49 protein-coding genes and 1 pseudogene are annotated in these 57,671 nt (G+C 66.4%); 31 read left to right on the forward strand and 19 right to left on the reverse strand.

The genetic code is table 11. The annotated features are described in order from the left end of the window. Nucleotides 1-435 precede the first annotated feature (435 nt). Nucleotides 436-1,635 (forward strand): glycosyltransferase family 87 protein, encoded by a 1,200-nt coding sequence (locus QX010_RS28760; protein ID WP_316183113.1) that lies wholly within the window; start codon nt 436-438, stop codon nt 1,633-1,635. Nucleotides 1,636-1,720: 85 nt separating this feature from the next. Further along, nucleotides 1,721-2,356, forward strand: a complete 636-nt coding sequence (locus tag QX010_RS28765) for a LysE family translocator (RefSeq protein ID WP_315800494.1) — start codon at nt 1,721-1,723, stop codon at nt 2,354-2,356. 222 nt (nt 2,357-2,578) lie between these two features. On the opposite strand, the gene QX010_RS28770 is transcribed toward QX010_RS28765, so the two are convergent. Then, entirely contained in the window at nt 2,579-3,205 is a 627-nt protein-coding gene (locus QX010_RS28770; RefSeq protein ID WP_316183114.1) for a glutathione S-transferase family protein, read from the reverse strand. A gap of 167 nt (nt 3,206-3,372) precedes the next feature. Here QX010_RS28770 and pyrE point away from each other — a divergent pair, with 167 nt between their 5' ends. Both pyrE and QX010_RS28780 read left to right on the forward strand, forming a co-directional pair. After that, complete coding sequence (pyrE, locus tag QX010_RS28775; protein ID WP_316183115.1) at nt 3,373-3,930, forward strand: orotate phosphoribosyltransferase; 558 nt, start codon at nt 3,373-3,375, stop codon at nt 3,928-3,930. 188 nt (nt 3,931-4,118) lie between these two features. Continuing rightward, a complete protein-coding gene (locus QX010_RS28780) occupies nt 4,119-4,934 on the forward strand; it encodes a DUF2865 domain-containing protein (RefSeq protein ID WP_315800900.1) in 816 nt (271 codons plus the stop codon). Between the two features lie 129 nt (nt 4,935-5,063). On the opposite strand, the gene QX010_RS28785 is transcribed toward QX010_RS28780, so the two are convergent. Then, nucleotides 5,064-5,495 carry a hypothetical protein gene (locus QX010_RS28785; RefSeq protein WP_315800497.1) on the reverse strand — a complete coding sequence of 144 codons (432 nt, stop codon included), beginning with the start codon at nt 5,493-5,495 and terminating at the stop codon, nt 5,064-5,066. Nucleotides 5,496-5,673: 178 nt separating this feature from the next. Here QX010_RS28785 and QX010_RS28790 point away from each other — a divergent pair. The 3 genes and pseudogenes from QX010_RS28790 (at nt 5,674) to QX010_RS28800 (ending at nt 9,632) form a co-directional block, all read left to right on the forward strand. After that, nucleotides 5,674-5,977, forward strand: a pseudogene (locus tag QX010_RS28790) (GIY-YIG nuclease family protein). A gap of 226 nt (nt 5,978-6,203) precedes the next feature. After that, nucleotides 6,204-8,711 carry a glycogen/starch/alpha-glucan phosphorylase gene (locus QX010_RS28795; protein WP_315800499.1) on the forward strand — a complete coding sequence of 836 codons (2,508 nt, stop codon included), beginning with the start codon at nt 6,204-6,206 and terminating at the stop codon, nt 8,709-8,711. A 105-nt stretch (nt 8,712-8,816) separates the two neighbouring features. Continuing rightward, on the forward strand, nt 8,817-9,632 hold the full coding sequence (locus tag QX010_RS28800; RefSeq protein WP_316183116.1) for a thioesterase family protein: 816 nt from the start codon (nt 8,817-8,819) through the stop codon (nt 9,630-9,632). A gap of 252 nt (nt 9,633-9,884) precedes the next feature. Here the strand turns inward: QX010_RS28800 and QX010_RS28805 are convergent, their stop codons facing one another. Continuing rightward, nucleotides 9,885-11,498, reverse strand: coding sequence for a phosphoenolpyruvate carboxykinase (locus QX010_RS28805; protein ID WP_315800501.1), 1,614 nt, complete (start codon nt 11,496-11,498; stop codon nt 9,885-9,887). Between the two features lie 680 nt (nt 11,499-12,178). Next, nucleotides 12,179-12,904 carry a HugZ family protein gene (locus QX010_RS28810; protein ID WP_316183117.1) on the reverse strand — a complete coding sequence of 242 codons (726 nt, stop codon included), beginning with the start codon at nt 12,902-12,904 and terminating at the stop codon, nt 12,179-12,181. 217 nt (nt 12,905-13,121) lie between these two features. On the opposite strand from QX010_RS28810, the gene QX010_RS28815 reads away from it, so the two are divergent. The 5 genes from QX010_RS28815 to QX010_RS28835 all read left to right on the forward strand — a co-directional run bounded on the left by QX010_RS28815 (nt 13,122) and on the right by QX010_RS28835 (nt 17,236). After that, entirely contained in the window at nt 13,122-13,823 is a 702-nt protein-coding gene (locus tag QX010_RS28815) for a response regulator transcription factor (RefSeq protein ID WP_006611449.1), read from the forward strand. A 226-nt stretch (nt 13,824-14,049) separates the two neighbouring features. Continuing rightward, nucleotides 14,050-15,855, forward strand: a complete 1,806-nt coding sequence (locus QX010_RS28820; RefSeq protein WP_315800503.1) for a sensor histidine kinase — start codon at nt 14,050-14,052, stop codon at nt 15,853-15,855. Further along, nucleotides 15,852-16,313 (forward strand): HPr kinase/phosphatase C-terminal domain-containing protein, encoded by a 462-nt coding sequence (locus QX010_RS28825; protein WP_316183118.1) that lies wholly within the window; start codon nt 15,852-15,854, stop codon nt 16,311-16,313. Before QX010_RS28820 ends, QX010_RS28825 begins: the two co-directional genes overlap by 4 nt. A 195-nt stretch (nt 16,314-16,508) precedes the next feature. Continuing rightward, nucleotides 16,509-16,910, forward strand: a complete 402-nt coding sequence (locus QX010_RS28830) for a PTS sugar transporter subunit IIA (RefSeq protein WP_006611446.1) — start codon at nt 16,509-16,511, stop codon at nt 16,908-16,910. Further along, complete coding sequence (locus tag QX010_RS28835) at nt 16,907-17,236, forward strand: HPr family phosphocarrier protein (RefSeq protein ID WP_315800505.1); 330 nt, start codon at nt 16,907-16,909, stop codon at nt 17,234-17,236. Before QX010_RS28830 ends, QX010_RS28835 begins: the two co-directional genes overlap by 4 nt. Before the next feature lie 60 nt (nt 17,237-17,296). On the opposite strand, the gene QX010_RS28840 is transcribed toward QX010_RS28835, so the two are convergent. Then, entirely contained in the window at nt 17,297-18,901 is a 1,605-nt protein-coding gene (locus QX010_RS28840; RefSeq protein WP_316183119.1) for a glycosyltransferase family 39 protein, read from the reverse strand. A 116-nt stretch (nt 18,902-19,017) separates the two neighbouring features. Between QX010_RS28840 and lepA the strand changes: the two genes are divergently transcribed. The 3 genes from lepA (at nt 19,018) to QX010_RS28855 (ending at nt 23,134) form a co-directional block, all read left to right on the forward strand. Beyond that, complete coding sequence (gene lepA / locus QX010_RS28845) at nt 19,018-20,829, forward strand: translation elongation factor 4 (protein WP_316183120.1); 1,812 nt, start codon at nt 19,018-19,020, stop codon at nt 20,827-20,829. A 96-nt stretch (nt 20,830-20,925) separates the two neighbouring features. Then, a complete protein-coding gene (locus QX010_RS28850; RefSeq protein ID WP_316183121.1) occupies nt 20,926-21,087 on the forward strand; it encodes a hypothetical protein in 162 nt (53 codons plus the stop codon). A gap of 79 nt (nt 21,088-21,166) precedes the next feature. Then, complete coding sequence (locus QX010_RS28855) at nt 21,167-23,134, forward strand: methyl-accepting chemotaxis protein (protein WP_316183122.1); 1,968 nt, start codon at nt 21,167-21,169, stop codon at nt 23,132-23,134. A gap of 133 nt (nt 23,135-23,267) precedes the next feature. Here QX010_RS28855 and QX010_RS28860 read toward each other — a convergent pair whose 3' ends face one another. Then, on the reverse strand, nt 23,268-23,666 hold the full coding sequence (locus tag QX010_RS28860) for a rhodanese-like domain-containing protein (RefSeq protein ID WP_316183123.1): 399 nt from the start codon (nt 23,664-23,666) through the stop codon (nt 23,268-23,270). 96 nt (nt 23,667-23,762) lie between these two features. Here QX010_RS28860 and ftrA point away from each other — a divergent pair, with 96 nt between their 5' ends. Next, entirely contained in the window at nt 23,763-24,794 is a 1,032-nt protein-coding gene (gene ftrA / locus QX010_RS28865; RefSeq protein WP_316183124.1) for a transcriptional regulator FtrA, read from the forward strand. On the opposite strand, the gene QX010_RS28870 is transcribed toward ftrA, so the two are convergent. Then, on the reverse strand, nt 24,768-26,981 hold the full coding sequence (locus QX010_RS28870; protein ID WP_316183125.1) for a putative bifunctional diguanylate cyclase/phosphodiesterase: 2,214 nt from the start codon (nt 26,979-26,981) through the stop codon (nt 24,768-24,770). The genes ftrA and QX010_RS28870 overlap by 27 nt on opposite strands. A gap of 394 nt (nt 26,982-27,375) precedes the next feature. On the opposite strand from QX010_RS28870, the gene mepA reads away from it, so the two are divergent. After that, nucleotides 27,376-28,317: a penicillin-insensitive murein endopeptidase gene (mepA, locus tag QX010_RS28875; protein ID WP_316183126.1), complete on the forward strand. Its 942-nt coding sequence runs from the start codon at nt 27,376-27,378 to the stop codon at nt 28,315-28,317. 189 nt (nt 28,318-28,506) lie between these two features. Beyond that, nucleotides 28,507-29,025, forward strand: a complete 519-nt coding sequence (locus QX010_RS28880; protein WP_316183127.1) for a hypothetical protein — start codon at nt 28,507-28,509, stop codon at nt 29,023-29,025. A 3-nt stretch (nt 29,026-29,028) separates the two neighbouring features. Here the strand turns inward: QX010_RS28880 and QX010_RS28885 are convergent, their stop codons facing one another. Then, the gene (locus QX010_RS28885; protein WP_316183128.1) at nt 29,029-30,822 is read right to left on the reverse strand and encodes a potassium/proton antiporter; all 1,794 of its coding nucleotides are present in this window, start codon (nt 30,820-30,822) and stop codon (nt 29,029-29,031) included. 209 nt (nt 30,823-31,031) lie between these two features. Here QX010_RS28885 and QX010_RS28890 point away from each other — a divergent pair, with 209 nt between their 5' ends. From QX010_RS28890 to QX010_RS28900, 3 genes are all read left to right on the forward strand, one after another. Next, entirely contained in the window at nt 31,032-32,351 is a 1,320-nt protein-coding gene (locus QX010_RS28890; protein ID WP_316183129.1) for a mechanosensitive ion channel family protein, read from the forward strand. A 97-nt stretch (nt 32,352-32,448) separates the two neighbouring features. Then, nucleotides 32,449-33,273, forward strand: a complete 825-nt coding sequence (gene map / locus QX010_RS28895) for a type I methionyl aminopeptidase (protein ID WP_315800515.1) — start codon at nt 32,449-32,451, stop codon at nt 33,271-33,273. A gap of 97 nt (nt 33,274-33,370) precedes the next feature. Beyond that, the gene (locus QX010_RS28900; RefSeq protein ID WP_316183161.1) at nt 33,371-34,174 is read left to right on the forward strand and encodes an intradiol ring-cleavage dioxygenase; all 804 of its coding nucleotides are present in this window, start codon (nt 33,371-33,373) and stop codon (nt 34,172-34,174) included. Here QX010_RS28900 and QX010_RS28905 read toward each other — a convergent pair whose 3' ends face one another. Both QX010_RS28905 and mddA read right to left on the reverse strand, forming a co-directional pair. Continuing rightward, nucleotides 34,175-35,365 carry an MFS transporter gene (locus QX010_RS28905; protein ID WP_316183130.1) on the reverse strand — a complete coding sequence of 397 codons (1,191 nt, stop codon included), beginning with the start codon at nt 35,363-35,365 and terminating at the stop codon, nt 34,175-34,177. A gap of 212 nt (nt 35,366-35,577) precedes the next feature. Beyond that, nucleotides 35,578-36,357, reverse strand: a complete 780-nt coding sequence (gene mddA, locus QX010_RS28910) for a methanethiol S-methyltransferase (protein WP_316183131.1) — start codon at nt 36,355-36,357, stop codon at nt 35,578-35,580. Between the two features lie 147 nt (nt 36,358-36,504). Here mddA and QX010_RS28915 point away from each other — a divergent pair, with 147 nt between their 5' ends. The 3 genes from QX010_RS28915 (at nt 36,505) to radC (ending at nt 39,439) form a co-directional block, all read left to right on the forward strand. After that, entirely contained in the window at nt 36,505-38,055 is a 1,551-nt protein-coding gene (locus QX010_RS28915; RefSeq protein WP_315800518.1) for an alpha/beta fold hydrolase, read from the forward strand. Between the two features lie 60 nt (nt 38,056-38,115). Further along, entirely contained in the window at nt 38,116-38,655 is a 540-nt protein-coding gene (locus QX010_RS28920; protein WP_316183132.1) for an MAPEG family protein, read from the forward strand. A 70-nt stretch (nt 38,656-38,725) separates the two neighbouring features. Further along, entirely contained in the window at nt 38,726-39,439 is a 714-nt protein-coding gene (gene radC / locus QX010_RS28925) for a RadC family protein (protein WP_315800904.1), read from the forward strand. A gap of 89 nt (nt 39,440-39,528) precedes the next feature. On the opposite strand, the gene QX010_RS28930 is transcribed toward radC, so the two are convergent. Beyond that, nucleotides 39,529-40,014 (reverse strand): Crp/Fnr family transcriptional regulator, encoded by a 486-nt coding sequence (locus QX010_RS28930; RefSeq protein WP_316183133.1) that lies wholly within the window; start codon nt 40,012-40,014, stop codon nt 39,529-39,531. A gap of 560 nt (nt 40,015-40,574) precedes the next feature. On the opposite strand from QX010_RS28930, the gene QX010_RS28935 reads away from it, so the two are divergent. Both QX010_RS28935 and QX010_RS28940 read left to right on the forward strand, forming a co-directional pair. Then, entirely contained in the window at nt 40,575-42,248 is a 1,674-nt protein-coding gene (locus QX010_RS28935; RefSeq protein ID WP_315800905.1) for a PAS domain-containing methyl-accepting chemotaxis protein, read from the forward strand. Between the two features lie 90 nt (nt 42,249-42,338). Then, on the forward strand, nt 42,339-43,052 hold the full coding sequence (locus QX010_RS28940) for a hypothetical protein (protein ID WP_316183134.1): 714 nt from the start codon (nt 42,339-42,341) through the stop codon (nt 43,050-43,052). 11 nt (nt 43,053-43,063) lie between these two features. Here QX010_RS28940 and QX010_RS28945 read toward each other — a convergent pair whose 3' ends face one another. Further along, nucleotides 43,064-43,924 carry a DMT family transporter gene (locus QX010_RS28945; RefSeq protein ID WP_316183135.1) on the reverse strand — a complete coding sequence of 287 codons (861 nt, stop codon included), beginning with the start codon at nt 43,922-43,924 and terminating at the stop codon, nt 43,064-43,066. A 103-nt stretch (nt 43,925-44,027) separates the two neighbouring features. Between QX010_RS28945 and QX010_RS28950 the strand changes: the two genes are divergently transcribed. Beyond that, complete coding sequence (locus tag QX010_RS28950) at nt 44,028-45,485, forward strand: PLP-dependent aminotransferase family protein (protein WP_316183136.1); 1,458 nt, start codon at nt 44,028-44,030, stop codon at nt 45,483-45,485. 3 nt (nt 45,486-45,488) lie between these two features. Here the strand turns inward: QX010_RS28950 and QX010_RS28955 are convergent, their stop codons facing one another. The 7 genes from QX010_RS28955 to QX010_RS28985 form a co-directional block, all read right to left on the reverse strand. Continuing rightward, the gene (locus QX010_RS28955) at nt 45,489-45,818 is read right to left on the reverse strand and encodes a hypothetical protein (protein ID WP_316183137.1); all 330 of its coding nucleotides are present in this window, start codon (nt 45,816-45,818) and stop codon (nt 45,489-45,491) included. A gap of 106 nt (nt 45,819-45,924) precedes the next feature. After that, nucleotides 45,925-47,577, reverse strand: a complete 1,653-nt coding sequence (locus QX010_RS28960) for a PAS-domain containing protein (protein ID WP_316183138.1) — start codon at nt 47,575-47,577, stop codon at nt 45,925-45,927. Nucleotides 47,578-47,735: 158 nt separating this feature from the next. Next, nucleotides 47,736-48,332, reverse strand: coding sequence for an AprI/Inh family metalloprotease inhibitor (locus QX010_RS28965; RefSeq protein WP_315800906.1), 597 nt, complete (start codon nt 48,330-48,332; stop codon nt 47,736-47,738). A gap of 86 nt (nt 48,333-48,418) precedes the next feature. Next, nucleotides 48,419-49,405, reverse strand: coding sequence for a 2-hydroxyacid dehydrogenase (locus QX010_RS28970; RefSeq protein WP_315800526.1), 987 nt, complete (start codon nt 49,403-49,405; stop codon nt 48,419-48,421). Next, nucleotides 49,405-50,211: an ABC transporter permease gene (locus tag QX010_RS28975; protein ID WP_315800527.1), complete on the reverse strand. Its 807-nt coding sequence runs from the start codon at nt 50,209-50,211 to the stop codon at nt 49,405-49,407. Before QX010_RS28975 ends, QX010_RS28970 begins: the two co-directional genes overlap by 1 nt. A 2-nt stretch (nt 50,212-50,213) precedes the next feature. Further along, entirely contained in the window at nt 50,214-51,011 is a 798-nt protein-coding gene (locus QX010_RS28980; protein ID WP_316183139.1) for an ABC transporter ATP-binding protein, read from the reverse strand. A gap of 25 nt (nt 51,012-51,036) precedes the next feature. Then, on the reverse strand, nt 51,037-52,026 hold the full coding sequence (locus QX010_RS28985; RefSeq protein WP_315800907.1) for an ABC transporter substrate-binding protein: 990 nt from the start codon (nt 52,024-52,026) through the stop codon (nt 51,037-51,039). Between the two features lie 109 nt (nt 52,027-52,135). On the opposite strand from QX010_RS28985, the gene QX010_RS28990 reads away from it, so the two are divergent. The 4 genes from QX010_RS28990 (at nt 52,136) to QX010_RS29005 (ending at nt 57,449) form a co-directional block, all read left to right on the forward strand. After that, nucleotides 52,136-52,978 (forward strand): creatininase family protein, encoded by an 843-nt coding sequence (locus QX010_RS28990; protein WP_410051988.1) that lies wholly within the window; start codon nt 52,136-52,138, stop codon nt 52,976-52,978. Nucleotides 52,979-53,125: 147 nt separating this feature from the next. Then, nucleotides 53,126-53,407, forward strand: a complete 282-nt coding sequence (locus QX010_RS28995; protein ID WP_315752260.1) for a hypothetical protein — start codon at nt 53,126-53,128, stop codon at nt 53,405-53,407. A 349-nt stretch (nt 53,408-53,756) separates the two neighbouring features. Next, entirely contained in the window at nt 53,757-55,742 is a 1,986-nt protein-coding gene (locus tag QX010_RS29000; RefSeq protein ID WP_316183141.1) for a carbohydrate porin, read from the forward strand. A gap of 396 nt (nt 55,743-56,138) precedes the next feature. Next, on the forward strand, nt 56,139-57,449 hold the full coding sequence (locus QX010_RS29005) for a hemolysin family protein (protein ID WP_315800530.1): 1,311 nt from the start codon (nt 56,139-56,141) through the stop codon (nt 57,447-57,449). The last annotated feature ends 222 nt before the right edge of the window (nt 57,450-57,671 follow it).

Below are 57,671 nucleotides of genomic sequence, written 5' to 3' on the forward strand. Positions count from 1 at the left end.
GCCAGGACCACACGGCTTGACCGTCCGCGAGCTGCCAATCGTCCAGCGCATCAGCACCTGACAGGCCCGCGGCCACCGCTCCCCGCCTCTACGTATCGTGACGACGCGTACGCCCCTCTGCATGAGGACGGGATGCACGGATCAAACCATGATTTCGGAAAAATAGCAACAAGAAAGTTTTGGGGCGAGAACGTTGCTTGATGCGGCGGCGACGCCGGCCCCCAACCGAGGTCACTCGGCCCCCGCGGCGATTTTACCTGTCGTTAGGCACGATGAGATCGCGCCTGGTCATCCGGACGACCGGTAACACGGCGTGCAGCGTGCCCTGGCAGAGTTGGAGGGGCACCGCGTGCGCGTGATCGCGTGGCGGCATCGACCAACCCTACGCCACGACTGCGCCGATGGCGCCGAACACCCTGGCCTCGACAGGCTCCCATGACCGCGATCTCATCCGCAGCCCACCCCGAGATGCGCGACCGGCGCGCGCTGCTGATCGTGCTGGCCGCGCTCGTGCTCTACAATGGCGCCTATCTCGTCAGCTGGGCGCTGTCCTCGCCGCAGCCGGCGTTCGGTGACTTCTTCGGCCTGTGGTCGTTCGGCAAGTATGCCGCGCTGTCTGGCGCCGGCATCTACGATCCTGTCGCGCTCGCGCGCTACCAGCAGACGCTGGATCCCGCCCTCGGCGGCGGCGGATTTCCCTATCCTTACCCGCCGACCTTCCTGCTGGCGTTGATCCCACTGGGGATGCTGGCGCTGCCTGTCGCCTATGTCTCTTGGATCTCGGTGACGTTCGCGCTGCATGGCCTGGCGACGCTCGGCCGCGACTGGCGCTCGCTGTCGGGCCTTGCGCTGCTCGCCGCGCCGACGACGCTGATCAACGCGATCACCGGCCAGAACGGTTTTCTCTCGGCGGCCTTGCTGATCGGCGGACTGCGCCTGCTCGCGCGCCATCCCGTCATTGCCGGCGTCCTGCTCGGCCTGCTCGCCTACAAGCCGCAATTCGTGCTGTTGATGCCGGTCGTGCTGCTGGCGTCGCGCAACTGGCGCGCCATCCTGTCGGCCATCGCCACGACCGTGATCGTCGCGGTCGTTACCAGCGCTGCGCTCGATCCGTGGATCTGGCTCGAATGGATCGTGAAGTTTCCGAGCTATCAGGCGCAATTGCAGGCCAACCAGCCCAGCCTCGATCACATGATGCCGACGGTCATCGCGGGCCTGCACACGCTCGGCGCGCCGCCGCCGATCGGCTACCTGGTTCAGCTGCTGTTGTCCTGCTCCATCGTCGTGATGGTCTGGGATGCGTGGCGACGCGGCTCAACGCAGCAGGCGATCGCGCTGGTCGCGGTCGGCAGCATCATCGCCACGCCCTATGCGATGATCTATGACATGCCGATGGCGGCGGCGGGGATCGCGATCCACTGGAAGGCGCGGAGCGACGCCGGAGAGCCGATCGCGCCGCTGGAGATCGGCGTGGTGATCGCGCTGGGGGCCTGCCTGCTCGCCATGATCGGGCACTCCGTGCCGCTCGCGGCGGCCATTCTGCTGGTGCTGCTGGCATTGAGCATCGCCGGTGTGTTCGACCGCTCCGGCAGACGGCTGCCGGCGCTGAACGCCGCGCCGCCGCCGGCGGGCTGATTGCTCTCGGTGCAATCGATCGGATGACGATGCGTGATCGTCCGCGCTAAAGCAGGCGGCAGAGATCCCGATCATCGAGCCAGTCATGCCGCACACATCGTCCCTGCTCGCCTTCGCGCTCGTCTCGCTCGGCATGGTGCTGACGCCCGGGCCGAACATGATCTATCTGATCTCGCGCTCGATCACGCAGGGCCACGCCGCCGGCCTGATCTCGCTCGGCGGCGTCGCCACAGGCTTTCTGGCCTACATGCTGGCCGCGGCGTTCGGCATCACGGCGCTGCTGTTTGCCGTGCCGTTCGCCTATGACGCGCTGCGCCTCGCCGGCGCGGCCTACCTGCTTTATCTGGCCTGGCAGGCGGTGAAGCCGGGCGGACGCTCGCCATTCCAGGTGAGGAAGCTCGCCATCGACAGCCCGCGTCGGCTATTCCTGATGGGGCTCGCCACCAACCTGCTGAACCCGAAGATCGCGATGCTGTATCTGGCGCTGCTGCCGCAGTTCATCGATCCCGCTGTCGGCAGCGTGCTGACGCAGTCGGTGGTGCTGGGCGCGATCCAGATCGTGATCAGCGTCAGCGTCAACGCCATGATCGCCATGGCGGCGGGATCGATCGCGCTGTTCCTGGCGACACGGCCGAGCTGGGCGCTGGTACAGCGCTATCTGATGGGCACGGTGCTCGCGGGACTTGCGGTGCGGATGGCGCTGGAGGCGCGGCGCGGGTGATTTCCATCGGCTCCTCCGTCCTGTCCGCCGAAGCTCCCTTTAGCGACGGGGGATGTGGAGGAGGCCGGCTCACGCGCCGGCATGCGACGGGGCGGGCATGTTCGCGCTAGAGCGATACCGCCCGTGTGGCTCCCCCTCCCCGACCCTCCCCCGCAAGCGGGAGAGGGAGCGCACCGCCGGCGCGGAAGACAGCGTCGCCCCCCAGCGACAGAGCAGCGGCCATCAATCCAGCTTCGCCTCCATGCCGCGCTTCACGGCGGGGCGGGCCATCAGGGTATCGTACCAGCGCTTGACGTGGGGGAAGTCGGCCAGATCGACCTTGTGGCGCGGGTGGCGCCAGGCCCAGCCGAGAATGGCGAAGTCGGCGATCGAGAGCGCGCCTGCGACGAACTCGTGCTGCGCCAGCCGGCGGTCGAGCACGCCATAGAGCCGGACCGTCTCGGCCATGTAGCGCTTGAGGCCGTAGGCGCGGTCCTGTTCGTCGGTCAGCGCGATGAAATGGTGCACCTGGCCGGGCATCGGGCCGAAACCGCCCATCTGCCACATCAGCCATTCATAGACCGGGATCCGCTCGGCGACGGATCTCGGCAGGAACTGGCCGGTCTTCTCGGCCAGATAGAGCAGGATGGCGCCGGACTCGAACACGCTGACCGGCTTGCCATCCGGGCCGTCGGGATCGACGATCGCCGGGATCTTGTTGTTGGGGCTGATCGCCAGGAACTCCGGCGCCATCTGGGCGCCCTTGGTGATGTCGACCGGAATGACGCGGTAGGGCAGCGCCATCTCCTCCAGCGCGACCGAGATTTTGCGCCCGTTCGGGGTGTTCCAGGTGTACAGCTCGATCGTCATACGGGCATCCTTCCCAATCGTCCTTGCTTGGTCGCGGGCTCCCATTAGCTCGAAACTGCATCCGGCTTCAAACGTAGCGTTGTTGATGGGACATCGTGGCGGCTGGTCTCCGCCGCCCGCCCCCGATAGATTGCGCCACCCAAGAATCCACCCTCAGGGGAAACGCCGTGTCCAAATCCGCCTCCCGCGCCCGCCTCCTCGAGATCATCCGCAGGCGCTCGTTCGGCCGTGGCGAGATCACGCTGGCCTCCGGCCGCAAGAGCGATTTCTATTTCAACCTGAAGCCGACCATGATGGACCCGGAGGGCGCCACGTTGCTCGCCGAGCTCACCTATGAGGCGCTGAAGGACGAAGGCTTCGATTATATCGGCGGCCTGGAGATGGGCGCGGTGCCGCTGGCCGGCGCCATCGCCCAGATCTCCTGGATCAAGGGCCATCCGATCGCGGCCTTCTTCGTGCGCAAGAAGCCGAAGGAGCACGGCGCCAGGCTGGCGATCGAGGGCCTGGCCCGCGACGAGACCCTGGCGGGCAAACGCATCGTCGTGGTCGAGGACGTCACCACCACCGGCGGCTCGGCGATGAAGGCGGTGGAAGCCCTGCGCGAGGCCGGCGCCGAGGTGGCGCTGGTGTTCACCATGGTCGATCGCGAGGAAGGCGCCGCCGAGACCTTCGCCCAGGCCGGCCTGCCGTTCCAGGCGCTCTACAAGGCGCGCGAATTCCTCTGAGGCGCCTGGCGCGCGGCGCAATTCACTGCCCGCGCATACCGCTCATTTACCAACGCCCGTTAAGGTTACCGCAAAGCTGATGGCGCCGTGCCTTGGGCATGGCGCGTTCGATCGCACATGATCGGGCGACGTGGGTTGCCGCGTCACGGCGTGGCTTTGCGGTGAAGATCCTGGCGATGGAGCGGGCGTTGCGTAGCGTGTTGTCGTTTCGGCGGAGGTCCCGCCACGTCGCTGTCGCGGCGACGGTCGGCCTCGTCGCCGCCGGCGCGCTGGCGCCGCGGATGGCGTCGGCCCAGGGCCTGTTCGACTTCCTGTTCGGCGGCTTCAACAAGCCGCAATCGCAGCGGCCAGCGCAGGGCAGCTCCTTCGATCCGTTCGGCACCAACCCGCAGGCCGCCCCACAGCCGCGCGTGGCGTCCGGATCAGGCGCGGCGTTCTGCGTGCGCACCTGTGACGGCCGCTATTTTCCGCTGACGCGCGGCCTCGCCTCGCCGGCGCAGATGTGCCAGGCGTTCTGCCCGGCGAGCCCGACCAGGATCTATTACGGCTCCAACATCGACTACGCGACCGCCAGCAATGGCGAGCGCTATGCCGACAGCGAGACCGCGTTCGCCTATCGGCAGGCGCTGCGCGCCGACTGCACCTGCAACGGCCGCGATCCGGCCGGGCTGGCGCCGGTCGATCTGTCGCTCGACACCTCGCTGCGTCCCGGCGACGTGGTCGCCACCAGCGACGGCCTCGTCGCCTATTCGGGCACGCGCGGCAGCGGCGGCCAGCCGGCCGACTTCAAGCCGGTCGCCTCCTATCCCGGGCTGACCTCGGACACGCGGGCCAAGCTGAGCGAGATGAAGGTGGCGCCGGTGCGCGCCGAGATGCTGGCGGCCGATGCGCTCGCCGCCATGCCGCCGCCCGAGGCCAATGCCGGCAATGTCAGCGTCGCGCCGCCGATGGCAATCGCGCCGAAGCCGGCCACGGGCCGCGCCAAACGCGCGGACGTGGATTGAATTTTAGTCCTCGTCATTGCGAGCGCAGCGCAGCAATCCAGAGTCTCGCACTCCACCCTGGATGCTTCCGCCTTCGCCCTGCGGGCTTCGGCGGACACGTCGCTGCGCTCGCAATGACGGAACGCTGACCTAGCGTCCCACGATCACGCCGATGACGTTCGGCGCTTCCAGGTACTTTTCCTCGATCGCCGCCCGCGCGGCGGCGCGGTTGTCCGGCGTCAGCAGGCCGCGCTTCTCGGCGAGGATCATCCAGCAGAAGCCCCACCAGTCCGACAGCATGCCTTCGTCGTCGACCAGATCGTAGCCTTGCTCGGCGGCAAAGATGCGCGCCCGCGCCTCGTCGAGGCCATCGAGGAAGGTGTGGTCGGTGGCCGAGAACAGGTCGTCGGAAATGTCGTCGGTGGTGTAGCCCCAGACCGACATGCACACCGCGTTGAACGCGCGGTCGATCTGGTCGTCGTCGACGGCCCGCCGCCGCGCGGTCTTGTGCAGCCGCGTCAGACTGCGCGCGAAGTCGGCAATGCGGGTCAGGGCCAGAGGATCGAAGGCGATATTGGACATGGGTGTGCTCGCGGGATGCACTGATGCCGGGGGCTGGCGGATCGAATCGCTGTAGGGATAACGATCGCTTGCTAAATTGTTCTTAATTTGTTCTATTTGAAAAAGGAAGTCAATTGTCGTCGTCCCGGCCCCCGAGCCGGGACCCAGACCCACCGCAGCCGATTGTTTGGCACGCGCTATGAGCACTGAGGCCGCATGGACGGTCTACATTCTTGCCAGTGGCCACCACGGCACGCTGTACATCGGGGTGACCAACGATGTCAGGAAGCGCCTTGAAGACCACCGTGCCGGGCGAGGGTCCAAGTTCGTCAGCAGGTACAAGGTTTTTCGGCTTGTCTATGTCGAACGTTTCGCGCGCCCGCTAGAGGCGATTCGCCCGCGAGAAGCAGCTCAAGAATTGGCATCGCGACTGGAAGGTCGAGCTGATTGAGACGGACAACCCTGATTGGAGTGACTTGTCGGGCCTGATCGTAGGCCGGTGAGTCTGGATCCCGGCTTTCGCCGGGATGACGACGGTCGAGAGACCTCGATCCATCTCTCCCACGCACCCGCAGCAACAGCCTTCCGCGTTCCCTGCCCGGAACCCGGCCTGAACTTTGCATCATTTTCCATCACCTTGCTGTGCGGACCAGCCTTTCCCCGGGTTTCGGACCGCGCGCAACCATCGTATGCTTTTACCGGTTCCTCGTAGCATCACAGGTTTCCAAGGTGACAGATCAGCCGTCCCAGCGCAGCTTCGTAAGCACCGGCCAGCCCGTCGACGAATTGGCGGTCGCTGAGATCAAGAGCGACATCCTGGCCAAGCTTCGCCTCGCCATCGGCAAGGAGGCGAGCCAGGCGACGCAACAGGACTGGTATCACGCCGCGGCGCTGACCTTGCGCGACCGCATCGTGCATCGCTGGCTGACCGCGGACAAGGAGAGCTACGATGCCGGGCGCAAGCGGGTCTATTATCTCAGCCTCGAATTCCTGATCGGCCGTCTGTTCACCGACGCGCTCAACAACATGGGCCTGATGAAGGTGTTCGAGACCGCGCTCGGCGATCTCGGCGTCGGCCTGATGGACCTGCGCAAATGCGAGCCGGATGCCGCGCTCGGCAATGGCGGCCTGGGACGACTGGCGGCGTGCTTCATGGAGAGCATGTCGACGTTGCAGATCCCGGCGATCGGCTACGGCATCCGCTATGATTTCGGCCTGTTCCGCCAGGTCATCGTCGACGGCTGGCAGCACGAATATCCCGACGTCTGGCTGTCGTTCGGCAATCCCTGGGAGTTCCAACGCCCCGAGGTGGTCTATCACGTCCATTTCGGCGGCGGCGTCGAGCATGTCGACGACAAGGGCCGCGACCGCGCGATCTGGCATCCCGGCGAAACCGTGCAGGCGGTCGCCTATGACACGCCGATCGTCGGCTGGCGCGGCCAGCATGTGAATGCGCTCAGGCTGTGGTCGGCGCGCTCGCCCGACCCGCTGAAGCTCGACGTGTTCAACTCCGGCGACTATCTCGGCGCCTCCGCCGAAGAGGCGCGCGCCGAGGCGATCTGCAAGTTCCTGTATCCGAACGACGAGAGCCCGGCGGGCCGCGAGCTGCGGCTGCGCCAGGAATACTTTTTCGTCTCGGCCTCGCTGCAGGACCTCGTCAAGCGCCATCTCGGCTCCGACGGCCAGTTGCGCAGCCTGGCGCAGAAGGCCGCGGTGCAGCTCAACGACACGCATCCTTCGCTCGCGGTCGCCGAGCTGATGCGGATCCTGGTCGACCTGCACAATTTCCGCTGGGACGAGGCCTGGAAGATCACCATCGCGACCTTGTCCTACACCAACCACACGCTGCTGCCGGAGGCGCTCGAGACCTGGCCGGTCGAGCTGTTCGAGCGCCTCTTGCCGCGCCATCTCGAGATCATCTACCGCATCAATGCGCAGCATCTCGCGCTCGCCGAGCAGCGCGCACCGGGTGACATCGACTACCGCGCCTCGGTGTCCCTGATCGACGAGAAGAGCGGCCGCCGCGTGCGCATGGGCCAGCTCGCCTTCGTCGGCTCGCACCGCATCAACGGCGTCTCGGCGATGCATTCCGACCTGATGAAGGAGACCGTGTTCCACGATCTCAATCATCTCTATCCCGGCCGCATCACCAACAAGACCAACGGCATCACCTTCCGCCGCTGGCTGACCCTGGCCAATCCCAAGCTGACGAACCTGTTGTGCGAGGCCTGCGGCGACGCCGTCGTCGACGATCCGACCTTGCTCTCGAGCCTCGAGAGCTACGTGGCCGACGCCGGCTTCCACCAGAAGTTCCGCAGCGTGAAGCACCACAACAAGGTGCTGCTGGCGCGCCTGATCGGCGAGCGCATGAACGTGCGCCTCGATCCGGGCGCGCTGTTCGACGTGCAGATCAAGCGCATTCACGAATACAAGCGCCAGCTCCTGAACATCCTGGAAGCGGTCGCCCTGTACCAGGACATGAAAGATGATCCGCAGCGCGACTGGGTTCCGCGGGTGAAGATCTTCGCCGGCAAGGCGGCGGCGAGCTACCGCTACGCCAAGCTGATCATCAAGCTGATCAACGACGTCGCCGAGGTCGTCAACAACGATCCCGCGATCGGCGGCAAGCTGAAGGTCGTGTTCATGGCGGACTACAATGTCAGCCTGGCCGAAGCGATCATTCCCGCGGCGGATCTCTCCGAGCAGATCTCGACCGCCGGCATGGAGGCCTCCGGCACCGGCAACATGAAGCTGGCGCTGAACGGCGCGCTTACCATCGGCACGCTGGACGGCGCCAATATCGAGATCCGCGACAATGTCGGCGCCGACAACATCGCGATCTTCGGCATGGAGGCCGACGAGGTCATGCTCCGCCGCAAGCAGGGGCTGGACGCGACCGACGTGATCCACCGGTCACCGCGGCTGGCGCGCGCGATCGATGCGATCGCGACCGGCGCGTTCTCGCCGGACGAGCCCGGCCGGTTCGAGCCGATCGCACATGCGCTGCGCCATCTCGACCACTACATGGTCTCGGCCGATTTCGATTCCTACTACGAGGCCCAGCGCGGCATCGATGCACGCTGGCAGACCGTGCCGGCCTGGACCCGCGCCTCGATCCTCAACGTCGCGCGCATGGCGTGGTTCTCCTCCGACCGCACCATCCGCGAATATGCCGACGACATCTGGAACGTGCCGGTCGGCCCGGTGATGGCACCGGTGCACGCGCAGCGGGCGTGACGGGCCCTTCCCCTCGCCTTCAGCAATGACCCATGACGTCATTGCAGAGGCGTTCCATTGCGTTTCACCTGACGGCCATCATACGATGACCGTCGGGAGAAATGCATGACCGAACCGCCAGTTCACCTGTTCGACGAGGCCACCCGCGTCACCGCCGGCGACAGCCGCTGGCAGGGAAGGACCAGCCCGGACTACTGGGCTTTCGTCGGCCCGTTCGGCGGCGTCACGGCGGCGACCGTGCTGCGCGCCTTGATCCAGCATCCGCAAATCGCCGGCGATCCGCTGGCGATGACGGTCAACTACTGCGCGCCGATCGCGGAGGGACCGTTCGATCTCGACGTCCGGCTGGTGAAGGCCAACCGCTCCTCGCAGCATTGGTGCGTCGAGCTGAGCCAGGGCGATGCCGACGCGGCCACGCTGGCGACCGCTGTCTTCGCCGAGCGCCGGCCATCGTGGTCGCACCAGCCGGCCGTCAAGCCCGACGCGCCGCCGTTCGATCAGGTCAGGCGCTATCCTGATGCGGGAATGTCCTGGACCAAGCAGTACGACTTCCGCTTCGTGGAGGGACGGCCGGACTTCGGCAGTCGTTCAGACGAACCGCGCAGCGCCTATTCGCGGCTGTGGATCTCCGACCGCAAGCCGCGCAAGCTGGATTGCCTGTCGCTGCTGTCGATGTCGGACGCCTTCTTCGGCCGCGCGTTCCATGTCCGTGGCGAGTTGATTCCGTTCGGCACGGTGTCGCTGACCACCTACTTCCACGTCAGCCGCGAGGAACTGGCCGCCGAGGACATCACGCATGTGCTCGCGACCGCAGACGCCAAGGTGTTCAACAGGAGCTACCAGGACCAGCATGGCGAGCTCTGGTCGCCGTCCGGCCGGCTGCTCGCGACGACGACGCAGATCGCGTATTTCAAGGCGTGAGCCTGGACGCCGGCAAAATGAACGGTGTCGTCCCGGCCTTGAGCCGGGACCCATAACCACCGTCGGCAATTTGGCGAAGGCTGGAGCGGCCAGCATGCCGCATCACACCGCCCTGTGGTTATGGGTCCCGGCGTTCGCCGGGACGACAGCGGTGGATGGGGCTTGAGTTCGCCCCTCTCGTGCATCAGCAGAGGGAGCGGGAAAATAGTAAGAGCCAGCCGCAATGCGGCTGGCCCATTTGCGTTTGCAGCCCTACTCCGCAGCCAGCTTCAGATCCGGCGCCGCAGCGCGGACGTCGGCGTCAACCTGGGCTTCGAACTTGGCAAAATTCTTCTGGAACATGCCGACCAGCGCGCGCGCGGTCTTGTCGAACTCGGCCTTGTCCTTCCAGGTGTTGACCGGGTCGAGAATCTCGCTCGGCACGCCCGGCAGCGCGGTCGGCACCGCGAAGCCGAAATATTTGTCGGTGCGGAACTCGACGTTGCGCAAGGAGCCGTCGAGTGCCGCCGTCAGCAGCGCACGCGTCACCTTGATGGGCATGCGCGAGCCCGTGCCGTACTTGCCGCCGGTCCAGCCGGTGTTGACCAGCCAGCAGTCGACATTGTGCTCGGCGATCAGCTGCCGCAGCATGTTGCCGTAGACCGACGGATCGAGCGGCAGGAACGGCGAGCCGAAGCAGGTCGAGAACTCCGGCTGCGGCTCGTTGCCGAGGCCGCGCTCGGTGCCGGCGACCTTGGCGGTGTAGCCGGACAGGAAGTGGTACATCGCCTGCGCCGGCGACAGCTTTGCGATCGGCGGCAGCACGCCGAAGGCGTCGGCGGCGAGCATCACGACGTTCTTCGGATGCGGCGCACGGCCCGTGCGCGAAGCGTTCGGAATGAAGTCGAGCGGATAGGCGGAGCGGGTGTTCTCGGTCTTGGAGCCGTCGTCGAAATCGGGGACGCGGTTGTCCTCGTCGAGCACCACGTTCTCGAGCACGGCGCCGAAACGGGTCGACGCCGCGAAGATCTGCGGCTCGGCTTCCTTCGACAGCTTGATGCACTTGGCGTAGCAGCCGCCCTCGAAGTTGAACACGCCGGACGGGCCCCAGCCGTGCTCGTCGTCGCCGATCAGGGTGCGGTTCGGATCGGCCGACAGCGTGGTCTTGCCGGTGCCGGACAGGCCGAAGAAGATCGCGGTGTCGCCCTTCGGCCCGACATTGGCCGAGCAGTGCATCGGCATCACGCCGCGCGCGGGCAGATAGTAGTTGAGCGTCGTGAACACGCTCTTCTTCATCTCGCCGGCATAATAAGACCCGCCGATCAGGACGATCTTGCGGGCGAAATCGATCGCGACGACGTTCTGCGAGCGCACGCCGTGACGTTTCGGGTCGGCGCGGAAGCTCGGCATGTCGATGATCGTGAGCTCCGGCACGAAGGTGTCGAGCTCGATCTTTTCGGGGCGGATCAGAAGCGTGCGGATGAAAAGCGAGTGCCAGGCGAGCTCGGTGAAAACGCGCGTCTTGATGCGGAAGGTGGGGTCGGCGCCGCCATAGAGATCCTGCGCGAACAGGGTCTTGCCTTCGGCGTGCTTGATGAAATCCTGATGCAGCGCCTCGAACTGCTCGGGCGTGATCGCCTGGTTGCCCGCCCACCACATTTTTTCGGTGGAGGCGTCTCGCACCGTGAACTTGTCCTTCGGGCTGCGACCGGTGAACTCGCCAGTATCCGCGCAAAGCGCCCCGTCGGCCGACAGCACCGCCTCGCCCGCCGCCAGCGAATACTGATAGAGCTGGGGAGCGCCGAGATTCCAGTGCACCTGCTTGAGGTTCTTTAAGCCGAACTTGTCGGCACCGAAGGCGCCGTTGCGAATACCCGTCTCTTGCACGAAGATCCCTCCTGAGAGCCCGCGTCCGTCGCGCGCAGTCGCGCGCGTTGCGCGGTGACCGTTGCCGTTACATCGCCTTATCGAAGCGCGGTCGCCGACCTAATACTGATCAACGCTGGTCTTGCCAAGACGATCCGGCCCAATTGGTTATTGGCAATTCGTGATGCACGTAGCTCATCTTTTGCCGCGCCATGCACATTCCAGCAGCAGCCACCTGCGCTGCGCTCAGATGCTGCAACGCAACAGATATATCAGCGCGGTTGGGTTTCACAAGGAACGATGAACGACGCTCGAATCGACGGATTCGCGCAGGCAAACGAAGACCAAGCGACGACCGGGCATCCGGCAGCGGCTGTCGCAGCGCCTCGCGGAAACCGATCAAGGGAGGCCGCCCGAGCCGACGGAATGTGCCGGTGATCGGCCGTGTCGTCGCCACACCCGATCAGCCAGCTTCCCTTCACGATGGCCTCGCGCCTGCGGGATCACATCGTCCGATTCTCCCGGCCGCGACGTCAACGAGCTCACTCGCGCCCACGCCACGAAGTTTGCGCGACGCTCACCCTCTGCAGGACATGGAGCGCGCACATCGAGATTCACCACAAGCTGCCTTCATGCGTGAACTTCGCCGTCTTCCGTCACGGGAGATGAGCACAGTCATCAAAGTGGGCTCGAACTACACCTCACTTCGCGCGGGCCTCGTCAGCAAGCCGCACCAGCATCTTGCGCAACGCCCCGGGCGTGGTCACGCGCTCGGGAAACTCGAGCCGCAGCGTCCTGCCGTCGGCCATCAGATCCAATCCCTCCGGGTCACAGCCGCTACACCGCCACTCCGCTGCTTCGGCGCCGAGCAGCTTCGTCGCGTAGAGGGCGAGCGCCTCGCGGTGATCTTCGTTCATGTGATCGACGGCGCCCTGCTCTGCCAGAATCAGTTCGTCAGCAACGGATATATCCGTGAGAAACTGCTCCGGCTTGAGATCGACGATGCGGCCGAATCCGGCGACGAGATGCGCGCCTGACGGACGAATCACGAAGAACGAGAAGTCGGCGAATTCAGCATAGTCCGCAGCGGACGGATGCGCATTGAGATACCGACGGCGCAGCACCTCGCGATTGTCGTCGGCGGCCTGCTCGGCCTTGCCCGACAGCATGATGCGAGATCCCTCGAGCGGATCGCCCGGCGCGCGTTCATCGAGCATCAGCGACACGCGCGAATCGGCAAGTAGATTTCTGGTGTGCACAGCTAATCGCGAAATCAGGATGATCGGAGCACCATCGGACGCGGTGGCGACGTTGACGAGGGAGCAGTAGGGATCGCCAGAACCAACCATCAAGGTCGCAAGGGCGCCCTGCCGGCTTCGGCGCAGCAGGGAATGCGTGACGCGGTTAGGGTTAAAGCTCGCAGACATCGTCTTTCCCTCGTCCATCCAGTTGCAATGAAGGCCTTTTTTCGGCTAAACGGGCCACAAACCTGGGCACGGCACAAGACTTTGCCATGGTATTTGTGGAACTCGGTCACACTTCAGCCCAGCTTGCATTGCTCGTTGACCATGTTCGAAGCCCAAATACGCGGCCCTTATCTTGATTCTCGAAGTCTCGGCGTAACCAGACTCTGAAAGCAGGCTCATGCCCACAATCGCCTTGGTCGATGACGACCGCAACATTCTGACATCCGTCTCCATCGCGCTCGAGGCCGAGGGTTATCGGATCATGACCTATACCGATGGTGCGTCGGCGCTCGACGGTTTTCGGACCAGCCAGCCTGATCTCGCCATCCTCGACATCAAGATGCCGCGCATGGACGGCATGGAGACCCTGCGGCGGCTGCGCCAGAAGTCCGACCTGCCGGTGATCTTCCTCACCTCCAAGGACGAGGAGATCGACGAGCTGTTCGGCCTGAAGATGGGCGCGGACGACTTCATCCGCAAACCGTTCTCGCAGCGCCTGCTGGTGGAGCGCGTCAAGGCCGTGCTGCGCCGCTCGCAGCCCAAGGATCCGACGGCGCTGCCGAAGGAGAACGACGCCAAGGCGCTCGATCGCGGCCTGCTGCGCATGGATCCGGAGCGCCACACCTGCACCTGGAAGAACGAGCCGGTTACGCTGACCGTCACCGAGTTCCTGATCCTGCAGGCGCTGGCGCAGCGTCCGGGCGTGGTCAAGAGCCGCAATGCGCTGATGGACGCGGCCTATGACGACCAGGTCTATGTCGACGACCGCACCATCGACAGCCACATCAAGCGGCTGCGCAAGAAATTCAAGATGGTCGACGAGGAGTTCGAGATGATCGAGACCCTCTACGGCGTCGGCTATCGCTTCAAGGAAACCTGAAGCCAAGGCCTGAAGCAGGGACCTGAAGCATTGCCTTGCGCGACGTCATGCGAAATTGCGCGCTGACGTCGCGGTCTCGATTGGATAGGCTACGCCTCCTGCGCGTTTATCCGGGCGCAGATGCCGGAACGGGGCCATTGTTGCGGCGAATTCGGGTGCGGCAAGTCGAGTTCTCACGGGAATTCGCCGCACAACCCCTACGAAATTCGGAATCGGAGCACTCACATTGCTCGATCGCACGCAGCTTGACCCAGCAGTGAATGGCCACGACGCCGCGGCGACGATCGCGTCCGACGCGGCGGAGGAGACCCCGAGGGTCTCCGGCTGGCAGCGTCCGCTGAGCTGGCTGCGCCGCGCCGGACAGTTCCTGTTCGCGCTGTCGTTCTCGAGCCTCACCCGCCGCATCGTCTCGCTGAACATCGCCGGCTTGCTCGCACTGGTTGCAAGCATTCTGTATCTGTCGCAGTTCCGCGCCGGCCTGATCGACGCGCGCGCGCAGAGTCTGCTGGTGCAGGCCGAGATCATCGCCGGCGCCATCGCCGCCTCGGCAACCGTGCAGACCAACACCATCACCATCGACCCCGAGCGCCTGCTCGATCTCAAGCCGGGCGAGAGCTACGGCGCGCCGGACGAATATTCGCCGCTCGATTTCCCGATCAATCCGGAACGCGTCGCGCCGGTGCTGCGCACGCTGATCTCGCCGACCAAGACGCGCGCGCGCATCTACGATCCGAATGGCGGGCTGCTGCTCGACAGCCGCAATCTGGAGAACGTGCTGCGCTTCGACCTGCCGCCGCCGTCGAGCGAGAAGCCCGGCTTCGTCGAGCGCGCGCTGATCTCGGTGCGCACCTGGCTCAATCGCGGCGACCTGCCGCTGTACCGCGAATACGGCCCCGAGAACGGCAACGGCTACGAGGAAGTCGCCGACGCGCTGAAGGGCCAGAAGCGCAGCATGGTCAGGGTCAACTCGCGCGGCGAAGTGATCGTCTCGGTCGCGGTGTCGGTGCAGCGCTCGCGCACCATCCACGGCGCCCTGATGCTGTCGACGCAGGGCGACGACATCGACCAGATGGTCACCGCCGAGCGGCTTGCCATTCTGAAGGTCGGCGGCGTTGCCTCCGCGGTGATGATCGTGCTGTCGCTCTTGCTCGCCAGCACGATCGCAGGTCCGGTGCGCCGGCTCGCCGACAGCGCCGAGCGCGTCCGCCGCCGCATCAAGACCCGCGTCGAGATCCCCGACTTCACCCGCCGCCGCGACGAGATCGGCCATCTCTCCGGCGCGCTGCGCGACATGACGGACGCGCTCTACAACCGCATCGAGGCGATCGAGATGTTCGCCGCCGACGTCGCCCACGAGCTCAAGAACCCGCTGACCTCGCTGCGCTCGGCGGTCGAGACCCTGCCGCTGGCGCGCAACGACAACAGCCGCGCCCGCCTGCTGGCCGTGATCGAGCATGACGTGAAGCGGCTCGACCGGCTGATCTCCGACATTTCCGACGCCAGCCGGCTCGATGCCGAGCTGCAGCGCCAGGACATGACCCTGGTCGATCTGCGCCGCCTGCTGAACACGCTGACCTCGGTCGCCAACGAGACCAAGCTCGGCACCGACGTCACCGTCGAGGTCCGCTTCGAGGGCCGCGGCGCCAACGACACCTTCTCGGTGCCCGGTCATGATTCGCGGCTCGGCCAGGTGATCTCCAACCTTCTGTCGAATGCGCAATCGTTCTCCGCCGCCGGCGGCAAGGTGCGCATCACCTGCCGGCGCGTGCGCTCGGAGATCGAGATCACCGTCGATGATGACGGTCCCGGCATTCGCGAGGACGCCCTGCAGCGCATCTTCGAGCGGTTCTATACGGACCGGCCGCACCAGGGCTTCGGCCAGAATTCCGGCCTGGGCCTGTCGATCTCCAAGCAGATCATCGACGCCCATGGCGGGCGGATCTGGGCCGAGAACCGGCCCGGCCCTGTCGACGCCGACGGACATCCGACCTCGGCCGGGGCTCGCTTCATCGTCCGGCTGCCGGCGTCGTGACGAACGAAACGGCGAGCATCCATGCATCTGCCGTCCAGGTGGGGGAGCAGGCCGTCCTGATCCGGGGTCCCTCCGGTTCCGGCAAATCCCGACTCGCCTTCGATCTGATCCTCGCCGGACGCGCGGGACAGCTGCCGCCAACGGTTCTGGTGGGCGACGACCGTGTTCATCTCGCCACACGCCGCGGGGAAATGTGGGTGAGCCCCGCGCCCGCTCTGGCCGGGCTGATCGAGATCCGCGGCCTTGGAATCCGCGCCTGCGACCATGTGTCGGAGGCGAAACTTGGGCTTGTGGTTGACCTGATGGCCGAGGACGCTGCCCGCCTGCCGAACGCCGAATCGCTTCGGATTCACCTCAACGGTATCGAATTGCCACGGATACCCGTGGGGCCGGGTTTTTCACCCTTCCCGATGGTTGTAGCGGCACTTATTACCACCCAGACTTTCATGTTCCGGTAATCTTTCGGCCGATTGTGTGGAGCAAATTGGTAACCATATCAGCCCCACTATCGCGACCGATTAGACCGCCGCCAGCTCCCATTCTGTATGCCAGAATCCGGGAGACTCGCGAATATGCCCTCTTGCGCGAGGGCTCCGGATGGTCAAAGTGGCGCGTTCGTGCGGTGCACCCAAGGCGCCCGCGAGGAGTATCCGATGATTGGCCTGGTACTGGTGACCCATGGGCGCCTCGCCGACGAGTTCAGGGCGGCGCTGGAACACGTCATGGGTCCTCAAAAACAAATCGAAGCGGTCACGATTGGCGCCGACGATGATTCCGATCTCTGTCGCAGCGACATCATCGAAGCCGTGAACCGCGTCGACACCGGCGACGGTGTCGCCATTCTCACCGACATGTTCGGCGGCACGCCGTCGAACCTCGCCATCTCCTGCATGAGCCGGCCCAAGGTCGAGGTGCTCGCGGGCATCAACCTGCCCATGCTGGTGAAGCTCGCCAAGGTGCGCGAGGAACGCTCGCTGCCCGACGCCATCGCCATGGCGCAGGAGGCGGGCCGCAAATACGTCACCATCGCCAGCCGCGTGCTCGCCGGCAAATGAGCGACGAGGATGCTCCGCAGGACAACGTCGCCGGCCCGGCCGTCCCTGCCGGAGCCCTCTCGCGAGAGCTGCTGATCACCAACAAGCGCGGCCTGCATGCGCGGGCCTCGGCGAAATTCGTGCAGATGGTCGAGAAGTTCCAGGCCGAGGTCTGGGTGACGCGCGGCGGCGAGACTGTCGGCGGGCGCTCGATCATGGGCCTGATGATGCTGGCGGCGGCGCCGGGAACCAAGATCCTGGTCTCCGCCACCGGCCCCGAGGCCGACGCCGCGCTGCAGGCGATCACCGACCTGGTGAACGACAAGTTCCACGAAGAAGGCGTGTGACCACCTAGGATCGTCATTCCGGGGCGCGCGAAGCACGAACCCGGAATGACGTGCTCTGGGTTACCTGCCCGGTCCCTGAATATACACCTTCCAAACGATTGCAGGGCCCGCCTGGCCGTGGAAGAAGCGCTGGGTGGTCATCACCAGCGGCTCGGCCTTCGGGGCCTCCTTGGCCATCCAGGCCTCGCAGGCCGCGATCCGGTTGTCGGTGGTGTCGCAGATGCCGATGAACCCCTCGCGCTCGAGGTCTTCCAGCGTGCTCAGGCCGGAATTCCAGGTTTCCTCTGCCGTGTAGGGCACGGTGAACGGCCGCGGGTGGTCCGGGCTGTAGAAGGTCATCGGCGTGTTCATCTCGGAAAAGCCGGCCACCAGCGGCCACGGCGAGCCGAATCGGGCGTGCCAGGCTTTGGTCAGTTCCCGCGCCAGCTCCGAACGGGCGCCGTAGCCGGTGGCGCCGTTCGGATTGGCGGCCATCTCGCGCCGGGCAATCCAGGGCGAGGCGATCAGCGTGAGCAGCGACAGGACGAGCCAGACGGCGGCGAGCCGCGGCAGCATGACCGACCGCAGCCGCCGCGCAGGGATCGCGACCAGCGCCAGCGGCACCAGGAAGAACAGCGAGATGCCCCAATCGGTCTTCATGTAGATCGTGAAGGCGAGGCCGCCGAGCGGCGGCCCGACGGCAACGATCGCCTGCACCAGCCAGACATTGATCGCCTGGCTCACATTCACGCCGGGATTGGGACCGCCGCGCCAGTTGCGGAAGGCGAAGCGCGGCGGCCAGGCCATCACCAGCGCCGCCAGCGCCAACGGCAAAGCCAGCAGCGCCAGATTGTGGCCGACATAGCCGAGCACGAGCTCGGCGGCCCGGCCGCGGTCCGACAGCGTATAGACATCCCCGGCATAGGTGATGGCGACGAAATCGACCCGCCACAGCCACACCAGATGCGGGATCATTGCCACCAGCATGGCGACGATCGCGACCCACGGCGCGGGCGACGCCAGGAAGCGCAGCCGTTCCGGGTGCAGCAGCGCGGCAAGGCCGATGGCGCCGATCATGGTCAGCACCCAATATTTGGTCATCAGCGCGGCCGCGCCGGCGAGGCCGAGCCACAGGCCGGAGGCGGCGCTGCGCTTTTCGAACGCGTTGAGATAGGCCAGCACCAGCAGCGGCAGGGTCAGCAGCTGCACCAGGTCGGCGTTGTACTTGAAGCCCTTGAAATTGAAGATCGGGTACAGCGCGACCATCACCATGACGAAGAAGGCGCGGCGGCGGTCGACCACCTTGAGGCTGGCGAGCCAGACGATGACGAGGCCGCTGCCGTTCACGGCCATCGCCAGCGCATAGGTCGCCCAGTCCTTGACCGGAAACACCGAGAACCACAGCCCGGCGATCCAGCCCGACAGTGGCGGATGCTTGCCGTAACCGAACAGGAAGCGGCTGCCCCAGGCATAGGCCTCGGCAACGTCCATGTGGACGTCCTGCGCCGCCTTCAGATTGGTCAGGATCGCGGTCCACAGCACGGCATGGACGACCACGAAGGCGATGACCACCCAGGCCGACGTTGCAGGCGCCGTGGCGCGCGCCACCAGCCAGGCGGAGATTCGCCGCGGTCCGAGACGGCCGCGCATGCGCGCCGCGAGAGGCGGAAGAGAGGTACTCGACATCCGCCCTCGGTAGCCTGTTTTCGGGCCACGGGGAATCAGCTTGGCGTGAAGAAAGGCCCTGGAAATTCAGCAATATGGTTGCTGGTTGGGGGCTCGGGATGCTATCTGCGCGACCCATGACGACCGTCCCCATTCCCAACATCCGCAACTTCTCCATCGTCGCCCATATCGACCATGGAAAGTCCACGCTCGCCGACCGCCTGATCCAGATGACGGGCGGCCTGTCGGACCGCGAGATGGCGGGCAAGGAACAGGTGCTCGATTCGATGGATATCGAGCGCGAGCGCGGCATCACCATCAAGGCGCAGACCGTGCGCCTGCAGTACCGCGCCAAGGACGGCAAGGACTACATCTTCAACCTGATGGACACGCCCGGCCACGTCGACTTCGCCTACGAGGTGTCGCGGTCGCTCGCCGCCTGCGAAGGCTCGCTGCTGGTGGTCGACGCCAGCCAGGGCGTCGAGGCGCAGACGCTCGCCAATGTCTACCAGGCGCTCGACAACAACCACGAGATCGTTCCGGTCCTCAACAAGATCGACCTGCCGGCCGCCGAGCCCGAGAAGATCAAGCAGCAGATCGAGGACGTCATCGGCATCGACGCCTCCGACGCGGTGATGATCTCGGCCAAGACCGGCCTCGGGATTCCCGACGTGCTGGAGGCGATCGTCACCCGGCTGCCGCCGCCGAAGGGCGACCGCGATGCGACCCTGAAGGCGCTCTTGGTCGACAGCTGGTACGACGTCTATCTCGGCGTCGTCGTTCTCGTGCGCATCGTCGACGGCGTCATGAAGAAGGGCCAGCGCGTCCGGATGATGGGCACCGGGGCCGCCTATGACGTCGAGCGCGTCGGCTTCTTCACGCCAAAGATGCAGCAGGTCGATGAGCTTGGGCCCGGCGAGATTGGCTTCATCACCGCCGCGATCAAGGAGGTGGCCGACACCCGTGTCGGCGACACCATCACCGACGACCGCAAGCCGGTCTCAGAGATGCTGCCGGGCTTCAAGCCGGCCATCCCGGTCGTATTCTGCGGCCTGTTCCCGGTCGACGCCGACGATTTCGAGACGCTTCGCGCAGCGATGGGCAAGCTCCGGCTCAACGACGCCAGCTTCTCGTTCGAGATGGAGACATCCGCCGCGCTCGGCTTCGGCTTCCGCTGCGGCTTCCTTGGCCTGTTGCACCTCGAGATCATCCAGGAGCGTCTGTCGCGCGAGTTCGATCTCAACCTGATCGCCACGGCGCCGAGCGTCATCTACAAGATGAAGCTGACGGACGGCGAGGAGATCGAGATCCACAACCCCGTGGACATGCCCGACGTGGTCAAGATCGCCGAGATCCAGGAGCCCTGGATCGAGGCCACGATCCTGACACCGGACGAATATCTCGGCAGCGTGCTGAAGCTGTGCCAGGACCGCCGCGGCAATCAGAAGGAGCTCACCTACGTGGGCGCCCGTGCGATGGTCAAATACGACCTGCCGCTGAACGAGGTCGTGTTCGATTTCTACGACCGGCTGAAATCGGTCTCCAAGGGCTACGCCTCGTTCGACTATCATTTGACCGACTACAAGCCGGCCGACCTCGTCAAGATGCAGATCCTCGTCAACAACGAGCCGGTCGATGCGCTGTCGATGCTGGTGCACAGGACCCGCGCCGAAGGGCGCGGCCGCGCCATGGTCGAGAAGATGAAGGACCTGATCCCGCCGCACATGTTCCAGATCCCGATCCAGGCGGCGATCGGCGGCAAGGTGATCGCGCGCGAGACCGTGCGCGCGCTGCGCAAGGACGTCACCGCGAAGTGCTACGGCGGCGACATCACGCGCAAAAGGAAGCTTCTGGAGAAGCAGAAGGAAGGCAAGAAGAAGATGCGGCAGTTCGGCAAGGTCGACATCCCGCAGGAAGCCTTCATCGCCGCGCTCAAGGTCGACAGCTGAGGGCGGATCGCCGCCCGCTCGATCGACCGCAGGGCTATCGCCCATAGACCGGCTGGGCAGTCGCGACGAGCCATCCTGCCAATTAGTTACTCCGTCATGGCCGGGCTTGCCCTGGGCATCCACGTGGTTGTCAGCGTGCCGAACGACGGGGATGGCCGGGACAAGCCCGGCCATGACGACGTCGTGACGGAAGAGCACGACACCCCGATCGTCCAATGCGATCGACGGGGAAGCGGAACGTGGGACGCCCTCGGCTGAATCGGTGTTCCCGTACAACTACGGTATCTGTTCCTTAATGGTATTCTGGGACCCTTGCTGCAAAGCAAGGAATGCCCCAATGTCCCGCCTCCGATCGATCTCCGCCCGCCTGATCATCGCGCTCTCACTCACCGTCGCCATCGCCTGTGCCGTGCTCGGCACCTTCTCCGTCATCCAACAGCGCGCCCTGACCCGACTGGCGCTGGAGCAGCAGTTGAAGCTGCAGTTCGACAGCGTGTCGGCCGGCATCGACTATGAAGGCCGCGCCGCGCTGGCGGTGAGCTCCACCCTGGCGGCGCTGCCGCCGATCGCCGATGCCTATCTCAAGGGCGACCGCGACGCGCTCGGCGCCCTGCTCGGCGGCGCCATGACGTCGCTGAAGGCGCAAGGCATTCCGCTGGTGAACGTATGGGCGCCGCCGGCCACCAATTTCTATCGCGTGCATGAGCCGAAGGTGTTCGGCGACGACACCTCGAAGCGCCGCATCACGGTGGTGCAGGCCAACCAGACCGGCCGCCTGATCGCCGGCGTCGAGCAGAGCCGGCTGTCGCTCGGCATCTTCGGCATGACCCCGATCGTGCGCGACGGCAAGGTGATCGCGACCGTCGACGTCGGCGCCGCCTTCGGCAAGGAATTCGTCGAGCGCGCCAAGCAGCGCTTCGGCATCGATCTCGCCGTCTACTGGATCAACGACGGCCAGCCGAAGCGGCTGTCCTCGACGTTCGGCGACGAGACCGTCGCCACCCCGGACGAGGTGCTCGCAGTGTTCAAGGGCACGGCGCTGCTGCGCGATGCCACCCTGGCCGGCAAGCCCGCCGCGGTCTATGCCGGCCAGATCAGGAACTACGCCGGCGACCCGATCGCCGTGCTCGAGCTGATCAAGGACACCACGGCTTACGAGGCCGCCGCCGCCAGCGCGCAGCAGCAGCTGATCATCGGCACGGTCGTGATCCTGCTGCTCGCCGTCATCGTTGCGCTGTTCGTCGCCCGCGGCATCTCGCGTCCGCTGGTCGCGATCACTGCCGTCATGCACCGGCTGTCGAGCGGCGACACCGAGGTCGCAATCCCCGGCGGCCAGCGCAAGGATGAGCTCGGCACGATGGCGCAGGCGGTCGACGTGTTCCGCCGCAACATGATCGAGACGGCCAGCCTGCGCGAGTCGCAGGAGGCGACGCAACACCGCGCCGAGCAGGAGAAGCAGGCGCTACAGCGACAGATGGCCGACCGGTTCGAGGCCGACGTCAAGGGCGTGGTGTCCTCGGTCGCCAAGGCGACGGCGGACATGGAGCGCGTCGTCCACGAGATCACGGTCAGCGTCAACGGCACCTCGCAGCGCACGGCGGCCGCGGCGGCGGCGTCCGAGGAAGCTTCCAGCGGCGTATCGACCGTCGCCGCGGCCTCGGAGGAGCTCGCCTCCTCGGTGACCGAGATCGGCCGCCAAGTCGCGCATTCCAGCAAGGTCGCCGACGGCGCCGTGATCAAGGCGCGGCAGACCACCGAGATGGTCGAGAGCCTCGCGGCCGCCGCCGAGCGGATCGGCGACGTGCTGCGCCTGATCGACGCGATCGCGAGCCAGACCAACCTGCTCGCGCTCAACGCCACCATCGAGGCGGCGCGCGCCGGCGAGGCGGGCCGCGGCTTTGCGGTCGTCGCCGCCGAGGTCAAGGAGCTGGCGGGTCAGACCGCCAAGGCGACGGAAGAGATCGCCGGCCAGGTCACCTCGATCCAGGCCGCGACGTCCGACTGCGTCAGCGCCATCGGCGGCATCAGCGGCACGATCCAGGAGATCAGCGGCATTGCCGCGACCATCGCCGCCGCCGTCGAGCAGCAGAGCTCGGCGACGCGCGAGATCGCGCGCAGCGTCCAGCAGGCGGCGTCCGGCACCAACGAGGTGTCGCAGAACGTCGTCGGCGCCAGCGATGCGGCCGAGCAGTCGCGCCAGCTCGCCGATCACGTCATGGTCGCGACGCGCGACCTCGGCAAGCGTGCGAACGACCTGTTCAAGAGCGTCGATACGTTCCTGGCGGGCCTGCGCAAGGCGGCGTAGCGCGCGACTTGCCCCGTCACGCGGCGGCCCACTTCTGCCAGCTCCGCACTCGGTGTCGTCCCCGCGTTCGCGGGGGACGACACCGAGGATGCAGTTACAGCTGCGCCAAACATTCCCCTGTCATCTCGGCACTTCAATCGCCGGCCGTGAGCGCAAAGCCCTCGTCGAGCCAGCCGGTGATGCCGCCGATCATCATCTTCACGGGCCGTCCCTGCCGCGCAAGCCGGATCGCGGCGCGGTTGGCGCCGTTGCAGTGCGGGCCGGCGCAGTAGACCACGAACAGCCTGTGGTTCGCGTACTCGGCCATCCGCTCCGCGGTCATGGTCCGGTGCGGGATGTTGATGGCGCCGGCGATATGCCCCCTGGCAAACGAGGCCGGGCCCCTGACATCCACCAGGATGAAGTCCGGAGCTGCTGCATGCAGACTCTCGTGCACATCCCAGCAATCGGTCTCGAAGGAGAGCATCGCCTCGAAATGGGCGAGCGCCTGGGCTGACGGGGCTGCGGGCACCTCGGTGACATGGGTCGTCATCGTCTCTCTCCTGCGACGTTGCGTGAGCTCCAATCTCGCGCGCTACGCCGGGCGACCCAAGTGACGGATCGGACAAAGTCCGGTAGGTTTCCGCCAATGCAGTCAGCCGCAGCCAGCAGCCCTCCGCACGATCCCGGCCTCGTCGCGGTCATCGCCTATGACGGGCTGTGCACGTTCGAGTTCGGCATCGCGGTCGAAGTCTTCGGGCTGCCACGGCCAGAGTTCGATTTCCCGTGGTACCGGTTCAAGGTGGTTTCGGCCGAGGGACGAAGGTCACGCGCCATCGGCGGCATCGTGGTGGAGGCCGGCGCGCCGCTTGCGCGGCTGAAGGATGCCAGCACGATCATCGTGCCGGGGTGGCGCGATCGCAATGAGCGGCCGCCGGAGCGCCTGCTGCGCGCCATCGCGCAGGCGGCGGCGCGGGGGGCGCGGTGCCTGTCGATCTGCTCGGGCGTGTTCGTTCTGGCGGCGGCAGGGCTGCTCGACGGCAGGCGCGCCACCACGCATTGGCGGCACATCCCCGACCTGAAGCGACTCTATCCGAATATTCGCATCGAGGAGGACACGCTCTACGTCGACGAGGGCAATGTCGTCACCTCGGCCGGCAGTGCGGCGGGCATCGACGCCTGCCTGCATCTGGTCCGGCGCGACTTCGGCAGCAAGGTTGCGAACAGCGTTGCCCGGCGGCTGGTGATGCCGCCGCACCGGGACGGCGGGCAGGCGCAGTACGTCGTCGCACCGGTCCAGATCCGCCCGGGACGGACGATCGGCGACGTCATGGATTGGGCACGCGCGCGACTGGCGCAGCCGATCGCGATCAGTGCGATGGCCAAGCGCGCCGGGATGAGCGAGCGATCCTTGCTACGATCTTTCAAGGACAGCGCGGGCGCCGGCCCCGCGGCCTGGCTGCAGCAGGAGCGCATGGCGCGGGCGCGGGAGCTGCTGGAGAACGCGACGCTTTCCCTGGCGGACGTCGCGGCGCAGTGCGGCTACCGGTCGCTCGAAACCTTTCGCGTCGCTTTCCGGCGCATCGTCGGAACATCACCCGCGGCTTATCGGCGGCGCTTCGAGGCGCGTCCAACAGCGGCCAGCGTCGCTCGCTCAAGCCACCAGCGCGTTGCCGGGTGAGGCGCCGTCCATGGCGTCCCGCTGCGCCTGCAACAGCCGGACGATGTCGACATTGGGCCGGGGCCGGCTGAACAGATAGCCCTGCCCTTCATGGCAGCCCTCGGCGCGCAGACAGCGGAGCTCCGCCTCCGTCTCGACACCCTCGGCCGTGATCGTCACGCCGAGCCCCTTGCCGAGGCTGACGATCGAGCGGACGATCGCCTGCGCCTCGCGATTGGCGGCGAGACCGCGGATGAAGGACTGATCGACCTTGATCTTGTCGAACGGAAAGCTGCGCAGATAGCTCAGGCTGGAATAGCCGGTGCCGAAATCGTCCATCGAAATGCGGACGCCCAGCGCGCGCAACGCATGCAGGGTGGCCAGCACCTGGCCGCTCTTCTCCAGCACCAGCGTCTCGGTGATCTCGAGCTCGAGCCGGCTCGCCGGCAGGCCCGACTGCTTGAGCACGTCCATCACCAGCGACAGCACATTGCCGACGCGGAACTGCAGCGGCGACATGTTCACGGCGACACGGACGTCGTCCGGCCATTTCGCCGCGTCGTTGCAGGCCTGGCGCAACATCGCGCGGCCAAGCGCCGAGATCAGGCCGGTCTCCTCGGCGACCGGGATGAACTCCGACGGCGGGATCATGCCGCGCTCGGGATGCGGCCAGCGCGCCAGCGCCTCGAAGCCGGTGATGCGTCCGGTCGAGAGGTCGATCAGCGGCTGATAATGCGGCTGTAGCACGTCGCGCTGGATGGCCTCGCGCAGTTCGGATTCGATCTTGCGCCGGCTCTGCGCCCGCGCATCCATGCCGGACTCGAAATAGCTGAAGGTGCCGCGCGTCTCGTTCTTCGCGCGCGACAGCGCCATGTCGGCATTCTTGAGCAGCTTCTCGGCGTCGTCGCCGTCGTTCGGCGCCATGGCGATGCCGATCGTGGCGCCGATCGTCACCGAGCTGCCGTCGATGAGATAGGGATCGGCGATCGCCTCCAGCAGCCGGCGGCAGAGCTGGGCCGCATCCTCCGGCCGCGCCTGCCCTCCCTGCACCACCGCGAACTCGTCGGAGTTCAGTCGCGCGACGATGTCCTCCTGACGCAGGACCGAGCGCAGCCGCTTGCCGACCCCGCGCAACAGCCGGTCGCCGACCGCGTGGCCGAGGGTATCGTTGATCGACTTGAAATTATCGAGGCCGAGCACCAGCACGGCGATCTTCTCGGAGCCGCGCCGCATCTGGGCAAGCTTGTCATCGATCTTCTGGCGCAGCAGGTTGCGGCTCGGCAGGCCGGTCAGTGCGTCGTGCTGGGCCAGGAAGGCGAGCCGCGCCTCGGCGCGCTTGCGCTCGGTGATGTCCATCAGCGCCAGCAGCACCGCGGGCTGGGCGTTGTGGACGAGATGGCGCGAATAGATCGCGAGATCGATCAGGGCGCCATCGGCGCGGACATGCTTCCAGGTGCGCGCCGCCTGCTCCTCGCTGGACTGCTCGCCTGCCCAGGGCGGCTCGCTGTCATAGGCCTGCAGGCTGCGGATGCTGAGCCGCTCGAAGGCGTCCCGGCTATAGCCGTAATGCTGGGCCGCCGCTTCGTTGACGCCGAGCACGCGCCCATCATCCGTCGCGCAGACGATCATCGGCACCGGATTGCCGTCGAACAGCAGGCGGAACGACTCCTCGCGCTGCTTCAATTCGGTAATGTCGACGCGCAGGCCAACGATGCCGCCATCGCTGGTCAGACGCTCCTCGATCAGGATGGTGCGGCCGTCCGACAGCTTCTGCTCGTGGCGGCCGCTCGGATGAAACAGCTTTTCGAGCCGTTCGGCGATCCACTCCTCCTCGCGGCCGGCGGCTTCCGGATAGTCGCCGCGGGCAACGCCGATCCGGATCGTGTCCTGCAGCCGGGCGCCGGATTCGAACAGGTCCGAGCTGCGGTTGTAGATTTCGGCGTATTTCTTGTTCCAGAGGATGTAACGGCCGTCGGCGTCGAGGAACACGATCCCCTCGGGAAGAAGGTCGATCGCTTCGATCAGCCGATCATGCGCCTTCTTCGCCTCCGTCATCGCCATTTCGGCGCACTTGCTCCCATCGCCAGGGCCAAGCTTGCGCAGGTTGTGCCGCCGCAATTTCGGGCTTGGCTTGACCGGGTGAACTGCATCGCGGGCGCTTGGCACGCGATTGCGCTTTTTTGCCGTGGGTGGCCGAACGGGCCGCATCGCGTGCCTCACTCTCCTTCTCAAAAGGCAGTTTTCAGCCACGTTTCTGAAAAAATGGTATCTTGATGCAGAACACGACAGCCATTGGTTACGGGAATAGGGAGATGCACTCGCGTATTTGGAGAGTTGAGCCTTGCGCCGAGGATCAACCAAGGGCTGCGGTACAACCAGCGATATGTGACGTCGGTTGCCACCGGCCAGAAAAGACCCGCATACCGTGCAGCGGCCTTGCGCTTATTGTTCATTTACCGAACGAACTCACGCAATTGAACCGAGTTCAGCCAGTTCCGCCAATCCGGCAGCAGGGTTAGAGCCAGGTTAAAATAGCTTGAATGACCTGCTGTTGACGTAGAATTGGGCAACTCGGCCGGTCGGCAAACGCTACACTGGCTTCATGCATGTCCGCCTGATTCTGGTCGCCATCATCAGTTCGGCCGTCATTGCCGCGGCGACCCCGGCCGATGCCCAGGACAAGGGCAGCGTCGAGCCAAAGGCCCTGCCGCCATTGGCGCATCCGGACGATCCGAATACGCCGGCCAAGGAGCTGTTCGCTCGCAGGATCCTGCCGTCGGCGCAACCGACCAAGGTGATTGGAACCTACAATCGCGGCTGCATCGCCGGCGCCGAGCGAATGCCGATCAATGGCGAGGGCTGGCAGGTGATGCGGCTGTCGCGCAACCGCAATTTCGGCCATCCCAACCTGATCGCGCTGCTGAAGCGGCTGGCGACCCGCGCGCACAAGGATGCTGGCTGGCCCGGCATCCTGGTCGGCGATATCGGCCAGCCGCGCGGCGGTCCGGCGCTGAGCGGCCATGCCAGCCATCAGATCGGGCTCGACGCCGACATCTGGCTGACGCCGATGCCCGACCACAGGCTGTCGCGCAACGAGCGCGAGGAGATGTCGGCGGTCATGATGGTTCGGCCCGATCGCCTCGATGTCGATCCGCGCGTGTTCACGAAGGGCCACCTCGCCGTGATCCGGGCCGCCGCCCAGGAGCCGTCGGTGCAGCGCATCTTCGTCAACGCCGCGATCAAGAAGGCGCTGTGCCGGGACGCCAGGGGCGACCGCAGCTGGCTCACCAAGGTGCGGCCGTGGTGGGGACACGACTATCACTTCCACATCCGCATGGTGTGCCCGCCGGGCAACCCGGACTGCCACGGCCAGACCAACCAGGAGGGCGGCGATGGCTGCGGCGACCTCGACTATTGGTTCTCGGACGCGGTGCTGCATCCGCTGCCGCCGAAAGAGCCACCCAAGCCGCCGCAACCGATTACGATGGCGCAACTGCCGCCTGGCTGCCGAGCGGTGCTGCATGCGCCGGACGCCAAGAATTGATTCAGCGACGGCTGACGCGGCGCAGGAATCGCAGTAAGGCTGAATCGCAGTAAGGCTGGATTGCGTTAGAATGACATCGTTCGCGCCGTGAGCGCGACGATCGAAGGGGATGACGGTCCCTCCACCTCCTGTTATCGCGGTATCGAAATGCCGCGCGCCGCTGCGCGGCGCAACAGTCGCGAGTCCGTCATGATCCTGATCCGTCCCGCCACGACTGCCTTCCTCCTCACGCTGGCCGCGAGCTCGGCTGCGGTTGCCGCCGAACCGAGCGGCTGCGACAAATTCAAATGGGACATCGCGCGCGAGCGTGCCGCTCTGACCGCGGCCAACCGCGAGAAGCTGGTATCGGGCGCCGAGATCGCCGCCATCCCGGCCACCGGCATGGTGCTGGAGCTGCGTCCGACGGCCGAGGCCAGGCTGGCGATGCCACCGGAACGCGCGCCCAAGGACGGCACCTTCGCCGGCCTCACGCGGATCACCGCAGCGCCCAAGGCCGGCGTGTACACGATCAGCCTGTCGGCCGCGGCCTGGATCGACGTCGTGCAGGACGGCAAGATCCTCAAACCCGCTGGCTTCAGCGGCGCCACCGATTGCGACGGCATCCGCAAGACCCTGAAGTACGAGCTGGAACCGCATCCCCTGGTGTTGCAGGTCAGCGGCGCGCCGGACAATGCGATTTCGATCGCGGTCCTGCCCGCGGCAGAGTGACGCTCACACTCCCGCAACCGACGACCAGACTTCGGCCAGTCTGCGCTTCATCCGCTCTTTGCGCGTCAGCACCGGCACCTCTTCTTCGTCCTCCGGCAGGCGCAGGCCGACCACGTTGACGCGGCCGCCGGAGATCGAGCGGGCGACCAGCACGATGGTGTCGAGCGCCACGGTCGCGCCTTCCTTCGGCGCGTTGTCGAGGTGGATGTCGAAATAGTCGGCCAGCGTCAGCTTGTCCTCGCCCTCGCCGAGCTTGACGCCATAGATGCCGGCGACCTCGTCGAGCGTATGCTCGGCCGAGACCATGAAGTCGCCGAGCAGATGCGGGTCGGGCGCCGCCGACGGCGGCATGTCGACGAAGAAGCGGTCGAGCGACTCGGCCTTTTCCGGCGGCGCCAGCAGATAGAGGTAGTCACCCGGCGCGATCGGCTCGGCCTCGGGCGGCGACAGGATCTGCTGGTTGCGGATCACCAGGGTCGGCTTCGACCAGGACGGGATCAGGCCGCGGCGGAAGTACAGGCTCTTGGAGCGGATCGAATAGCCGACCAATTGCTGCTCGAGCTGGCCGGGCAGATCGAGCTCGATGCGGCGCGGGCCGCGATCGGTGCGCGGCAGCGCCACGTGCAGCTTGCGCGCGGCAATGCCGAGCGTCCAGCCCTGCGCCAGCAGCGAGATGATCACCACCACGAACGCGACGTCGAAATAGAGATAGGCGTTGGACAGGCCGACCAGCAGCGGGATCGAGGCCAGGAAGATCGCGACCGCGCCGCGCAGGCCGGTCCAGGCGATGAACGCCTTCTCCCGCCAGTTGAACCGGAACGGATAGAGGCAGAGAAACACCGCGACGGGTCGCGCCACCAGCATCAGCATCAGCGCGACGGCAATCGCCGGCAGCAGGCTGTCGAGCAGCCGCTGCGGCGACACCAGCAGCCCAAGCAGCACGAACATCACGATCTGGGCAAGCCAGGTCGCGGCATCGAGGAAGGTGACGACAGAGTTGTGCGCCCGCGTCGGCCGGTTGCCGACGATCAGGCCGGCGAGATAGACCGCGAGGAAGCCGGAGCCGTGCGCGATCTGCGCCATGCCGAAGATGACCAGCGCGGCGGTGGTCACGAACGGCGCGTGCAGGCCCTGCGGCAGCGAGACCCGGTTGAGGCCGATGACGACGAGGCGGCCGCCAACGATGCCGAACAGCGTGCCCAGCACGGCCTCGCGGACCAGCTCGAACACGAAATGTCCGATGCTGCCGTGACCGACCGAGATCAGCTCGACCAGCATCAGGGTGAGGAACACCGCGAACGGATCGTTGCTGCCGGACTCCGCCTCCAGCGTGGCGCCGACGCGCGGGCGCAGCCGCAGGCCCTGGGCGTGGACCAGCAGGAACACGGCCGCCGCATCCGTCGAGGCGATGACGGCGCCGACCAGCGTCGCCTCGGTCCAGCCGAGGTCGAGGGCATATTTCGCCACCGGTGCGGTGATGAAGGCGGTCATCAGCACGCCGACGGTCGCAAGCACCATCGAGGGCGCCAGCACGGTGCGGATGCTCTGGAAACGCGTGCGCAGGCCGCCGTCGAACAGGATCAGCGCCAGCGCGACGGAGCCCACCAGATAGGTGGTACGGACGTCCTGAAACTCGATATGACCAGGGCCTGAATCGCCCGCCAGCATGCCGATCACCAGGAACACCAGCAGCAGCGGTGCGCCGAAGCGCAGCGCCAGCAGGCTCGACAGGATGCCGGCCATGACGAGGACCGCACCGAGGAGGATCGCAATGCTGACGGCGTCGAGGGATGTCATGAAAAAACGTTGATGAATCCGAGTTTTACATCCTTATCGTCGCCACACTTGCACGCCAACCGGATTTGCTCTTATCGCGGCGATATGCCCATTTTTCCATCCTTGCCCGCGTTCGGGGTATATTTCGCGGCAATCGCCCGTGACGAAAACGAACTAAATCCCGCTGATCCGGCCAACCCGCGCCCCTGTTCCCCTCCGAGACCCCGCTGATGGACCTCGACCTGAAAGACGTTCTCGAATTCCTGCAGACCGTTGGCCGCTCGATCGGCGCCGAGGTCACTTCGCCGTGGTTCTATCTTCAACTCGGGCTGGTGCTGAGCGGCGCCGGCATCGCCTTTGCCGCCAGCGCCGCCGTGCGCGCCCGCATCGACATGACCTCGCTGGCGATGGGCTGGCCGGGCCCGCTGCGGCAGCTGCTGCGGGTGCTGCTGGAGAGCGTCACCACGGTCGTGTTCGTGATCCTGATGCGGATCGCCCGCACCGGCATGTTGCTGTGGACCTGGCCGAGCCGCAGCTACCTGCTCGCCGTCGCGCTCAAGCTGGCGCTGGCCTGGCTGGTGATCCGGCTGATCACTTCGGTGATCCGCAGCACCTTCATCGTGCAGATCGTGTCGATCTCGGCCTGGCTGGTCGCGGCGCTCAGCATCATCGGCCAGCTCGACAATGTGGTCGACGCGCTCGATTCCATCTCGGTCGTGCTCGGCGGGCTCAGGTTGACGCCGCTGCTGGTGATCAAGCTCGGCGTGCTGCTGCTCGCGGTGCTGTGGCTGACCAACGTCGCCAGCAATTTCGTCGAGAGCCGTATCACGCGTTCGACCGACCTGACACCGTCGATCCAGGTGCTCCTGATCAAGATGGTCCGCATGGGCCTGATGATCCTCGGCGTTGCGATTGCGATCAGTGCGGTCGGCATCAACCTGTCGGCGCTCGCGATCTTCTCCGGCGCCGCCGGTGTCGGTATCGGCCTCGGCCTGCAGCGCATCGTCGCCAATTTCGTCGCGGGCATCATCCTGCTGGCTGACAAATCGGTGAAGCCGGGCGATCTCGTCACCATCGGCGACAGCTCGGGGCGCATCAGCGCGATGAACACGCGCTACATCTCTGTCGCCGCCGGCGACGGCCGCGAGTTCCTGATCCCGAACGAGGATCTCGTCACCCAGAAGGTGACCAACTGGACCTACACCGACAAGAACACGCTGGTGAAGGTCAATTTCGGCACCAACTACGACGCCGATCCCCGCGTCGTCTGCAAGCTCGCCACCGAGATCGCGGCCGAGACGCCGCGCACCTTGAAATCGAAGGCGCCGAACTGCCTGCTGACCGAGTTCACCGAGGCCGGCATGAAGTTCTCGCTGACCACATGGATCGCCGATCCCAGCTACATGGACAGCGTCAAGAGCGAGGTGATGCTGGCGCTGTGGGAGGCCTTCAAGCGCGAGGGCATCAGGGTGCCGTATCCGGTGCGAGAGCTTCGCGTTCGCGGTGGTGCCCTGCCGGTGGAGACCACGCTGGAAGTGCCGGCCGGCTAGGCGGCAGGTCCGGCCGCGCACACCCGGCTTGCACCGGCCGGCACGATCATTAAATTAGGCGATCACCCCGCGACACCCCTGAGAACGAAACAGGCCCATGAACTATATCGAAGCGACCGACGCCGCTGCGCGCAAGAACGGCCAGATCAAGCTGCACGGCCCGAGCGGCTTTGCCGGCATGCGCAAGGCCGGCGCGCTGGTGTCGAAGTGCCTCGATGCGCTCACCGACATCGTCAAGCCGGGCGTGCCGACCTCGCGAATCGACGATTTCGTCCGTGACTTCGCCTTCAGCCATGGCGCCTATCCGGCGACGCTGATGTATCGGGGCTATCGCTACTCGACCTGCACGTCGATCAACCACGTGGTCTGCCACGGCATGCCGAACGACCGGCCGCTGAAGGAAGGCGACATCATCAATGTCGACGTCACCTTCATCGTCGACGGCTGGTACGGCGATTCGAGCCGCATGTATGCGATCGGGCCGATCGCGCGCAAGGCCGAGCGGCTGATCGAGGTGACCTACGAATCGATGATGCGCGGCATCGCCGCGGTGAAGCCCGGCGCCACCACCGGCGATATCGGCCATGCGATCCAGAGCTTCGTCGAGCCGCAGGGCATGAGCGTGGTGCGCGACTTCTGCGGCCACGGCCTCGGCCGGCTGTTCCACGACGAGCCGAACATCATCCATGTCGGCCGTCCCGGCGAGGGCGTGCTGCTCAAGCCCGGCATGTTCTTCACCATCGAGCCGATGATCAATCTCGGCAAGCCGCATGTGAAGATCCTGTCCGACGGCTGGACCGCCGTCACGCGCGACCGCTCGCTGTCGGCACAGTTCGAGCACTCGGTCGGCGTCACCAATGACGGCGTCGAGATCTTCACGCTCTCGGAGCGCCATGGCGAGAAGCCGCTGACGCAGGTGTGAGCGGGTTGCCTGGCCCAATGGCCGTCGGGCGTCCGATTGTTGCCATGCCGGGCTGATCGACTGCCGCTTCCATCGCATGCGAGCGCGGGAGGCTGCTCTGACCAACGCAACACGCCGTGGCGTCCTCGGCCTGCTCTCGGCGGGCGCAGCGCTGCTGACGCCGCCGGCCCGCGCAGCGTCGGAGACGGCTCCTGCATCGGCGAATGCCGACGAGGCCTGCATCCTGACGCCGCAGTCGGAATCGGGGCCCTATTATCTCGATCCCAAGCTGGTGCGCGCCGAGATCGCCGAGGACCGGCCGGGCGTGCCGCTCAGGCTGCGTCTTCGCATCATCGAGGCCGGCACCTGCGCGCCGGTACCAGGCGCGCGCGTCGACATCTGGCACTGCGACGCCCGCGGCATCTATTCGGGCTATCCCGGCCAGAGCGACACCCACAAGCTCGACCAGAGCGGCAAGACGTATCTGCGCGGCACGCAGATGGCCGATGCCGCCGGCTGGGCCGGCTTCAGGACGATTTATCCCGGCTGGTATGCCGGCCGCGCCACCCACATCCACTTCAGGGTGTTTGTCGACGAGACCACGGTGCTGACCGGACAGACGTTCTTTCCCGAGGCGCTGAACGAGTTCATCTACACCAACGTGCCCGACTACACCGGACGGCCGAAGCAGCGGCTCGTCATCAATGCCAATGACCGCGTCGCGACCGAAGCCGATCCCGAACACCGCGCGCATTGCGCGGTGAAGGAGGAGCGCGACGATTATCTCGCGACCCTGACGCTCGCCGTGAGCCGCAACCCGGCCGCCGCGGTCGAGATGCCCACCGGAAAGCTGCCGCCGGCGCCATGGATCAAGGACCGGCTCGCGGCGCTGGTGCCCGGGCTCAAGCGCAGCCCGTTCTGATCATTTCGGCTCGGTGAACTGATAGGCCAAAGCGGCGAGCGGCAGCGCCGTGCCGAGCGCGGCGGCGGCTGTCCAGCCGCCATGGGCGTATGCCCAGGCACCGAGGCCGGAGCCGGCGGCGCCGGCGACGAAGAAGGTGGTCATATAGAGTCCGTTCAGCCGGCTGCGCTGGCCGGGGCCGAGCACGAACAGCACGCGATAGCCGAGGATCAGGCTGAGCTGCGCGCCGCAATCGATCGCGATGGCGGCGATCACCAAAGTCGCCAGCGACCAAGGGGTTCCGAGCGGTGCCGCCAATGTCAGCGCGAAGCCGAGCGCGCACATCAGCATCGAGGCAATCGTCGCCGGCCGGGTCCAGCCGCGGTCGGCGATGCGGCCCGCGACCGGCGCCATGATCGCGCCGGCGACGCCGGCCAGCGCGAACAGCGCGATGCCGGTCTGCGACATCCGGAAATCGGGCCCGGCCAGCAGCAGCGGGGACGTGGTCCAGAACACGCTGAAGCCGCCGAACAGCGCGGCCTGGTACAGCGCACGGCGGCGCAGCGCCGGCGTGTCGCGATAGAGCTCGACCATCGAGCCGAGCAGCTGGCCGTAGCTCAGCCGCGCCTGCGGCTCGCGCGGCGGCAGCGCTAGGCGCAGCACGACGGCCAGGATCAGCATGGCGAGCGCCGAGGCGGCATAGATGACGTGCCAGGACGCATGCGCCGCGACGAAGCTCGCCAGCGGCCGCGCCAGCATGATGCCGAGCATCAGGCCGGTGGTGACGTTGCCGACGGTGCGGCCGCGGATCGCCTCCGGCGCCATGTGCCCGGCATAGGGGATCAGGATCTGCACCGCGACCGAGCCGAAGCCGATCAGCAGCGCCGAGAGCAGGAACGTCGACGGGCTCGTCGCCAGCGCCGCGCAGCCGAGCGCGGCCGCGCCGACGATGATGGTCGTGATGACGAGCTTGCGGTTCTCGATGAGATCGCCGAGCGGCACCACGAACAACAGACCCGCGCCGTAGCCGATCTGGCTCATCGTCACCAGCAGTCCCGCGAGCTGCGGCCGCAGCCCGAGGTCGGCGCTGATCGGCCCGATCAGCGGCTGCGCGTAATAGATGTTGGCGACGATCAGCCCGCAGGAAAAGGCCAATAGCAGCGTGATCCAGGCCGACAGCGAGTCGCCGGAATCGGACGTGATGGTGGTCAACGTGGATCTCTCTCGGGGAGGAACGGCAGGCCATAGGGCCCGATGAGAACGGAGGCTGTCGATCTGCGATTTTGCATCGCAGCATTCAAGCCCGACATAGGTGCTGAGGTCCCCCGCTCCAATTCACGTCTGCGTGGGCGCTGCATCGAGCAAGTCCGCAATCAAAGGCGAGCGCGCTCGACGAGGCCCTGGCGACGTCGAGCCCGCGCCGGCTACTGCGCGCCGTGCGCCTCCGTCTCGGTCTCCGCGGTCCGCCGGCCGCCGATCAGCCGCGGCAGCAGCATCGGCACCTGCCGGCGGTAGCGCTGGTAGGTGTCACCGAACTGGGCGACCAGATCGCGCTCCTCGAGCTGCAGCCCGACCAGGATGTAGGCCGTGCTGAGGGCGGCGAATAGCAGGTGGCCGACCGACATCTCCGGCGTGGCCCAGAAGGCGAGCAGGAAGCCCAGCATCAGCGGGTGGCGCACCAGCCGATACAGCAGCGGCGTTCTGAAAGGCTGCGCTGTCCCGGCGCTGCCGCGGAGGGCGAGCACGGCCTGGCGCAGGCCGAACAGGTCGAAATGATCGATCATGTAGGTCGAGGACAGCGCGATGATCCAGCCGAGCCAGTGGAGGCCGGTCAGCACGCCCGCGGCGGCACCCTCGACGTGCCAGACCGGATTCGGGATCGGACGCCATTGCCAGAACAGCAGCAGCAGGATCAGGCTGGACAGCAGCACATAGGTGCTGCGCTCGGCGGCGGCCGGAATGATGCGCGTCAATGCGCGCTTGAAGGCCGGCCGCGCCATCACGCTGTGCTGGATCGCGAACAGCGCGAGCAGCAGCACGTCGACGACGACGGCCTCGGTCACGGCGCTGGACACGCCGACGTCGATCGACTTGGCCGTGAGATAGTTGTAATTGCCGACGAAACCGACCGCCCATACGAACGACCCAAGAAAGACGGCATAGCTCGTGATGGCGTAGAGCATGATGAGGAGGCGTCCGGACATGAATGTTTCCTTGTTGCATCGAGGACGGCATGGCCGTGATCGAGACGCCCGATCCTGGGATCGGTCACGTCTCGTGCGAGCCTGAGCCCTTACCAATCGACCGTCCCCCGAGCGTCCCCCGGACGCAGCCATGCAGGTCGCATCCCGATGGTTCAGTTCCGCGTCCGGACATTTGGCTTCCCCGAGCTGCATCGCGACGGTCAGCCATGCCCGCTGGCGCTGCGCAAGGGCCTCGCCCTGCTGGTCTATCTGGCGGAAGCCAAAGGCCCCGTCGCGCGGGACGTGCTGGCGACGATGCTCTGGCCCGAGAGTTCGGAAGAGGTGGCGCGCGCAAGGCTGCGCCGCCTGCTGCACCGGCTCCAGCTCACGCTCGGCGACGGCTGCCTCACCATCGATCGCGCGACGGTTCGATGGGCCGCCGCGGTCGAGCTGGAGGTCGACTCGGGGTTGTTCGAAACGGCCTGCGACCGCGGCGAATTCGAGCTGGCCTGCCGCCTCTATTCCGGCGACTTCCTGGACGGCTTCACGCCCGGCGACTGTCCGCAGTTCGAGGAATGGGCGTTCTTCCGGCGTGAAGCCCTGCGCGGCCGGGCAGTCCAGGCGCTGGAGCGCGTGGTGCAGGACCGAAGCGCGGCCGGTGATCATGGCGCCGCCACGGTCCATGCCGCACGCCTCGTCGCGTTCGATCCGCTCAGCGAGGTCTATGGCCGCGCCCTGATCCGCAGCCTGCTGCTGGCCGGCGACCGCGCCGCCGCCGAGCGCCATCTCGGCGCCCTGACACAGCGGCTGCGCGACGAGCTCGGCGTGCCCCCCGAGGCGGAGACGCTGGCGCTGCTGGCGCAGGGCGTCGCGGCCCACGGCGAAAGCGCGCCGCCGACGCGCTATGTCCTCGGCGACGGCGTTCATCTCGCCTATCAGACCTACGGCGCCGGTCCGCTGGACATTCTGCTGCTGCCCGGCTTCGTCTCGCATGTCGAACGAATCTGGGAGGAGCCGCGCTGCCGGGCCTTGCTGTCCGCGCTCGCCAGAATCGGCCGTCTGATCCTGTTCGACCGCCGCGGCATCGGGCTCTCCGACCGGGTCGGTTTCAGCCCGAGCGTCGAAGCGACCGCGCGCGACATCGCGACCGTGCTCGACGCCGCCGGCAGCCGGCGCACGGTGCTGCTCGGCGCCTCCGAAGGCGGACCGGCCTGCATCACCTTCGCGGCCGACCATCCCGAACGTGTCGCCGGGCTGATCCTGTTCGCCTCGCTCGCCAAGGGCAGCGCTGCGGCCGACTATCCGCATGCGCTGCAGGCCGGCCAGTACGGCATCTGGCTGCGGCAGCTCGTGGCCGGATGGGGCGGACCGGCCGGCATCGAGACGTTCGCGCCGAGCCTGGCCGGCGATCCCCAGGCGCGCGCCTGGTGGGCCGGACTGCTTCGCGCAGCATCCAGCCCCGGCGCCATCAAGGGCCTGCTCGAAGCCTTCAGCGATATGGACGTGCGCCACCTGCTCGCACGGATATCCGCACCGACCCTGGTGCTGCACCGTCGCCACGATCGCGCGGTGGTCGTCGGGGCCGGGCGGCATCTCGCCGGCCAGATCCGCCACGCACGTTTCGTCGAGCTCGACGGCGCCGACCATTGGATGTTCGCCGGCGACCAGAGGCCCGTCCTCGCCAGCATCGAAGCCTTCCTCCGCGGTCTGCCATTGTAAGCAGGATCGCCGGACTGGCAAAATGGACGTCGTCCGGTGCCCCAGGAGGACTCGATCGCCATGGCCGAGGATGCAGCATTCCATCGCGAGCAGACCCAGGTCGCCGCCGGCGTGGCCGCAGCCGCGCTGATCGCGATCGCGGCCATCGGCGTCGCGCTGTGGCGAGGCGACGGCCCTGCGGAGCCCGCCGCAGAGCGCCTCGCCATCGCGCTGCGGCCCGATCTGTTCGTGATCGTCTGGCTGCTCGCCGCGATCGGCAATGTCGCCCGGCTGCGCTTCTTCTCGGCCCAGGACATCGCCGGCAGCGCGACCACGGTCGCGAGCGATGCGGTCCGCAGGGGAAATGCGATCCTGCAGAACACGCTGGAGCAGGCCGCGCTCGCGGTCACGGTGCATCTCGGCCTGGCGGCGACGCTGCCTCATCCCGCGCCCCTGCTGCTCACGCTCGTGATCCTGTTCGGCCTCGGGCGGCTGCTGTTCTGGCTCGGCTATGCCAGGGGCGCGGCGGGCCGCGCCTTCGGCTTTGCGCTCACCTTCTATCCCACAGCGTTTTCGCTCATCGTCGGCCTCGCCGTCGTGCTGACGGGACGCGCGGCCTAGCAAGGCGCGCCCCATGGCGCGCGAGCACTTCGAGGTTGCAAAAATGCGGCATCACGGCATGCTGACGCCGATGCCCGAGAAAGCCCCTCCTTCCAACGATACGCCGCCGGACACGCCGCACTATCACGGCCACCGGCAGCGGCTGCGCGAGCGCTTTCACAGCGCCGGCCCCGACGCGCTCAACGACTACGAGCTGCTGGAGATGGTGCTGTTCGCCGCGCTGCCGCGGCGCGACGTCAAGCCGCTGGCGAAGGCGCTGCTGAAAACGTTCGGATCGTTCGCCGAGGTGATCCACGCGCCGGAGCCGCGGCTGCGCGAGATCGACGGCGTCGGCGACGCCTCGATCACCCAGCTCAAGCTGATCGCCGCCGCCGCGCACCGCATCGCCAGGGGCGAGGTGCGGCAGAAGCACGCGCTGGCGTCCTGGCAGGACGTCATCACCTATTGCCGCACCAGCATGGCGTTCGCCGACAAGGAGCAGTTCAGGCTGTTGTTTCTCGACAAGCGCAATCAGCTGATCGCCGACGAGGTGCAGCAGACCGGCACCGTCGATCATACGCCGGTCTATCCACGCGAGGTGATCAAGCGGGCGCTCGAATTGTCGGCCACCGCGATCATCCTGGTGCACAACCATCCCTCGGGCGATCCGACGCCGTCACAGGCCGACATCCGGATGACCAAGACGATCGTGGAGATCGCCAAGCCGCTGGGAATCACGGTTCACGACCACATCATCGTCGGCAAGAACGGCCACACCAGCCTGAAGAGCATCGGGGTGATGTGAAGGCTACGCGGATGCGATGACCTCCTGCCCGACGGCGGCGCAGCTCCGAGCGGCATTTGCGATGCCTCGTACGGCGAAGGCGGCTCAGGTTATGTCAGCGCACCCGCGTCCTCGAGCGCCGGCAGGTCGTGCACGATGATGCTGCCCTCGCTGATCGTCAGCATGCCACGATCGCGAAACTGCGCCAGGATGCGGCTGACGTGAACGGTGGTAAGGCCGACCGTGTCGGCGATGTGCTGCTGGCGCAGCGGCAGCGAATATCTTCGAGATTGATCGAGCCGGCCCGCGTTAGCCCGTCTCATCAGGCTGAGAATGAGAAAGGCGATCCGGCCTTCGGCGGGGCGCTGTCCCAGAACGCTCGCGAGCTCATACGCGTCCGACCTCTCCTGCAAGAGCAGCTCGAACCCGAGCGCCACCAGGGAGGGATCAGTCAGGCACTTCCTGCGCAAGGCGCCGGCGTGGAAAGCGCAAACTTGGACATCCGAGAGCGACTTGACGGAAAAATCCGCACGCGACGGCACGTTCGAGAAGATCATCCGGACGGACGCAAAATCTCCCGTGAACAGGAACTTCACGATCTGCCGCCTGCCGTCGCTGAACGGCAGATAGCGGAACGCCCATCCACTGCAGAGGACGATGATGTCCGAGTCGGTTCCTACGGGATGGCCGGCCGCGACCGTGAAGAAGCGTTGATCCAGCTCCTTGAAAGCCGCTCGATCGCCGCACGACGCAAAGATAGCTCCGCAAAATCCCTTGTCGCTGGCAGGACAAGAGGCACATCTCGTCGGCGGTCCGATGTCCTGTCTCCCCATCAGGGGCGCTTCTCTGTGCGCATCACGGCAGCATTAAATCAGGAACGATCCCGAGCACAAGTGCATAACATTCGTTAAACGCCGAAGCGCAAATCTTAAGAAGATTTCGCCACTTTCGTCGATGTTAGCTGGCTCGCGAACGACGCGAATCTCCCCTGCTAAGAGCCGAGATGCTGTCGGCTGAATTAGTTCAGTGTGCCGGAAGGTTCGACGGCAGGTCGTTCGTTCGAGCCGTCCCCTTCTCTGCCGCCGGTAGATGCGTACAGCTAACAACCCGCAAATACCATCATCGAATTCGCTCCCATCTGGAAGGACTCCGCTCGATGTTCGCTCGCAAGACCGCTGGAGGCGCAGAGGCTCAACTCGCTGCCATCAGCCGCTCCCAAGCCATGATCGAATTCGACATGGACGGCACTATCCGAACGGCGAACAAGAACTTTCTCGACGCACTTGGCTACCGTCTCGAGGAGATTCAGGGCAAGCATCATTCGATGTTCGTGCCCGCGGATCAGCGCGAGAGCGCGGACTATCGCGCGTTCTGGGCCGCGTTGAACAAGGGAGACTTCCAGGCTGCGGAATTCAAGCGGATCGGCAAGGGCGGCCGCGAGGTTTGGATCGAAGCCTCGTACAATCCGGTTCTCGACGCCAAGGGCAAGCCCTGCAAGATCGTCAAGATCGCCATCGACATCACGGCCAAGAAGATCGCCCACCTCAAGGACAGTGGCAAGATCGCCGCGCTCGACCGCTCTCAGGCCGTGATCGAGTTCAACATGGACGGCACGGTCACCACGGCCAACGAAAACTTCCTGAAAGTCATGGGTTATGAGTTACGGGAAATCCAGGGCAAGCACCACAGCATGTTCGTCGAGCCCGCCGAGCGCGACAGCGCGGCCTATCGCGACTTCTGGGCCAAGCTCAATCGCGGCGAATACCAGGCGGCCGAGTACAAACGGCTCGGCAAGAACGGCAAGGAGGTCTGGATTCTCGCGTCCTACAATCCGATCCTCGACGAGCGGGGCAAGCCGTTCGCGGTGGTCAAGTTCGCGACTGACGTCACGGCCGCAAAGCTGAAGACCGCCGATCTGGCCGGCCAGATTGCGGCGATCGGAAAGTCGCAGGCGGTGATCGAGTTCAACATGGACGGCACGGTGATCACGGCGAACGACAATTTCCTGGCCGCGCTCGGCTATACACTCGGCGAAATCAGCGGCAAGCACCACAGCATGTTCGTCGAGCCAATCGAGCGCGACGGCGCCGGCTATCGCGACTTCTGGGCCAAGCTCAACCGAGGCGAATATCAGGCCGGCGAATACAAGCGGATCGGAAAGGGCGGCAGGGAGGTCTACATCCAGGCGTCGTACAATCCGATCCTCGATCTGAACGGCAGGCCGTTCAAGGTCGTCAAATACGCGACCGACGTCACGAAGCAGGTTCTGGTGCGAATGGGCAACGAGCGCGTGCGCGGCATGATGGAATCGGTTGCGGCCGGCGCCGAGGAGCTCAACGCCTCCGTGCGCGAGATCTCCGAGGCCATGACCAAGTCGCGGGAAACCGCGATGGGCGCAGTCGATCGCGTCGGGGCGGCGGACACCCAGGCGCAGCATCTCTCCGCCGCGACGCAAGCGATGAGCGGCATCGTCGAGATGATCGACAACATCACCGGGCAGATCAATCTGCTGGCACTGAACGCGACGATCGAATCCGCCCGCGCCGGCGAGGCCGGACGCGGCTTCGCCGTCGTGGCCTCCGAGGTGAAGAGCCTCGCCAATCAGGCCAAGCACGCCACCGACAAGATCGGGCAGGAGATCGAAGGTCTCAACAACATCTCGGGCGAGGTGGTGCTGGCGCTCGGCGAGATCAAGCAGGCCATTCACAATGTGAGCGAGTATGTGACCTCGACGGCGGCAGCCGTCGAGGAGCAGAGCACGGTGACGACCGAGATGTCGAACAGCATGCAGCGCGCGGCGAGCGAAGCCGCCAAGATCGCCGCGGGATAGACGAGCGGGATAGACGAAACGTCGGGCCGGTTTGAACCGGCCGTCTTCCCGCGCCGGCTAATGCTGGCGAAGCGTGGAGAGGAACGACGGATGCGCGCGGCCTTCATCGGACTGATCCTGGGCGTCCTGCCCCTCACGGCGGCCGCCGCCTACGACGCCAACGATCCCGCCAATTGCAATGGCGTCGGCTGGGATGATGCGCGGCCGCTCGTCGTGGCCAAAGTGAGCGGCCAGCCGCGGGTGAACTTCGTCAAGAGCCCCTATGACGACGACTTCAAGGCCGCCAGCTGTCCCGCTGCGACCGACGCCTGCCGGAAGAAGGCTTACCTCGTCCGCGACGACCTCGTGCTGGTCGACAGGACCCGCGGCGCTTTCGCCTGCGTCAGCTACCAGCAGCCGCATGCGAAGGCACAGATCTGGACCACCGGCTGGTTGCCGCGCGCTGCCCTCACCGCCGTCGAGCCGATGGCCGCGCCGACGACAGCCGACTGGACCGGAAGCTGGGAGCACCCTGGAGGGGGGCTGACGATCAGGAAAGAGGCCGGCAACCGGCTCCGGATCGAAGGCGATCAGGTGCTGCCGGCCGGGCGCGAGTTGCGCAACGGATCGCTCGGCGCCACGGCAGAGCCGAAGGGCGGCCTCATTGCCTTTGTCGACGACGGCAGCACGCCGTTCGAGCGGCCGAATGCCGGCGACGAGTGCCGCGTGCGCCTGCAGCGAATCGGCGCGCTTCTGCTGGTCGAGGACAACAATGATTGCGGCGGCGCCGGCGTCAGCTTCACCGGACTCTATCATCGCAAATAGCCGCCGACGGCTTACGCCCAGCGGCGCGCCATCGCCACGCAGACGACGACGATTCCGGCTGCGGCAATCATCGTTGCCGACACCGGCTCATGCAGCAGCAGGCTCGCGAAACCGAGGCCAAGGAAGGGCTGCAGCAGTTGCAGTTGGCCCACCGTCGCAGTGCCGCCACGGGCGAGCCCGCGGTACCAGAAGGCGAAGCCGACGAACATGCTGAAGACGGAGACATAGGCGAGGCCCAGCCACGCCGCGGCCGTGATGTCACGGGATGCGGCGGGCAGCGTCAGCACCGCCATCAGCAGCATCAGCGGCGCGGACAACAGCAGCGCCCACGAGATCACCTGCCAGCCGCCGAGCCTGCGCGTGAGCATGGCGCCCTCGGCATAGCCCAGGCCGCAGACGATGATCGCGGCGATCATCGCGAGATCGCCGATCGGCGACGCGACGCCATCCTGCGACAGGGCGAAGCCCGAGACCGCCGCAGCCCCGAGCGCAGCGAACAGCCAGAACAAAGGCCGCGGCCGCTCGCCGCCGCGCAGCACGCCGAACAAGGCGGTCGACAGCGGCAGCAGACCGACGAACACGATCGCGTGGGCCGAGGTGATGTGCTGGAGCGCCAGAGCGGTGAGCAGCGGAAAACCGATGACGACACCGAGCGACACGACTGCCAGCGACACCAGATCGCGCCGGCCGGGGAGCGGCTGACGCAGCAGCATGAGACAAAGCGCGGCCAGCACGGCCGCGAGCGTCGCGCGTGCGCCCGTCAGGAACAGCGGCGAAAAACCCTCCAGTGCCGCCCGCGTCGCCGGCAGCGAGCCGCTGAAGATCGTCATGCCGACGATGCCGCTCCCCCAGCCTTCGATCGATCCCTTCATGCACGGCTCCTCCTCGCAGATCCCATAGCCCGACCAGGCTTGTTGCGGCAGCGACAGACCGATACAATTTCCACAATCTGTATTGGTGCAAAGGGCGACACACTTGGGAGAAGTGACGCGCGATTTCCGCCGGGGCGGCACGCGGACCATCGCCGTGGTCGATGCGATCCGGCAGCGCTTGGCGACGCGCGCGCTCAGCGCCGGCCAGCGTCTGCCCTCGATCCGCGCCTTCGCCGCGGCGATGGGGGTCTCGCCAGCCACCGTCGTCGAGGCCTATGACCGACTTGCCGCGGAAGGCGTGATCCGCGCCCGGCGCGGCTCCGGCTTCTATGTCGCCGATACGGCGCTGCCGCCGCTGGCCCTCGGCGATCGCGAGCCGCGCCGTCCGCGCGCGGTCGACCCGTTTTGGGTGTCGCGGCAGTCGCTCGACGCCGGGCCGGGAACGCTGACGCCCGGCTGCGGCTGGCTGCCGGCCGAGTGGATGCCGCAGGACGCGCTGCGGCGCGCGGTCCGCGCGCTGGCGCGCGGCGGCGGGCGGGTGCTGAGCGACTACGGCGCTGCACGCGGATCGGCGGCGCTACGGCGGTTGCTGCAGGGCCGCCTTGCCGCTATCGGCATCGACGCGTTCAGCGAGCAGTTGGTGCTGACCTCGTCCGGTACGCAGGCGATCGACCTGATCTGCCGCATGCTGCTGCGTCCCGGCGACGCCGTGCTGGTCGACGATCCCTGCTACTTCAACTTCCTCGCCCTGCTGCGCGCGCATCAGGCGCGGATCGTCAGCGTGCCGATGACGCCGGGCGGACCCGACATCGCCCGGTTCGAGGCAGTGCTCGCGGCCGAGCGCCCGAGGCTCTACATCACCAATTCCGGTCTGCACAATCCGACCGGGGCGACGCTGTCGCTGCAGACGGCGCACCGGCTGCTCAACGCCGCGTCAGCGCATGACACGATCATCGTCGAGGACGACATCTACGGCGATTTCGAACCCGCGCCGTCGCCGCGGCTCGCCGCGCTCGACGGGCTTGCGCGGGTGATCCTGGTCGGCAGCTTCTCCAAGACACTGTCGGCCTCGGTGCGCTGCGGCTACATCGCGGCGCGCGCGGACTGGATCGAGCCGCTGATCGACCTGCAGATCGCGACCGGCTTCGGCGGTCCCGGACAATTCGCCGCGGAGACGTTGACCCAGGTGCTGACCAGCGGCAGCTACCGCAAGCACGTCGAGGACCTGCGGGCACGGCTTGCGCGAGCGCGGCCGCGGGTGGCGGCACGGCTGCAGCGCATCGGTATCGCCCCATGGCTGATGCCACGCGGCGGCTTTCATCTGTGGTGCAGGTTGCCGGACGGCTGTACGGCGATCGAGGTGGCCCAGGCCGCGCTCGAGGAGCACGTGGTGCTCGCGCCCGGCGACGTCTTCAGCGCGGCGCAATCCGCCGCGACGATGATGCGCTTCAACGTCGCGCATTGCGAGGATCCGCGCGTCATCCAGGTGCTGGAGCGCGCAACCAAGTCGCCGGCCGCGCGTTCATCGCGCGGCCAAGCGGCCAATTCGGCCGACGGATAAGGCTTAGTAGCAGTAGCGCGGATGCGCGCGAACCCAGGAGCCGTCGCCGCGTTGCAGATAGCAGCCGTTGCGATAGGAATAATAACCGCCACGACGGCGCTCGCCGTCGGCCGCGATGGCAGCTCCGGTGCCGGCCCCGATCACCGCGCCGATCGCAGCACCACGGCCGCCGCCGATCGCGCCGCCCAGAATCGCGCCGCCGGCGCCGCCGAGGATGGCGCCACCCAGCGCGTCCTGCGCGGCAGCCTGATGCAGCGGCGCTGCGACCGAAAGCATGAGCAGCGCGGCAGCGCCAAGGCGGGTGGCGAAAGGAATCCCCAGACGTCGGATCATGAACAGGTCTCCGTTTCGGGCACGCTATTCCACCCGGCGAGGCCGTTCTTGATGCAGATCAAGGCGACGTCAAGGCGGGGGAATCCCGGACGTTGCCAGTGACGCATCATGCTGCCGCGCGCTGATCCTGCGTGCGGTCCTCGATGATGCTGAGCAGATATTTCGGCTCGCCCTCACCGATCGAGACTGGCAGCCGGCGCACGACGATGTCGCGCGGACCGTTTCCGGGCGTGAGAATGCTATGGGCTCGCGGCTCATCGTCGCCGCGCCCTGCGAGCTGTTCGCGGGCGGCTTCCTCGAGGATCGCGCCGGTCGGCGGGGAGAACAGCTCGGCCGGCGTGCGGCCGATGATGTCCGTGCGTGGCACGCCGAACAGACGCTCGGCGGCGCGATTGACGAACATGTAACGCAGCGACTGCGCCTCCTTGGCCAGCACCGCCTGCGGGATGTTCTCGAGCAGTGCGGCGAGGAAGTATTCGGCGCGCGCGAGCTTGCGCTCGGCCCGGCGCTGCGCGGTGAAGTCCTCGTGCGTGGCGATCCAGCCGCCGCCATCCACAGGGCGTTCCGAGATGCGGATGATGCGGCCGTCGGCGAGCTCGACCTCGAAGATCTCGGCCCGGCGCTCCTTCATGCGCTCGCGGAGCGCGGCGAGATATTCCGACGGCTTCTCCCGCAGCAGACCGACCTTGGCGCGATGCGCGAGGATCTCGCGCACATGTGCACCGGGTTTTGCGATCGAAGCTGGAACGTTGTACAGCCTGCGGAACTGGTCGTTGACCATCAGCACGTAGCCGAAGCTGTCGAGCATGATCAGGCCCTGGGGCATGTTGGCGACCGCCGCATCGAGCCGCTGCTGGCTGCTGATCGCGCCCTGCTCGAGCTGCTCGTGCTGGCGCAGGATGTCGGTGTACTGGCGCTCGATCTCGACCTCGTGCTGCTCGAGCTCATGCAGGCGGAATGCACCGTCCTGATAGGTCGCGACGGCCTGCGCGACCCGTCCGATCTCGTCATGGCGCCGCGCGTGCGGAATCTTGAGCTTGATGCGGCCGGCGGCGATGCGGTCGGTGACGCGGGCGATGTCGAGCAGCGGCATCAGCACGCCCCAGCGCAGCGCCAGCGCCGCGGCCGCGATCAGCGTGATGATCACCGCTCCGAGCGCCCCCAGATAGAACGCGGCCATGCCGCGCGCATCGGCCGTCTCGCCGAGCTCGCGGGTGCGGTCGGCATAGAGCCGCGACAATTTCTCGAGGTCCTCGTTGAGCGCGGTGCGCACCGCGCGATTCTCGTCATTGTCGCCGAGCTCGCGCGCCGCGGACGATCCGACCGAAATCGTCTGCCGCGCCATCTCGGTGCGGAATGCGACGAATTGTTCGATCCGCTTCTTGAATGGGGCGAACAGCGCGGCGTCACCGTCGGCGACCTGGGCTTCCCACTCCTCCACCACCTTGCTCAGCTGCGCCAGCTTCACGAGCTGCGCATCGGCATAGCGCCGCGCGACGGTGCGGTCCGCCGACATGTAGATGCCGCGCGATTCCATCACGACCGCGTAGATCAGCGCGTTGGTCCGCTCGGTGTTGCGGGACGCCGCGGCAAGCGCTTCGAGTCGGTCATAGAACAGGCGCTGCTCGCGCAGCGCCGACAGCGCGCCCAAAGTGGACAGCATCACCAGGACGGCGAATGCGGCCGCAGCCGCCGAGATCTTGTCGTTCAGGCTGAACGACGGCAGCGACCTGTTGAACCGGCGCAATAGCTCACGCATGGCGGGCTCCCTCGATGAAGCGCAACCATCAGACGCAAGATGCGTAAACAACAAGTTCCGATTGGTGGAACAGGCACGCAACCAATCGTTAACCAAGTCCGATGCCGGACGAGGCCTGACTGCCGCGGGGCAGGGACGCTCAGCAGCGCGCGTGTCGTCTACTGCCTGAGCATGATCAGCGGATTGGCGCTGTCGGGCACGAGCCGCCACTGCGCATTGTCGTCCGCTTCGAACCGCCAGGTCTCGCCACGGTCCGACATCAGCATCATCTGGCCATGCTCGAGCCGCCATTGGCTCGGTGCGAACGCCGCGACGGCGGGATCGCATTTCGGCTTCACGAACACCTGGAAATTATCATTGCCGGCGTCGTTGTTGGTCAGCACCAGGCTGCAGATCGTGGCGCCGTTGCCGCGGACCATGGCCCAGTCGCCGATCATCTGGTCCATGGATTTCGCCAGCGACCGCGCCGCCGCCAGGTTCTGCAGGATGTAGACGCCCTCGCCCTGACGCAGGCCTTCGAAGATGCCGGCCTCGACCTCGGTGAAATCGATCACCGCCTCGCCATTGGCGGCCTGGAGGCTGACGATGTCGAGGCCCTTCACGTTCCAGCCGGCGATGTCCTTGGTGAAGGGCAGCGCCGTGGCGCAGCTCGGCTCCAGCTCGAGCTTCTGCCCGCGCGGCGCGACGTCCGGCTTCAGGGTCACGACGCAGGTCTTGCTGCGCTCGGTGGTCGCGAGCTCCCACTGCCCGATCATCGCCTTCTTCAGGCTGGCGGCGTCTTGTGCGACGACAGGGACGCCCGCCACCGACAGCAGCGCGATCAGCAATGGGAGCAGACGTTTCATCGGCGACCTTTCACCGGCGTTTCCGGAACGGGCGTCAGCGGCGGCTTGCCGGCAAACCAGACCTTGAGGTTGTCGACCACCAGCTGATCCATTGCGTTGCGGGTTACGATGGCAGCCGAGCCGATGTGTGGCAGCAGCACGACATTGTCCATCGCCTTGAGCGCGTCCGGCACCGCCGGCTCCTTCTCGAACACGTCGAGGCCGGCGGCGAGAATCGTGCCGGACTTCAGCGCTTCGACCAGAGCCTGCTCGTCGATGACCGAGCCGCGGGCGACGTTGACGACGACGCCGCGCGGTCCGAGCGCCTTCAGCACCTCGGCGTTGACGATTTTGTTGGTGCCGGCACCGCCAGGCACGATGACGACCAGCGTGTCGACGTCCTTGGCCATCGCGAGCAGGTCGGGATAGTGTTTGTTGGCGACGCCCGCCGCCGGGTTGCGCGAGTGATAGACGACGGGGACGAGCGACGCTTCGAGCCGGCGCGCGATCGCCTGGCCGATGCGGCCCATGCCGACCATGCCAACGGTGCGGTCGCGCAGCGAGCCGACGCTGAGCGGATAGGGCTTCTCGCTCCACTCCCCCGAACGAACGAAGCGATCGGCCTTGATGAATTCGCGGCACGTCGCGATCAGGAGCCCGAGCGCCACGTCGGCGACCTCCTCGGTCAGCACGTCCGGTGTGTTGGTGACGATGATGCCGTGCTGTCCGGCGTGCGCGGCTGCGATGTGGTCGTAGCCGACGCCGAAGCTTGCGATCATCTCGAGCTTCGGCAGCATCGCCATCACGGCGGCGTCGGTCTTCACGGTGTGGAAGGTCACGGCGATGCCGCGGATCCGGCCCTTCACGTCCGCCGGCAGCGCTTCGAGATCGGCCTGCGTCGTCGCATGGTGCACGTTGAAGCTGTCCGGGAATCCTTTTTCCAGGATCGGCCGCAGCGGCCCATAGACCAGAACATCGATCTTGTCAGACGAAGTCGCCGCCATCAGTTGTCCTTTCCAAGCGCGCTCTCATGCCAGCGCCGTAAAACGAGGTGCGAAACTAGCGCCAGCAAGCCATAAATGACAATCCCGGCGACCGACAGCAGCACCAGCGCTGCGAACATGCGGGGTATGTTGAGACGATAGCCGGATTCCGCGATGCGATAGGCGAGACCGGATCCGGCACCAGCGCTGCCCGCCGCGATCTCGGCGACGACCGCGCCGATCAGCGACAGGCCGCCGGCGATGCGCAGGCCGCCGAGAATGTAAGGCAGCGCCGCCGGCAGCTTCAGATAGCGCAAGGTCTGCCAGCGCGAGGCGCCATAGAGCTGGAACAGCCCGGCGAGATTGCGATCGACCGAGTTGAGGCCGAGCGCGGTGTTGGACAGCACCGGGAAGAAGCCGACGATCCAGGCGCACACGACGACCGCCGTCTGCTGCGGCAGATAGATCAGGAGCATCGGCGCAATCGCGATGACCGGTGTCACCTGCAGCACGACGGCATAGGGAAACAACGCCCATTCCAGCCATTTCGACTGGTTGAACAACAGCGCCAGCGCGATGCCGCCGAGCGCTGCGGCGATGAAACCTTCGAATGTCGTGATCAGGGTCGTCAGCAGCGATTGCGCGAGAATGTCCCAATCGGCGACAAGCGTCTTCAGCACCAGCAGCGGCCCGGGCAACACATAGGGCTGGATGCCGTTGAGGCGCACAACCAGCTCCCACGCCGTCATCGCAGCGACGAACACGATCGCGGGAAAGGCGAGGCTCGCAAGCCGCGCGCCCGAGAGGGACGATTCTCGACCCTGCATGCTCACAGCGCATGCACTCCGGTATAGGCCGGTGCGAGCGCGCCAGAGACCCGGCGGCAATCATCGGCATAAGCCGGCGAGGCACGGAACGCATCATCGCGCTGGTCAGCGTCGATCCTGATCTCGGCACTGAGCCGGCCGGGTCGCGCCGTCATCACCAGCACGCGCTGCGACAGATAGACCGACTCGAACACCGAATGGGTGACGAACACGACCGTCATGTTCAGCCTGCGCCACAGCTCCAGCAGATCATTGTTGAGGCGGAAGCGCGTGATCTCGTCGAGGGCAGCGAACGGCTCGTCCATCAGCAGGATGCCGGGGTGCGTGACGAGCGCGCGCGCCAGCGAGGCGCGCATCTTCATGCCGCCGGATAGTTCGCGCGGAAAGGCGTCGGCAAAATCAGCGAGACCGACCTGCTCGAGCGCCGCATCGATCCTTGGACGCGCCTGGCTCGCCGGCACCCGCGCAAGCTTCAACGGCAGGCCGACATTGTCGCGCACGCTGGTCCAGGGCATCAGGGTCGGCTCCTGGAACACGAAGCCGACGCGATCGCCGGGATGCGCCTCTGACGAGGCGGCGACATCCACCGTCCCGGCGCTTGGCGCCACCAGACCCGCAATCAGGCGCAGCGCCGTCGACTTGCCACAGCCGGAGGGGCCGAGCAGCGAGACGAATTCGCCTTTGGCGATGGTCAGATCGATCGGCCCCAGCGCGGCGACGCCGGACTCGTACACCTTGGTGACGCCGCGCAGGCATACCGCGGTCGCAACGGCGCGCTCGGACGAAGGGGGTGAGCTCATTTGCTGAAAGCGCCGCTCGAGCGTCCTACTTCTTCGGCCGGAGATCGATGCCGACGCCCTTGTTGACGAAACGCAGCGTATACGACTTGCGATAGTCGATCGTCGACTTGACGACGCCGGCCCGCACCATCTTGTCGAAGAAGCTGGCGACGCGCTCGTCCGTCATGGCGCCGATGCCCTTCTCCACGCTGTCGCCGGAATCGACGATGCCGTACTCCTTCATCTTGGCGACCGAATAGGCAAGGAGATCATCGGTCATCTCCGGGTTCATCTTCTTGATCAGCGCGTTGCCCGCGGAATTGTCGCCGTAGATGTAATTGTACCAGCCGATGATCGAAGCATCGACGAAACGCTGCACCAGGTCCGGCTTGCTCTCGATGAGGTCGCGCCGCGTCTCGATCAGGGTCGAATAGGTGTTGAAGCCGTTGTCCGCGAGCAGGATCACGCCGGGCTTGAAGCCGGCGGCGCGCTCGACCGCGAACGGCTCCGACGTGACATACCCCTGCATTGCGCTCTGCGGCGTAGCGATGAAGGGCTGCGGATTGAACGTGTAGGGGCGGACATTCTTCTCGGAGAAGCCGTATTCCGATTTCAGCCATTGATAGTAGCTGGAGATGCCTTCCTTGGAGACGAACAGGGTCAGCGGCTTCAGCTCCTCGAGCTTGGTGATCCTGGACTCCGGATGGGTCAGGAACACCTGCGGATCCTTCTGGAACATCGCCGCGATCGACACCACCGGCACGTTGTTGGCGACGGCGTCGAACGACATCAGCGTATTTGCGGCCATGAAGAACTCGATCTTGCCGGAGATCAGCAGCATGCGGTTGTTCTCGTTCGGACCGCCCGGCACGATCGTCACGTCCAGTCCGTAGCGCTTGTAGGTGCCGTCGGCGACCGCCTGGAAGAAGCCGCCATGCTCGGCCTCGGCAACCCAGTTGGTGCCGAACGAGACCTTGTCCAGCATCTGGGCCTGAGCCGCCGAGATCAGTCCGGCTACGACCAGCGATGCCGCCATTAACGTTCGCGACAGAAGCGCCTGCGCCATGTCTGGTCTCCCCGGTTCTTTCTGGCTGAACATGCTAAGATCAATCGGTGATAACTACCCTGCCCGACGGACGAAGGAAATGGCCCGCGCGATGACCGTGCCGCCCCGCGACTGGACCGAGCTGCACTGGCCGGATTTTGGAGCGCCCGACTCGGGAACGCCCGAGACCGCGCGCTGGATCGCGGTGCTGCCGCTCGCCGCCACCGAGCAGCATGGGCCGCACCTGCCTCTCGGCACTGACGTCTACATTGCCGAGGCTTATCTCGCGCGCGTCCGCGCGCTGCTGCCGCCGGCGCTGCCGGTGACGGTGCTGCCGGTGCAGCCCGTGGGGATCTCGACCGAGCATATCGACTATCCGGGCACGCTGACCGTGCCGACGGAGGTCGCGCTGCGGAGCTGGCGTGCTCTCGGCGACAGCGTCGCGCGCGCTGGACTCAGGAAGCTCGTGATCGTCACCAGCCATGGCGGCAACAGCGCTGCGATGACCCTGGTCGCGCAGGATCTGCGCGCTGATCACCGCATGCTGGTGGTGACGACGTCATGGTCGCGCTTCGGTGCGCCCGATGGGTTGTTCTCGGCCGATGAGCTGCGGCACGGCATCCACGGCGGCGCCGTCGAGACCTCGATCATGCTGGCCTGCCATCCCACGCTGGTGCGCAGCGATGCCATCGCCGCTTTCCCCTCGCGCGGCGCTGAAATGGAAACCACCTGCAAGGTGCTCTCGACGCAGCGGCCGGCGCCGATGGCCTGGCAGACGCAGGACCTGAATGCGAGCGGTGCGGTCGGCGATGCCACGCAGGCGTCGGCGGAGAAGGGCGAGCGCGTGCTGGACCACGGCGCGCGGGCGTTCTGCGCGCTGCTGGAGGACGTCGATAACTTCGACGTGAACACGCTTCGCCGCGGCCCGTTGCCGGGCTGCTGAACCGAGGCCAAGCCCCTGTATCAACGAACGAATTTTCAGGGCGCCGGGCACCTCATCCGGCGATTCGAACCGGTTTCGAAAAGGCTCCGTCCAATTTGGCAAGCGGCCGACGCCGGCCGCCCCAATAGCAAACAGGAGCCTTCGACCATGTCGATCAAGACCAAGATTGCCGCCCTCGCACTGACCGCGCTCGCCGTCACCGGCAGCATCGCGGCGACGTCGACGCCCGCTGCGGCCAACGGCTTCCACCATCATCACTGGGGCTGGGGCGTCGGTGCCGGCCTCGTCGGAGCCGCCGTCGTCGGCAGCGCCATCGCCGCCAGCAACGACGGCTACTATTACGGCGGTGGCTATCGGTACTGCCGCTGGGTGCCGCAGTACAACGTCTACGGCCAGTATGTCGGCCGCGTCAGGGCCTGCGGCTATTGATGCTGGGCGCTCGCCTCGCCCCGCCCAATCACGGCCAAGGCCCGCCTCGCCCCATCCGCCACGGCCGGGCTTCCACCTGCCCCGATCCGCGATCTCGACAACCCGCCCGGCCGCCCCGGGCGGGTTTTTTGTTGCGCAGGCGCCACACCCGCAATCAGAAACCGAATGAACCAGCCCTGCGCTTGCTGTTGCGAATTAATCGCAATATAAATCATCCCTAAATCGCCGCAGCTCATCCACACTTCCGATCGAACATCATCTACTCCGTAATCTTCTCGTGACTGTGCGCGGGCAATCAGGTGTGACGTTGCCGGTGTCGTCGTGTGCCTCGCCTTGGGAATCTGCTGCCATGATCCGTTCGAACTGCACCCGGGAGACGATCGCGACCGCCGCCATGATCGCCGCGCTCGCCGCCCCCGCTGCTGCCGCCGACCTGCCGGTCAAGGCCCGGATGGCACAGACGGTGTTCGACTGGACCGGCCTCTATGTCGGCGTCCATGCCGGCTATACCCGTGACCATGCCCGGGCGACCCTGACCGACCCGAGCGGGACGGCCAGCGCCGGCAGCCCGTTCAGCGGCCTCACCGGTGGCGCGCAGGCCGGCTACAACTGGGTCACCCGCTCCGGCCTGCTGCTCGGGCTCGAGGGCGATTTCAGCTTTCCGAACTATCTCACCTCCAACCACACCGTCGCGATGCTGGGCACACCCGGCTCGAACGTCTCCGAGCTGTGGGACTATGTCGCCACCGCCCGCGGCCGGGTCGGCTACGTCAGGGGCGACTGGCTGGTCTATGCCACCGGCGGCCTGGCCTGGACCGGCGGCCGCTTCATCAACACCACTGCGGCCGGCGACACCGAGAAGCTGCTGACGACGCGGCTCGGCTGGGCCGCCGGCGCCGGCATCGAGCGCAGCTTTGCGCCGCATTGGAGCTGGCGCCTCGAATATCTCTACAGCCATTTCGAGAACGCCGGCGTCCGCTTCTCCAACGGTGCCAGCTACAATTCCGCGCTCGAATTCCAGACCCTGCGGGTTGGGCTCAACCGCAAGCTGGACTTCGCCGGCGGTCCCGATCTGAAGCTCAAGAGCGATCCGTCCGATCCCGAATCCGACCGCTGGGAGATCCACGGCCAGGCGACCGTGATCGGCCAGGGCTATCCGGCGTTCCGCGCCGCCTACACCGGCGCCAACAGCCTGACGCCCGCGCGCCAGTTCCAGGAGACCTGGAGCAATAGCCTGTACATCAACGCGCGGCTGTGGGATGGCGGCGAGGTCTATTACAATCCCGAGCTGCTGCAGGGCTTCGGCCTCAGCAACACCGTCGGCCTTGGCGGCTTCTCGAATGGCGAAGCGCAGAAGTCCGACTTCCCCTATCCGCATTACAACACCTCGCGCCTGTTCCTGCGCCAGACCTTCGGCTTCGGCGGCGAGCAGGAGCTGCTCGGCAGCGGCCAGTTGCAGCTATCGGGCAAGCAGGACGTCTCGCGGCTCACCGTGCAGGTCGGCAAATTCCCCGTGCTCGACGTGTTCGATGGCAATGCCTACGCCAAGGACGCGCGCAAGGACTTCATGAACTGGTCGGTGTGGGCGCCCGGCGCCTTCGACTACGCCGCCGACAAGCTCGGCCTGACCTACGGCGCGACAGCCGAGCTCAACCAGAAGAGCTGGGCGCTGCGCGCCGGTTATTTTCTGGTCGACGCGACCTCGAACTCGAACAATTTCGACATGAAGGTGTTCAAGCGCGGCAGCTACGTCGTCGAGCTGGAGACGCGCTATCAACTGTTCTCGCAGCCCGGCCATCTGCGCACCATCGGCTTCTTCAACAATACCTTCTCCGGCAGCTACCGCGAGACGCTCGACAATCCCGCGCTCAACGCCGACATTACCCAGACCCGTCGCGGCCGCAGCAAATACGGCTATGTCGTCAGCTTCGACCAGGCGGTGACGGACGATGTCGGCCTGTTCGGGCGCTGGAGCTGGAACGACGGCAAGACCGAGATCATGGCGTTCACCGACATCGACAACAGCCTGTCGCTGGGCACCTCGATCAAGGGCACCCGCTGGGGCCGTCCCGACGACACGATCGGCCTCGCCGGCGTGACCAACGGCCTGTCGCGCGACCACCGCGCCTTCCTCGCCGCCGGCGGCCTCGGCCCCTTGATCGGCGACGGCGCGCTGAACTACCGGCGCGAGAGCATCATCGAGGCCTACTACGCCTATTCCATCAACAAATACCTGACCTTCACCGCCGACTACCAGTTCGTCAACAACCCCGCCTACAACGCCGACCGCGGCCCGGTGTCGATCTTCTCGGGGCGCTTGCACGGGGATTTCTGAGGAGCGGTCGCGCAGGCGTTGCGCCCTGCGGCCTGACGCCAGTGAGAGCCGAAACTGGCGCTCCACAAAAGGTGTCGTCCCGGCGAACGCCGGGACCCATACCGCGGACGCCATCGAGGGACCTCGCTGGCAGTTGTCCTGCCTGATCGTCAGCGCCCGTGGTGGCGGCAATTCGTCGCCGTTCCGAGTGCCTTCGATAGATCGCGCGGTATGGGTCCCGGCGTTCGCCGGGACCACACCGGAGGTTCAGGAGCTGCCCGTGCCTCAAGCGAACCAGCCTCCCACTTTCAGCCCTCCCATGCACGCCACCTCCGCACACCGGCATTGGGCGCTTGCCGTCCCCATATGCTAGGACCTGTCCCCATCCTGCCCCTCCGGGCGCCAGACAAGGTCGAAATGCTCTCCGTCGAACTCGCCATCATCGTCGTCCTCATCGTCGTCAACGGACTGTTATCCATGTCCGAACTCGCGATCGTGTCGTCGCGTCCCGCGCGGCTGGCGCTGCTGGCGGAAAAGGGCGTTTCCGGCGCCCGTCGGGCGCTCGCGCTGGCGTCCGATCCCGGCCGGTTCCTCTCGACGGTGCAAATCGGCATCACCCTGGTCGGGGTGCTCTCCGGCGCATTCTCCGGCGCCACGCTCGGCCAGCGCCTGACGCAGTCGCTGCTGGAGCTCGGCCTGTCGGCTTCCGTCGCCGACATCGTCGGCGTCGGCCTCGTCGTCACCATTATCACCTATGCCACGCTGATCGTCGGCGAGTTGGTGCCGAAACAGCTCGCGCTGCGTGATCCCGAGGCGATCGCCGTCCGCGTCGCGCCGGCCATGCAGTTGCTCGCCAAGGTGTCGCTGCCGCTGGTGGTGCTGCTCGACCTTTCCGGCAAGCTGATCCTGACGCTGCTCGGCCGCTCCGGCGAGGCCGAGGAGAAAGTGTCGGAGGAAGAGATCCATCATCTGGTGCGCGAGGCCGAGACCGCCGGCGTGCTCGAGCCAGGCGAGAAGGAGATGATCGCCGGCGTGATGCGGCTCGGCGACCGTCCGGTCGGCGCCATCATGACGCCGCGGCCCGAGGTCGACGTCGTCGACCTCAACGACGACCCCAAGGCCATTCGCGAACTGCTCGCCAAGAGCCCGCATTCGCGCCTGCCGGTGTCGGACGGCGAGCGCGACCGTCCGATCGGCGTGCTGCAGGCCAAGGACCTGCTGGCGGCGTATCTGCGCGATGAGACGCCGGACCTGCGCAGCCTGGTGCGCGAGGTGCCGATCATTCCGTCCACCGTCGATGCGCGCGACGTGATCGCCATCCTGAAGGTGGCGCCCGTGCATATGGGGCTGGTGCACGACGAATACGGCGCGTTCGAAGGCGTGGTGACCGCGGCGGATATCCTGGAGTCGATCGTTGGCGCGTTCTCCTCCGAGGAGGGCCCGCCCGAGCCGGCCTGCGTCCGCCGTGACGACGGCTCGCTGCTGGTCTCCGGCTGGATGCAACTCGACGAGTTCGCCGACGTGCTGGCGATCGAGGTGCCGCCGCATCGCGGCTATCACACCGTCGCAGGCCTCGTGCTGCAGCACTTCGGCAGCGTGCCCGAGGTCGGCCAGAGCTTCGAGCTGCAAGGCTGGCGCTTCGAGATCATCGACCTCGACGGCCGCCGCATCGACAAGATCCTGGCGACGAGGCTCGCGCCGGACGGCGGCGAGCCGAACGTGGGGTGATTGAGCCCCACTGCTGCGGCCCGACCAGTGCGCTCCCTCTCCCGCTTGCGGGGGAGGGTTGGGGTGGGGGCGCCACAGCGGCAGTCGCTCCCGGAGCATTCCCTACCCGCATCGCACCTGACGATGCGATGCGACCTCCCCCGCAAGCGGGGGAGGCGCTGACCGTCGTCGGCGCGACAGATGTGACCCGGCGTCTCCGTACCGATGGAGCCCCAAGCCAAG

Source organism: Bradyrhizobium sp. SZCCHNRI1009 (assembly GCF_032487575.1).
Classification (GTDB): Bacteria; Pseudomonadota; Alphaproteobacteria; order Rhizobiales; family Xanthobacteraceae; genus Bradyrhizobium.

What these genes read in the sequence shown, in the direction of transcription:
- QX010_RS28955 (WP_316183137.1), bottom strand. Translation starts at nt 45,818, where the DNA reads ATGATCCGACGTCTGGGGATTCCTTTCGCCACCCGCCTTGGCGCTGCC.
- QX010_RS28975 (WP_315800527.1), bottom strand. Translation starts at nt 50,211, where the DNA reads ATGCAGGGTCGAGAATCGTCCCTCTCGGGCGCGCGGCTTGCGAGCCTC.
- QX010_RS28945 (WP_316183135.1), bottom strand. Translation starts at nt 43,924, where the DNA reads ATGAAGGGATCGATCGAAGGCTGGGGGAGCGGCATCGTCGGCATGACG.
- QX010_RS28830 (WP_006611446.1), top strand. Translation starts at nt 16,509, where the DNA reads ATGATTGGCCTGGTACTGGTGACCCATGGGCGCCTCGCCGACGAGTTC.
- radC (WP_315800904.1), top strand. Translation starts at nt 38,726, where the DNA reads ATGCCCGAGAAAGCCCCTCCTTCCAACGATACGCCGCCGGACACGCCG.
- QX010_RS28885 (WP_316183128.1), bottom strand. Translation starts at nt 30,822, where the DNA reads ATGACATCCCTCGACGCCGTCAGCATTGCGATCCTCCTCGGTGCGGTC.
- ftrA (WP_316183124.1), top strand. Translation starts at nt 23,763, where the DNA reads ATGCAGTCAGCCGCAGCCAGCAGCCCTCCGCACGATCCCGGCCTCGTC.
- QX010_RS28880 (WP_316183127.1), top strand. Translation starts at nt 28,507, where the DNA reads ATGATCCTGATCCGTCCCGCCACGACTGCCTTCCTCCTCACGCTGGCC.
- QX010_RS28855 (WP_316183122.1), top strand. Translation starts at nt 21,167, where the DNA reads ATGTCCCGCCTCCGATCGATCTCCGCCCGCCTGATCATCGCGCTCTCA.
- QX010_RS28760 (WP_316183113.1), top strand. Translation starts at nt 436, where the DNA reads ATGACCGCGATCTCATCCGCAGCCCACCCCGAGATGCGCGACCGGCGC.
- QX010_RS28800 (WP_316183116.1), top strand. Translation starts at nt 8,817, where the DNA reads ATGACCGAACCGCCAGTTCACCTGTTCGACGAGGCCACCCGCGTCACC.
- QX010_RS29000 (WP_316183141.1), top strand. Translation starts at nt 53,757, where the DNA reads ATGATCCGTTCGAACTGCACCCGGGAGACGATCGCGACCGCCGCCATG.
- QX010_RS28985 (WP_315800907.1), bottom strand. Translation starts at nt 52,026, where the DNA reads ATGGCGGCATCGCTGGTCGTAGCCGGACTGATCTCGGCGGCTCAGGCC.
- QX010_RS28765 (WP_315800494.1), top strand. Translation starts at nt 1,721, where the DNA reads ATGCCGCACACATCGTCCCTGCTCGCCTTCGCGCTCGTCTCGCTCGGC.
- QX010_RS28870 (WP_316183125.1), bottom strand. Translation starts at nt 26,981, where the DNA reads ATGCGGCCCGTTCGGCCACCCACGGCAAAAAAGCGCAATCGCGTGCCA.
- QX010_RS28815 (WP_006611449.1), top strand. Translation starts at nt 13,122, where the DNA reads ATGCCCACAATCGCCTTGGTCGATGACGACCGCAACATTCTGACATCC.
- QX010_RS28960 (WP_316183138.1), bottom strand. Translation starts at nt 47,577, where the DNA reads ATGCGTGAGCTATTGCGCCGGTTCAACAGGTCGCTGCCGTCGTTCAGC.
- QX010_RS28995 (WP_315752260.1), top strand. Translation starts at nt 53,126, where the DNA reads ATGTCGATCAAGACCAAGATTGCCGCCCTCGCACTGACCGCGCTCGCC.
- map (WP_315800515.1), top strand. Translation starts at nt 32,449, where the DNA reads ATGAACTATATCGAAGCGACCGACGCCGCTGCGCGCAAGAACGGCCAG.
- QX010_RS28860 (WP_316183123.1), bottom strand. Translation starts at nt 23,666, where the DNA reads ATGACGACCCATGTCACCGAGGTGCCCGCAGCCCCGTCAGCCCAGGCG.
- QX010_RS28850 (WP_316183121.1), top strand. Translation starts at nt 20,926, where the DNA reads ATGGCCGGGCTTGCCCTGGGCATCCACGTGGTTGTCAGCGTGCCGAAC.
- mepA (WP_316183126.1), top strand. Translation starts at nt 27,376, where the DNA reads ATGCATGTCCGCCTGATTCTGGTCGCCATCATCAGTTCGGCCGTCATT.
- QX010_RS28890 (WP_316183129.1), top strand. Translation starts at nt 31,032, where the DNA reads ATGGACCTCGACCTGAAAGACGTTCTCGAATTCCTGCAGACCGTTGGC.
- QX010_RS28835 (WP_315800505.1), top strand. Translation starts at nt 16,907, where the DNA reads ATGAGCGACGAGGATGCTCCGCAGGACAACGTCGCCGGCCCGGCCGTC.
- QX010_RS28810 (WP_316183117.1), bottom strand. Translation starts at nt 12,904, where the DNA reads ATGTCTGCGAGCTTTAACCCTAACCGCGTCACGCATTCCCTGCTGCGC.
- QX010_RS28965 (WP_315800906.1), bottom strand. Translation starts at nt 48,332, where the DNA reads ATGATCGGGCAGTGGGAGCTCGCGACCACCGAGCGCAGCAAGACCTGC.
- QX010_RS28915 (WP_315800518.1), top strand. Translation starts at nt 36,505, where the DNA reads ATGGTTCAGTTCCGCGTCCGGACATTTGGCTTCCCCGAGCTGCATCGC.
- mddA (WP_316183131.1), bottom strand. Translation starts at nt 36,357, where the DNA reads ATGTCCGGACGCCTCCTCATCATGCTCTACGCCATCACGAGCTATGCC.
- QX010_RS28785 (WP_315800497.1), bottom strand. Translation starts at nt 5,495, where the DNA reads ATGTCCAATATCGCCTTCGATCCTCTGGCCCTGACCCGCATTGCCGAC.
- QX010_RS28970 (WP_315800526.1), bottom strand. Translation starts at nt 49,405, where the DNA reads ATGGCGGCGACTTCGTCTGACAAGATCGATGTTCTGGTCTATGGGCCG.
- QX010_RS28940 (WP_316183134.1), top strand. Translation starts at nt 42,339, where the DNA reads ATGCGCGCGGCCTTCATCGGACTGATCCTGGGCGTCCTGCCCCTCACG.
- QX010_RS28920 (WP_316183132.1), top strand. Translation starts at nt 38,116, where the DNA reads ATGGCCGAGGATGCAGCATTCCATCGCGAGCAGACCCAGGTCGCCGCC.
- QX010_RS28770 (WP_316183114.1), bottom strand. Translation starts at nt 3,205, where the DNA reads ATGACGATCGAGCTGTACACCTGGAACACCCCGAACGGGCGCAAAATC.
- QX010_RS28980 (WP_316183139.1), bottom strand. Translation starts at nt 51,011, where the DNA reads ATGAGCTCACCCCCTTCGTCCGAGCGCGCCGTTGCGACCGCGGTATGC.
- QX010_RS29005 (WP_315800530.1), top strand. Translation starts at nt 56,139, where the DNA reads ATGCTCTCCGTCGAACTCGCCATCATCGTCGTCCTCATCGTCGTCAAC.
- QX010_RS28990 (WP_410051988.1), top strand. Translation starts at nt 52,136, where the DNA reads ATGGCCCGCGCGATGACCGTGCCGCCCCGCGACTGGACCGAGCTGCAC.
- lepA (WP_316183120.1), top strand. Translation starts at nt 19,018, where the DNA reads ATGACGACCGTCCCCATTCCCAACATCCGCAACTTCTCCATCGTCGCC.
- QX010_RS28935 (WP_315800905.1), top strand. Translation starts at nt 40,575, where the DNA reads ATGTTCGCTCGCAAGACCGCTGGAGGCGCAGAGGCTCAACTCGCTGCC.
- QX010_RS28840 (WP_316183119.1), bottom strand. Translation starts at nt 18,901, where the DNA reads ATGTCGAGTACCTCTCTTCCGCCTCTCGCGGCGCGCATGCGCGGCCGT.